Here is a 57671-nt window from a genome sequence, read left to right on the forward strand (position 1 = left end):
CCCCGTCATCCCCACCTCCGTCAACAGGCCCTCAGAGCCAACCGTTGCGACGGAAGACAACGTAGAGGCTCAGGCTCGTCAGCGCCATGAGGGCCAGGGCCAGGGGCCAGCTGAACGCCCAGTGGTAGTCGCCGCCCGGGGAGATGTTCATGCCGTAGACGGAGGAGATGAGGGTGGGCACGACCAGGATGCCGCCCCAGGAGGAGACCTTCTTCATCGCCTCGTTCTGCGCCTGGTCGATGAGGGCGCTGTTGACCGACATGATGTTCTGCAACAGCTGGCGGAAGCCGTCCACGCGCTCGCGCACGGCGGCGACGTGGTCGGCGACGTCGCGCAGGCGGTGGTGCAGTTCGCCGCGCCGTTCGGCGGGGATGCGGAAGGGGTCGGCGGAGGCGAAGCCCTGGCGGCGCGCCGGGGGCCGGGCCCCCTCCGGTTCGACGAGGGCGTCCGCGAACGGCCGCGGGTCCGGGTGCCCGGGGCGTTCGGGGTCGTGGGCCAGCGGCCCCATGAGCCTGTCCAGGACTCCCCCGAGGGGTTCCACGGCACGCGAGAGCAGGATGACCTCGCGGGCGAGGCGGTAGGTGCGCCGTGAGGCCCGGGAGTCGCCGCCGAAGACCTGGTTCTCCACCTCGTCGATGTCGTCCTGGAGTTCGGAGACGACGGGGGCGTAGCCGTCCACGACCAGGTCCAGGACGGCGTGGACCACGGCCAGGGTGCCGTGCGCCAGGGCGCGGGGGTCGGCCTCCAGGAAGTCGCGGACGCTCTCGAAGTCCACCTGCTCGGTGTGGCCGATGGTGACCACGAAGTCCCGTCCGGCGAAGAGGTGGATCTCGTCGACCTCGACCGACTCGCGCACGGTGTCGTAGCGGGCCGGGCGCAGCACGAGGAAGAGCACGCCCCGGTAGACCTCGGCCTTGGGGCGCTGGTGGGCGACGATGGCGTCCTCCAGGGCCAGGGAGGGCAGGCCGAAGAGGCGGGCGACCTCGGTGAGCTGGTCGCGGTCGGGGGCGGTCATGCTGACCCAGGCCATGAGGCCGGGGTCGTGCTCGGCGGCGCCGCGGGCCTCGGCGACGGTGTCGGCCTCGCGCTCGCGGTGCCCGTCGCGGTAGAGGAGCGCGCGGACCGGGCCGGGTGAGCCGCGGTCGGGCAGCGCGGCCCTTCTGCGGCCCAGGTCCATGATGCGTTCCGGCGCGGAGTCGCTCATACGTCGTGCCCCTCCCGTGCGTGGTCGGACGGCGCGCCCGCCCACCGGCCCGGACCGGCGGGAGGCGCTCCCTGGAAGGACTGCCCCGAACGGGGCGGGGCAGTCGGCCGGGACGTCCCGCGCGGGGTGGGCACGGACACGGCGCCTGTACCGGCCCCCGGGGGCCTCAGCCGCCCAGCCCCGAGGCGCGGACCGTGATGTTGAGCCGCCCGTCCAGGCCCAGGCCGGGCGGCGCGGTGCCGGGCCGGGTGCGGGGGACGCCGTGGTAGGCCATGCGGGAGGGGCCGCCGAAGACGAACAGGTCCCCGCTGCGCAGTTCGACGTCGGTGTGGGGCCGGGTGCGGGTCTCGGTGTTGCCGAAGCGGAACACGCAGGTGTCGCCGAGGCTGAGGGAGACCACGGGTTCACGGGAGAGCTCGTCCCGGTCCTGGTGCATGCCCATGCGCGCGTCGGCGTCGTAGAAGTTGACCAGGGCGACGTCGTAGGGGTCGGACCCCGGTCCGGGAGGCGTGCCGTAGGCGGCCTCCACGGCCCGGGCGGCCAGGTCGCCGAGCAGGTCGGGGAAGGGCTGGACGGGTGTGCCGTCGGGCAGGAGCCGTGCGTAGGAGTAGGTCTGGCGGCGCCCGGAGGGGCCGGGGTCCCGAGCGCCCCGCCGTTCGGCGTGGGGGTTGGGGCCGGGGCTCCAGTGCCAGCCCAGGCTGACCGTCCGCACGCTCATCACCCCGCCGCGCGGCATGGTGTGGCGGCGCATCCCGGCGGGTCCGCGCGCCCAGCCGCGGCAGAGCCGGACCAGGTCGGCCTGGTCCTCGGGACGGAGCCAGCCGGGCACGTGCACGGCGCCGGGCGCCACCTGCGCGGAAGGGCGGTCGAACAGCGCGTCGCTCATGAACACATGCTGCCCCGCGCGGGCGGTGGGCGCCAGCGCGGGGCAGCGGCGGAGCGGGTCAGCGGCGCAGGAGCTCGCGGACGTTGACCACGAGCAGCAGCACCACGATCACCGCGACGGGGACGGTGATGGCGATGCGCCAGTTGACCACGAACGCGGCCACCACCCCCACGACGAGTCCGACGACCACCGCGATGACCGCCAGCCCGATGAGGTACTGGACGAACTTGCGGCGGGCCACGGAGTCGACCGCGGCGAAGACCACGACCACGCCGATCATCGCGTAGAAGGTGTACTGCCCGTTCAGGACGAACATGGGCAGCGCGAGCGAGATCAGCAGGAGCGGGGTGCTCAGGGCCACCCACAGGTGCAGGAAGCGGGTGGAGCGCTGCGTCCCCGAGGAGTAGGGCAGGTGCGGGGCCTTGAGGTGCCCCGTGGGTGAGGGCACCAGGGGCGTGTCCGCGTCCAGGGCGCGCAGGTGGGTGTCGCGCTCGTCGGCGGTCAGCACGCGGGTCTCGTAGACCTCGCCCAGTTCCATCTCCAGGGCGGCGATGCGCTCGGCGTACTCGCGGGCGCGGGGCCGCGAGTGGGCCTCGCGCTCCAGGACGATGCGGGCCGAGTGGAGCTGGCGCAGGCGGTCGCGGCGGCTGATGACGTCGGCGTCCAGGGCGCGCAGCCGCTCGTCCAGGGCGCGCACGTGGGCGCGCAGCTCGGCGCGGGCGGCGGGTTCGGTGGGGGCGACCTTCTGGAGGCCCACCCACGCCAGCGGGTCGGCCCAGGAGCGTCGGATGGTGCCGTCGCGCTCGTAGCGCGGGCCGCTGGGGGCGCGCTCGCCGTCGAAGAAGTCACCGGTGTCGCGTCCCCACAGGCCGCGGAACCCCGTCAGCCAGGAGGTGTCGTCGTCGATGAGGACGGCCGACCACTCGCGGTCGCCGCCGGGGCCCAGGCGCATGCCGTCGCCGCGGGCGTAGTCGACGAAGGGGACGCCGATGCCGTGCCGGTTCAGGGCGCTGTCGGCGCGGAAGATGCGGTGGGTGATCCACCGCCAGGCGCGCATGGGGCCGCGCAGGAAGGAGGGGTCGACCTGGATGAGGTAGTCGCCGGGCAGCATCTGGTGGGAGTGCGAGCCCGCGCCGACGTAGACGATGGGGTGGTCGCCGTCCCGGTGCAGGTCGGGGTCGTCCCAGCTGCGGCGCAGGTCGTCGCCGTGGTACTCGTGCGAGGAGGCGCCCACCCAGACGGGGCGGGTGGTGCCGTCGGGGTTGTCCACGACGTAGACGGTGACGCGCTCCCAGTCGGCCTCGTGGTCGTTGACGCCGCCGTAGATGGTCCTCCAGTCGTTCATCGCGTAGAAGAACCAGTACTGGAGGATGGTGTAGCCGCCCTCGCGGGTGACGCGGCCGTAGTAGGTGACGCCGCCGTTGTCGACGCGCTCGCGGTATCGGGTCACCGCGGCGAAGGTGAGGCCGCCGGGGACGGCCCCGCGGATGAGCAGGGAGAGCTTCATCAGGATGTCCAGGACCCGGCCCAGGACTCCGACGGCGGCCAGGCGGCCGCTCTTGGGGATGACGGTGCGGGCCACGCCCTTGTAGCGGCGGGCCTCCTCGCGCAGGGTCTCCTCCTGGACGAAGCGCAGGTGCTTGTGGCGCCCGGGCCACTTCTCCTCGGCCCGGGAGAGGCGGTCGAGGGTGAGTTCCCCGGCCGGGACGAGACGGCTCTCGCCGCCGCCCGGCTCCTCGATCCACAGGCTGCAGTTGCGTACGTAGGCGTCCACGTCGGTGGGGAAGAAGAGCTCCCCCTTGGTGCACATGAGCACCGGTTCGTAGGCGCGGAGGAGTTCGAGATCAGATTTCGCGGCCATGGTTCGCACCAAGCTAGTGCATTCCGGAGACGCTCCGTACCGACGCGGCGAAGTGGCGTGAGTGACGGATGTCGCTTGTGGGACGGGGCTGGCGCACGCATCCCAGTATCGCATTCCAGGAATGCAATCACTTGCCAAGTCGGAAAGTGAGTGCCATGCTGGCAACAGGTTGAGCGAACGGAGAACGACATGCGCAGGAACGAGGCGCTGGACGCGCTGGAGCGGGCGGAGGCGGTGGGGACGCGTGTGCGCGCCCTCGGGCGCTGGTACGCGGTCTACGGCGTCGGATACGGGCTGATGAGCATGGCCGTGGTCCTGACGCTGGGGCTGAGCGGGACGCTCTGGGGTGTGGTGGCCGCGATGGCCGTCCTGGCGGTGGCCCTCACCGCGCTGAGCGTCTACCAGGCCCGGCAGCCGGTCAAGCCGCTCGGGTACGCCCGCCTGCACCTGTGGGGCATCATCCTGTGGGGCACGGTCTACGCGCTGACGGTGGTGGCGGGCATGTACCTCTTCCCCCAGGACCCCGCCTGGTGGATCCCCATGGCGGTGCTGAGCGCCGTCCCCACCTCGGTGGCGGGCTGCATGGCGCTGCGTCGTAGCAGGAGCACGGTGTGAACCACCCGCGCAGCCGACTGGACGAGGTGATCCACGCCCCGGTCCGCTTCTCCATCGTCGCGGCGCTGGCCTCGGCGACCGAGATCGAGTTCCGGGTGCTGCGTGACACCGTCGAGGTCACCGACTCGGCACTGTCCAAACAGATCACGGTGTTGGAGAACGCGGACTACGTCCGGGTGAGCAAGTTCCCGGTGGGACGGCGCACCCGCACGTCCCTGTCGCTGACCGCTGAGGGGCGGGCCGCCTTCGAGCAGCACGTCCGGGCACTGCGCGAGATCGCCTCGGGCTCCCACGTCCGCGTCCCCGACGCCGAGTGAGCCCGTCTCCTCAGGCCGCCCGGCCCTGGGCGGCCGGGACCGGTGCCGCCGGTGCCGCCTCCGGCGGGGTCCGCGCACCCGCGGGCTCCTCCTCCCGGGCGGGGGCGGGCACGGCGGGCCTCCGGGAGCCGTCGCCCCGGGCCGCCCCCGCGCCCGCGACCACCACCAGGACCATGCCCGCGACCTGCACGAGGGCGGGCGCCTGGCCGATGACCACCAGGCCCATCACCAGGGCGACCGCCGGTTCCAGGCTGGAGAACGTGCTGTAGGCGGTGCGGCTCATCCGCTGGAGGGCCACCATCTCCAGCAGGAACGGCACCATCGGGAACAGCAGCGCGATGAGCAGGGTGAACAGCACCAGGTCGAGGTCTGGGGCGGCGACCAGGCCGGGGACGCCCAGCGGCGCGCTGACCACCGCCCCCACCGTCATGGTCAGGGCCAGGCCGTGCACGGCGCCGAACCCGGCGCCCACCCGCTGGGTCAGCACGATGTAGCCCACCACGCAGACCGCGCCGGCCAGGGCGAAGCCGACCCCGACCAGGTCGAGCTCGCCCTGCCAGGGGCGGGTCAGGCAGAGCACGCCCGCGACCGCGGCGAGGATCCACACGAGTTCGCGGCGGCGGCGCATGGCGGCCACGGCCACCACGAGGGTGCCGAGGAACTCGATGGAGGTGGCGGTGCCGAGTTCGATCCGCGCCGTGGCCTCGGAGTAGAACAGCATCATCCCCGCGCTCGCTGTGCCCAGGATCACCACGGCGCCCAGTTCGCGCCGCGTCGCCGCGCGTACGGCCCGCCACAGGGAGCGACCGCCCAGGGCCAGCAGCAGGAGCGCGGCCCAGGTCAGCCGGAGCCAGGTGACGGTGGCGGGGCTGGCCTGGGCGAAGGCGGTGACGGCCAGCGCGCTGCCGGTGTGCAGGGTGAACATGCCGATGAGCAGCATGAACGGCGCCGGGACCCCGAAGCGGGCACGGCGGAGCGAGGGAACGAGAGAACGGATCACCCGATCATTGCACCGACGGGGTTCGTTTCTGTCCACGGACCATTGGTTGACGGACCATGTAGTTTCGGTGGATGGATTTCACCCGGTTGCGCCTGCTGGTCGAACTGGAGCGGCTGGGCACGATGGCCGCGGTGTCCGAGGTCACGGGCATGAGCACGTCGGCGGTCTCCAAGCACTTCGCCGTCCTGGAGCGGGAGGCGGGCGTTCCGCTGATCGCACCCGACGGGCGGCGGGTGCGCCTGACCCCGGCCGGGCGGCGGCTGGCCGAGCACGCGGTGGGCATCCTGGCCCGGGTGGAGGCGGCGCGCGCGGAGTTCGACGGCGAGGGCGAGCCGGCCGGCCGCGTCGACCTGGTGATGTACACCACAGCGGCGCCCCTGGTACTGCCCGCGCTGCGCCGTCTGCGGCGCGACCACCCCGGGATCGACATCCACCTGACCGAGCACGAGTCCGAGCACGCGCTGGAGCTGCTCCAGGACGGGCGGGCGGACCTGGGGGTGGTGTACCAGTACAGCCTGCTTCCCCGGGATTTCCCGGGGACACTGACGGTGCACCCGATCGGGAGCGAGGACCTGCTGCTCGCCCAGCCTTCGGAGGGCGCCGACAGCCGCGCCCTGACCCGGCGGCGGCTGCGGGAGCTGACGGACGCGGCGTGGATAGCCAGCCCCTACCGGCGCGACGAGGAGGCGCTGGTGCAGCGCATGTGCGCCGAGGCCGGGTTCACGCCGCGCATCGTCCACCGGATCGACAACCTGGAGCTGTTCGAGGAGCTGGCGGCGGAGGGCCTGGGAGTGGGCGTGGTGCCGCGGTTGTCGGCGGTGACCCGGCGCGGGGTGGCGCACGCGCCCCTGGGCGAGCTCGGCGGTGTCCGCCGTGTCTACCTGGCGGGCCGCACCGGCGGATGGGCGTGGAAGCCCATCCGGCTGGTGGCGGAGTACCTGCGGGAGTCGGCCGCGAACGTGCTGGGCGGAGTGGCCAGATAGGACCGGGGCCCGCGAGCGGCGCGGCAGGGCCGGAAACCTCAGCCCGCGATGGCGAAGGGTCCCACCGACGGCACGGGAACCTTGCTGGCGGCCTCGCGCATGGCGGTGAGCAGGGGCTCGGGCGAGGAACCCGCGCGGGAGAGGGCGACGATGTGCCGGCGCGCGCTCTCGCGCACGCCCCGCACCACGATCCGCGGCGTGCTCAGGCCGGTCCAGGCCAGGCGCGGCATCAGGGCGATGCCCAGCCCCGCCTGCACCAGGGAGAACACGGCGCTGAAGTCGTCCACGGTGTGCACCACGCGGGGCTGGAAGCCCACCTGGTGGGCGGCGCCGGACACGCACTCGTGCCAGGCGGTGCCGGGCGCGGACAGGATCCAGTCCTCGTCGGAGAGGTCCTCGGCCAGGTGGAGGCTGGTGCGCGCGGCCAGCGGGTGCTGGTAGGGCAGGATCGCGTCGAACAGCTCGACCATGACCGGGTCGACCCGGAAGTCGGGGTCGCCGCTGGCGGGCAGGTGGCCGGTGGACATGGTCAGGGCCATGTCCAGGCGGCCCGAGCGCACCATCTCGGCGCTGTGCTCGGGGTCGGCCTGGACGACCTCGAAGGACCAGTCCGGGTGGCTCGTGCGCAGGCGCGCCAGGGCCGGGGCGATGAGGTCGCTGATCCCGGTGGAGAAGGCGCCGATCCGGACGACGCCGCGGTCGCCCTCGGCGTACTCGGCCAGGTCCGCGGCGGCGCGCTCCATCTCCGCGAAGATGACGTGCGCGCGTTTGAGCAGGACCCGGGCGGCCCCGGTGAGCAGGAAGCGGCGGCCGTTGCGTTCGACGAGGGGGACCCCGGCCTCCTTGGCCAGGGCGGCGAGCTGCTGGGAGACCGCCGACGGGGTGACGTTGAGCGCCTCCGCGGTCGCCGCCACCGTGTGGTGGTGGTCGAGTGCCTGGAGGAGCTGTAGCCGCCGAACGTCGATCATGACTTCCAACTTATGGCAGTACGTACAGATTTCAGGGTGGTTTCGCGCGCGTTGCACAGGTTAGGAGCGTGATTCCATGCACACTGTCAGCCAGCGCTCCATCAAAAGAAAAAAACTTTCTTTTTCTCTTATCGCAATCTCCGACACCTCTTTCTCCGTGTCGAGCACGTTCCGGTCGATACGGACACGTACAGTCGGTTCCACAGCTCAACCACGGGTCAACCCCGGGGGGATCAGCACCCAATGCTGGTGAAACGGGTGAGAAAAACATGCAAAATTCGCTGATGACCAAACCTCGACAGTCCGACGTCGGTGTGCTCAGCTTCCGCTACCTGGGAGCCCACGAGGTGGAGGAACTCGCGGACCTGTGGGGCGCCCTCCACCAGCAGCACACCCTGACGGCCCCGCACCTGGCGGACATCATCGGCCCCGTGAGCCTGGACGAGTCCTGGAGGCGCCGCCGCGCCCAGTACACGGCCTGGCTCGCCGACCCCGAGACCCTGGCGATCCTCGCCGAGAGCAACGGCGACCTCGCCGGGTACGCGATGGTCACCATCCGCGACAACGCCCAGGGCAGCTGGGACCGCGGCGCGCGGGGCGCGGTGGTGCAGACCTTCGCCATCGACCCCGAGTACACCGGAAGCGATGTGGGCTCCAAGCTGCTGGAGGAGGTGCGCCGACAGCTCGCGGGCATGGGCGTGCGCGACATCGAGTTCTCCGCGCTGGCCACGGCCTCCGAGGACATCCGCTTCCTGGAGGAGGAGGGCTTCCGGCCCTTCGTGACCACGATGGTCTGCCGAGTGGACGCCTTCGGCGCCCACGACTGACGAACCGGCCGGAACCGTTGCCGGCGTGAGGCACACGGGTCCTGACCCGCGTCTCAGCGAGGTCGGGCGGTCGAGACGCGCTATGGGTACAAGATCACGGCGTGCGGAGCGGATCCGGCGAACCTCTGTGGTCGGTACGGCCGGCGCCCGGAAGAGGAACCCCCTCTTCGGCCTCGGAAGGCCGAAGAGGGGGTTCCCGCCGTCACCGACACACCCCCGCACCGCCCGAGGGCGAACCGCTACGCTCACACCGTGGCCTCCGACTCCAACACCTGCAACTTCCCTGGCTGCGACCGGCCGGTGCCCCGCGCCTCCTCGCCCGGCCGCCCGCCGCAGTACTGCGACCTTCCCGAGCACACCCGCTGGCGCGCCTGGAAGGAACGCCAGCGCCAGACCCAGGAGGCCGAACGCCAGGAGGAGCTGGCCCGCGCCGCCCAGGAGCCCTCCCCCGCCGACTCCGCCGGGCCCGCGTCCTCCCCCTCCTTCAGCAGCGAACCGGTCACCTCCGCCCGCCTGCGCGCCGACGACCTGCTCACCCGCTTCGCCGTCCAGAGCGAGCAGCTCACCGCCACCCTCCAGGCGGCCACCGAGGCCTTCTCCACCATGACCGACCCGGCCGCGGCCGAGGCCCAGGTGGAGGCCGCCCGCCTCGCCGGGGCCCGGCACGCCGCCGAGGCCGACGCCGCCCGCCTGGAGGCCGAGAACCGCCGCCGCGAGGCCGAGAGCGCACGGCGCGTGGCCGAGGACGCCGCCGCCTCCGCCGTCTCCGCCACCCAGGAGGCCGAGCGCATCGCCGAGGAGGCCCTGGCCGCCCGGGACGCCGCCGAGGCCGAGCGCGACCGGCAGCGCACGCTCGCCGACCGGGCACGGCTGGAACGCGACGCCGCCGTCGCCGAGGCCAACGCCGGGCTGGCCGCCGCCGAACGCCGCATCGCCGAGCAGGCCGCCCGGGCCCGTGAGGAGCTGGAGCACGAGCGGGCCGAGGCGGCCCGGCGGCTCCAGCACGCCCGTGCCGAGGCCGAGGGGCTGCGCGCCGAGACCGCCGAGCACGCCCGCCAACGCGACGAGGCCGTCCTGGCCGCCGAGAGCGCCCGGGCCCGTGCCGCGACCGCCGAGGAGCGCGCGGGCGAGGCCGCCCGGAGCCTGGCCTCCGAACGGGACCGCTTCGACGCCGAACTGGAGCGGACCCGCGAGCGCCTGGAGTCGGACCGCTCGGCGGCGGCCGCCGAGCGCGAACGCCTCACCGCCGAGCTGGAGCGGCTCCACGCCGACCGCGAGCGCCTGGCGGCCGACCTCGACACCCAGCGCCGCAACGCCGAGATCACCCTGGCCGAGTCGCGGGAGGCCGCCGCCGCGCGCCTGGCCCTGGCCGAGGAGGCGCGCGACCGGGCCGTGGCCCGAGCCGAACTGGCCGAACGGCGCGCGGAGCGTGCCGGGTCACCCCCTGCCGGGACGGACGCGGAACACACCGCCACGTAACATCCCGCTCTGAACAGCCCCGCCCCTACGGATGTCCAGTCAGTCACCTAAGTACCGGTTCGTCCCGGTCTAGGATGGGAATCGTGCGAGATCTGGGAACCACTGGAGACACCGGACCGATGAGCGTGGGTGGTTCCCCCGGCGAAGGTTCAGGACCCGAACGCGTCGAGGTGGGCGAACGCCCCCACCCCAGGGTCGACCTGCGGGCGCTGTTCGGGCTCCAGTCCGGCGCCTGGGCGTGGACCACCGCGGTCAAGGCCGCCGTGTCCATGTCGCTCTCCTTCGCCCTGGCCACGTGGCTGTTCGGCTCCGAGGTCGGCACCCTGGCCGCCCTGGGCTCCATGACCGTCCTGTACGAGAAGAAGACGCCCTACGCCTACCGGTCGGCGGCACTGGCCCTGGTCGGCCTGGGCTTCGTCGCCAGCGTCGCCCTCGGCTCCCTGGCCTCGGCCCTGGCCTCCTGGGCACCCGTGTTCTCCATCGGCCTGACCGCCGGAATCGCCACGTGGGTGTGCGCCGCCTGGCGGGTGGACAGGCCGGGCCCCCTGTTCTTCGTCCTGGTCGGGGCGATCTCCACCATCGCCCCCGGCGGCCTGGCCGACGTCCCCCTGCACGCCCTGGTGGCCGCCCTGGGCGCGGCCATCGGCTGGTCGGTGTCGATGTCGGGCGCGCCCGTGCGCGCCCGCCACCCCGAGTACCGCGCCGTGGCCGGGGCCTACCGCCAGCTCGGCTCCCTGCTGCGCGCCGTGGGCACCCCCGACCTGGACCACGCCCAGCACGAGGCCTCCGTGGCCGTGGCCGACGCCTGGCGGATCGTCCTGCTGGCCCAGACCCGCGGCTACCGCACCAGCCCCGAGGCCGCCCGGCTGCGCTCCCTGCTGCGCTGGGTCTCCGACGTGCACCTGGCCACCACCCAGGTGTGCATGGCGCGTCCCACGACCCTCCCCGAGAAGGCCGCCGACTTCGCCGAGCGCATGGCGCAGGCCGTGGCCGACCCCTCCCGCGGCCCCGACCCCGACGAACTCGACGAACTGCGCCGAGGCCTGCGCCCCCGCTCCCTGGAGGCCCGGCTCTACGGCCAGCTGGCCCGGGCCGCGCAGGCCGCGCGCCGCTCCTCCCACGATGACGACGAGCACGCGGCGACCCTGCACGACGAGCGCTACCCGGCGCTGTGGGACGCGCTGCGTTCCAGCCTGGGCTCGGACTCGCTGGTGCGCCCCACCGCGCTGCGCATGTGGATCACGGTGACCGCGGCGGGCGCGTTCAGCCTCCTGCTGGGCCTGGACCACTACTACTGGGTGGGCCTGACCGCGACCGCCGTCCTCCAGGCGGGCAGCGTGGTCCTGACCATGAACCGGGCCCTCCAGCGGTCGCTGGGCACCCTCGTGGGCGTGTTCATCGGCGCCGCGCTGATCGCGGCGCACCCGCCGCTGGTCGTGGTCATCGTGCTCGCCGCGCTGTTCCAGGGGCTCACCCAGCTGGTGGTGGGCCGCAACTTCTTCTACGCCTCGGTCCTCGTCACGCCGATGGCGCTGCTGCTGGCCGGGACCGCCGCGCCCGACCCCATCACCGACCTGGCCGGGTCGCGCATCATCGACACCGTCGTGGGTTCGGTGTTCGGCCTGCTGGGATCGCTGCTGCTGTGGCGCAGGGCGTCGGCGACCCGCCTGCCCCAGGCCATCACGAGCGTGCTGGAGACCTCGCGCGAGTGCATCATGGCGGTCCTGGACCAGGACGTGGAGATCGGCCCCGAACGGCGCTACCGGCTGCGCAGGGACATGCGCGCGGCCCTGGTCAACCTGCGCGGGGTCTACGACAGCGCGATCGGGGACGCGCCGCGCGCGGCGTCCACGCTGCCGCTGTGGCCGGTGGTGGTGGCCACCCAGCGCACCGGCTACCTGGCGCTGTCGGCGCTGGCCCGGGACAGGCCCGAGTCGTCGGGCGCCATCACCCTGCAACGGGTGGACCTGGCCTTCGGCGAGCTCATCTCCTCGATGCGGGAGCGCCGCACGCCCCGCATGGGCGCGATCCCCCGGCTGCCCGCCTACCCCAGGATCAACATGGAGCTGCGGGCCCTGTCCAACGCGATGACCAGCGCGGTCGCCCAGGACGAGCGCGCGGCGCGCCAGGAGGCCGAGCGGCGGGCCCAGCGCGAGCACCGCCGGGCCCAGAAGGACCTGGACGCCGACCTGTGACCCCGCCCCGGGCCGCCGCAGACACGGCGGCCCGGGGCGCGGCCGGTCAGTCGACGAGGGCGAAGGCCCGCACCGGGAAGGCGGCCATCCCGCGGATCTTGGCGGGCACCGCGAAGAAGGTGAAGCCCTCCTCGGGGAGCTGGTCGAGCAGGCACAGGTGCGAGACGACGGGGACACCCGCGGCGAGCAGCACGGCCAGCGCCGGGCGTGCGCCCTCGGCCGCGGGAGAGGGGTCGTCCACGCCGACCGCGTCGATGCCCACCAGGGTGGCGCCGCCGTCGACGAGCACCTTGGCCGCGTCCTCGGTCAGGTACGGGTGCTCGGGGTGGCCGTAGGACTCGGTGCGCCAGTGCCGGTCCCAGCCGGTGCGCACCAGCACGGCGCGCCCGCGCACGTCCAGGCCGGAGAAGGCCTCCGGCCCGACCCGCGCGGAGCCGGTGGAGACGACCACGCCGGGCAGGTCGGCCACGCGGGACAGGTCCAGGTCGGCCAGGTCGGCGCCGTCCCGGTAGCGGTGGGCGGGCGTCTCCACGTAGGTGCCGGTGGCGCCGACCATCGTGACGCGGCCGCTGCTGGTGCCGTGGCCGGGAACCGCGCCCGGGACGGCGGTGCGCTCCTCGACGGCGGGTTCCGGCAGGCCCGGAGAGGTGGTCATCCCGTCGGTGATCTGGTGGCTGACGTCGACCAGTTTCGGCATGGCTGTTCTTCCTCGCTCGCGCGTCCGGAGAAAGACCCCTGACCTGCACCAGAGGTCTAGACCAAAGCCTAGCGCCTGTGACCGGCGCCACGGTACCCGCGTCCGGCCCCGATCACACCCTCCGGCCACGTCCTCCACGCCGCGGCCCCGATAAGCTCGGAAGACACGGACACGGGAGCCCTCCGCACGTCCGTCACCCCCGCACGGACCCATCCCACCCCGAGAAGAGGCGACCGAGTGACCCTGTACGGAGCGGCCAAGACCGTCATCGCGCCCGCCACACGCGTGGTGTGGCCCCAGTGCGTGGAGGGCGCGCACCACGTCCCCCGTCGCGGTCCGGTGATCCTGGCCGTCAACCACCTGGCGCTGATCGACCCGCTCTTCATCGGCGTGGCCTGCCCCCGGCCGGTGCGCTTCATCGCCAAGCAGGAGCTCTTCGACGAGGGGACCCTGCCCCGGCGGCTGTTCGCCCGCGCGCTGCGGGCCATCGGCCAGCTCTCGGTGGACCGGCGCCCGGGCCAGAGCGCCCAGGAGGCCATGGACAACAGCCTCGGGGTGCTGGAGAGCGGCGAGGTCTTCGGGATCTTCCCCGAGGGAACGCGCTCCCCCGACGGCCGCCTCTACCGCGGACAGACGGGTCTGGCCTGGCTGGCGCTGACCACGGGCGCCCCGGTGGTGCCGGTGGCGCTGGCGGGGACCGAGCGGATCCTGCCCCCCGGCCGCAGGGTGCCCTCCGTCAACCGCGTGGGCGTGCGCTTCGGCGAACCGGTGGACCTGTCGCCGTGGAAGGGCCAGGCGGACAGGGCGCGCCCCCGCCGCGAGGCCACCGACGCCATCATGGCCGCCATCGCCAAGCTGTCCGGGCAGGAGCAGGTTCCCCGGTTCGCCGCCTCGGTCAAGGCCGAGCTGGAGCAGGGCCGGCCCTCGGGCAAGTAGGGTCGCTCTTCGGGGGAGCGGACTCCCCCTCCCCTGCGGGCGGCCCCCGGAACGCCGAACCGCCCCGGCGCGCGGTGACTTTCTTCACAGCCCGCTCGGAACTGGGGAACCGGTGACAGGGCGTTGACCTCTGGTTGAGGGACCTTTCAGGGCACCGGCGGCAGCCTCCCGACCTGGCCCTACCGGGTTCTGCCTGGGCTGACGGCCCAGCGGGGCCTCCGGGGCCCGCCACGCGGGCCTCGGGCGGGGAGCGGAATTCTCTACCTTTATAGTAGGTTTTCCCGGTGCCAACACCGGATAGATTAGGCAAGCCTTACCTTTTGATGGCGTCCGACTCTGGCGCGAAGACTTGGAGCTGTGCGATGACGCGACCACTGCGAGTGGGAATCGTGGGTGCGGGCCCCGCGGGGATTTACGCCGCGGACCTGCTCACCAAGGACGAGACCCTGTCCGCGTGCGGCACGTCCGTCAGCATCGACATCCTCGACAAGCTGCCCTCCCCCTACGGCCTGGTCCGCTACGGCGTCGCCCCGGACCACCCCCGGATCAAGCAGATCCAGGGTGCGCTGCACAAGATCCTGGACAAGCCGGAGATCACCTTCTACGGCAACGTCGAGTACGGCGTGGACCTCAAGCTGGAGGACCTGCGCCACCACTACGACGCGGTCGTCTTCGCCACGGGCAGTGACCGCGACCGGCCGCTGGACATCCCCGGCATCGACCTGCCCGGCAGCCACGGCGCCGCCGACTTCGTCTTCTGGTACGACTCCCACCCCGACGTGTCGCCGTCCTGGCACGTGGAGGGCACCAGCGTCGCCGTGATCGGCGCGGGCAACGTCGCCGTCGACGTCGCCCGCATCCTCGCCAAGAGCGCGGAGGACCTGCTGGAGACCGACATCACCGACAACGTGTACGAGGAACTGCGCGCCAAGCAGATCACCGACGTCCACGTCTTCGCCCGCCGCGGCATCGCCCAGTGCAAGGCCACCCCCATGGAGCTGCGCGAGCTGGACAAGCAGCCCGGCGTCGAGGTCATCGTCTACCCCGAGGACTTCGACATGGACGAGGGGAGCCTCCAGGCCTGCGAGGACTCCAACCAGGTCAAGACCAACGTCAAGGTCCTGCAGAACTGGGCGATCCGCGACCCGCGCGGCGCCGAGCGCCGCCTGCACCTGCACTTCCTGCACAGCCCGGTGGCCGTGCTCGGCGAGGACCGCGTCACGGGCTTCCGGACCGAGCGCATGGAGCTGACCGGTGACGGCGGCGTCCGGGGAACCGGCGAGTACGTCGACCACGAGGTGCAGGCCGTCTACCGCGCCATCGGCTACCTGGGTTCGCCCCTGGCCGATCTTCCCTTCGACGAGGAGCGCGGCGTCGTCCCCAACGCCGAGGGCCGGGTCCTGGACCTGGACGAGGAGCCGATGGACGGCGTGTACGCCACCGGCTGGATCAAGCGCGGCCCCGTGGGCCTCATCGGCCACACCAAGGGCGATGCCCTGGAGACGGTCACCAACCTGGTGGCCGACCGCGAGGCCCTCACCCCGGCCTCCGAGCCCGACCCGGTCGCCTTCCGCGCCCTGTTGGAGGCGCGCGGCGTCCACTACACCACGTGGGAGGGCTGGCAGCGGATCGAGGCCCGCGAGGAGGAGCTGGGCGCCGAGCGCGGGCGCAAGCGCCTCAAGCTCCTCTCCCGTGACGAGCAGACCAGCGTCGCGCGCCAGGAGTAGCCTCCGGCTCGCGGGCTTCCCGGCCGGTCCCGCGCCCCTCTGCGGGACCGGCCACCGCATTCCCCGTTCCGCCCGCGGGTATCGTGAGATTGCGCATGCGCCGCACCTGCCGGTAGCGGAACAACGGCCCGGCCCGATGGGTTAGAGTCACTGTTGGTCGGTGTGGTAGCAAGTGTCCCCCGGGCCTCAACAACCGCCTTCGCGGAATACCGCGTCCGGCCCCGCCTCCGGGTGGGTGACCGTACGGCCAGGAGCCCCGTTGTGCCCCGCGCCGAGAGGCGACCGCCATGCCGACCCTCATCCTCGTGCCCCGTTCCCACCGAGGTGGGAGCGGGGCATCGTGGTATCTCCAGCCATCCCCAGTGAAGGACGGTCAGGCGTGGACGAACGGTCCCCCCGGCAACCGGATTCCTCCGGGCCGCCCGAAGCATCGCACGAGTCCCCGGCGCATCCCTCGCGCCCCGCAAACCCCTACCGCATCCCCCAGCGCACCCAGGGGCCTCCGCCCGCGGACACCGGCGGCCACGGACACCCCCGTCCCGCGGAACCGGTGACTCCGTCCGCGCCCGTTCCCGGCGCTCCCCCGCAGCCCGACCTCCCGGAACGGTCCGCCGGGTCCTGGGACGCCCCCGACCCCGCCTCCTGGGACGAGGCCCCGAGCGGAGGACCCGCCGACGAGGGCTGGAACGCCCCCTACCCCTCGGCGCAGGGCCCCTCCGGCGACTGGAACGGGTCCCGGGGCGAGGAGGCGCACGGCTCCTGGCAGGACGCCCCGGCCTCCCGGCACGGCGTCCGCGGGTCCGCCGCCGGACACGGTCCCGCGGACGGCCGCACCGACACCTGGGACGACGACCCCTACCCGGGTCAGCCCGTCCACCACGGCGACACCCCCTACCCTGGCAGTGCGCCCCACCCGGCGCAGGACCACGGAGACCGCGGGGAGGCCGGCCCCCAGCGCGGCCAGGGGTCCCCGGACGGCTTCGAGTACCTCTACAGCGGCGGCGGCCCGGGCTCCGGCGGACCGGACGACCCCGACCGCTACGGAGATGACGGCTACGGGAACGACGGCCACGACTCCGGTCCCCCGCCCCGCAAGTCGCGGCGCGGCCTGCTCATCGGCGTGCTCTCCGCCGTCGTGGTGCTGCTGCTCGTCGGCGGCGGCGCGTCCTGGTACGTCCTGACACTGCCCGAACCCGAGGAGGCCACCGCCGAGTACGAGGCCGCCTGGGAGGCGCAGGACTACGAGCGCCTGGCCGCGGTCACCCGGGGCGGCGACGCCGCCGCGGTGCTCGGCGGGATCGACTCCGGGCTGGGCGTCGACTCCATCGCGGTGGAGGTCGGCACGGTGACCGCCGACGGCGGCACCGGCAGCGCGCCCTACGAGGTCACCGTGTCGCTGACCAACGCCGACGACTGGGGCTGGGAGGGCGAGCTGCCCCTGGTCCGCGAGGACGGCGAGTGGTGGGTGGAGTTCTCCCCCGAGGTCGCCTACCCCGGCCTGGGCGAGGACCAGGTCCTGGCCCGCACCGCCGTGTGGGGCGAGCGCGGCAGCATCCTGGCCGCCGACGGCACCGCCCTGGACGGCGGCAACGTCTCCGGTTCGCTCCAGATGATCGCTGGTTCCCTGGGCGAGGCCACCGAGGAGGACGTCGAGCGGCTCGGCCCGGCCTACAGCGTCGGTGACACCGTGGGCGTCAGCGGCCTCCAGCGCACCTACGAGGAGCGGCTGGCCGGAGAGGCCGCCACGACCATCCTCATGGTCGACGCGGCCGCCGCCGAGGACACCGACTCCCTGGAGGCCACCGAGGAGAACACGGTGGCCACCCTGGACGGCGCCGACGGCGAGGACATCACCACCAGCATCGACATGGCCGTCCAGAACGCGGCCTCCAACGCCATCATCGACTCCCCCGACCCGGCGGGTCTGGTGGCGGTGCGCCCCTCCACGGGGGAGATCCTGGCCGCGGCGAACGTACCCGGCGGGTTCAACCGGGCCTTCGAGGGCCAGTACCCGCCCGGATCGTCGTTCAAGATCATCTCCTACAGCTCACTGCTGGACAACGGGATGAGCATGGACGCCACCATGAACTGCCCCAAGGAGTACGACCTGGGCGGGTGGCCGTTCGTCAACGCGGGCGACGCCGAGTACGGCGCCCAGACGGTGACCGAGGCGTTCGCGACCTCCTGCAACACCGCGCTGGTGGAGCAGGTCGGCGACCGGCTCAGCTCGGACACGCTCCAGGCCAGCGCCGAGCAGTTCGGCATGAACGCGCCGCTGGACATCGGCGTGCCCACGCTCGAACCGTCCTTCCCGCCGGTGGACAGCGCCACCATGCTGGGCGCCCAGAGCATCGGCCAGGGCCAGATCCTCACCTCGCCGCTGCACATGTCCACGGTGCCCGCCGCGGTCGCCGACGGTTCCTGGCGCCACCCGGTGCTGGTGACCGAACCCGCCCAGGAGGGTCTGCCCGAGCCCCGGGCGATCGCCCAGGCCGAGGCGCTGCGGACGATGATGCGCGCGGTCGTCACCGAGGGCACCGCCGAGGACGTGCCCTTCCAGGGCGAGGTGCACGCCAAGTCGGGTACGGCCGAGTTCGGCACCGCCGACGACGCCGACGAGGACGGGGAGCTGCCCAGCCACGCCTGGATGGTCGGCTTCAAGGGCGACGTGGCCTTCGCCGTGGTGGTCGAGGGCGGTGGCGGCGGCTCGTCCGTGGCCGGCCCCCTGGCCGCCAGTTTCACCAACGCCCTCTGAGGCGGATCCGCCGCGACGGCGCGTACCGGCCCCGCCGGTGCGCGCCGTCGGCGTTGGGGCGCCCCTGCGCCGCGCGGTGCGCCCGGGGGGATGCGGGCCCGCGGCCCCGGAGCGCTGCGGCGGCCCGTCTCCGGAAGCGGTGCGGCCCGCGGCGCCCTGTCCGGAAGCGGTCCGACGGCGCGCCCGGGACGGCGTGGCCGGTGTCGGTACCGGTTTCCCTGTGTCTACGATGCTCCCTGGCTGCGCCACACGCCGCGGTCCCGTCCTCGTCCTTCACGGGACCGGTAGCCCCCTGTCCCCGCTGCGGGGCATGCGCTCTCCCCAAGCAGGAAAAATCCGGCCCAAGACAACCAATAATTACTTTAAGCTATTTAGTAACTACTAAGAGTTAGCGATCGGGGGCCCGGGGCAGATCTACGGATGGCGCCAGGAGAACGGTTCCCCCGAGGGTCGAGCTGGGGGGATCGGCGCCACCGGACCGACAGATCGTCGGTCCGCCTCGAAAGGACACAGGATGAACCGCAAGACTCTCACTCGGATCGCCTTCGCCTCCGTCGCCGTTCCGGCCCTGGCCTTCGGCGCCCCGGCCACCGCCATGGCGGACAGCTTCTTCTCGGGTGAGTCCAGCGCCGCCGGCCCCGAGGGCGCCGCGAGCCACAGCGTGACCGCAGTCGCCTTCGACGGCGGCGACCACGGCCACGGCCACGGTCACGGTCACAAGAACGGCAAGGGTGACGACCACTGGGACGGTGGCGGCTCCTTCTACAAGAAGAGCGCCACCTGGGCGGGCCACGACGGCGCCGCCTCCCACAGCATCGTGAGCGGTGCGAACTAGGCATCCCGTTTCCGTCGGGCGTGACCCGACCCAACCCGAGGAGGGGAAGGACGATGGTCCGACTACGACGAGCGCTGTCCCTGACCGGTGTGGCCTTCGGCCTGGCGCTGGGTGCGCCCTCGGTCGCGATGGCCGACACGGTCTTCGAGAAGGACTTCGGCAGCGCCAGCGCCGAGGGTGCCACCATGACCGTGGTCCACAGCCGCGTCGGCGACGACGGCAAGGTCTTCTACGAGTACGTGACCTACACCGCCTCCATGCACGGAGCCACGGTGGACAGGACCACCAGCAAGGCGAACTGAGTTCCCGCGAGGTTGCGGGCGGGCGGCCTTCACGGCTGTCCGCCCCTGGTGTGCGCGGGCGCGGCGCGGTACACGCGCCCCCGCGCACGGAAGGTGGAAAGACATGCGAAACCTGCTTCGAGGCCGTGTCCTCGCGGGGATGGCGGCGGCGGCCGTGTGCTGCGCCGGTGTGACCGGCGCGGCCGACCCCGGTGACGTGTTCGCCGACGGCGGGAAGCCGTCCGCGACCCAGGGGGCGGGCTCCGGCGGCGGCTGGCCCCCGCCCTGGACGCAGGAGGACCCGGCCGATCCCTGGCCCGAGGCCGAGGCCGAGGTCGTGCGGCTGGTGAACGACGCAAGGCCCGGGTACGGGTGCGAGAAGCTGAGCGCCCACGAGCTGCTCACCCGGGCCGCACGGGAGCACAGCCAGGCCGAGGCCGGCGACAGCGGGTTCCCCGGCGGCGGGTTCTTCGGCAGCTCGTCGGCCAGGGACCGCGCCCGCGACCTGGGATACGCGCACCCCTCCGGCGAGATCGTGGCCAGCGGCTTCGAGACGGCCGAGGAGGCTGTGGAGGCCTGGACGCGCCGCGGCCACAACCAGGTGCTCGCCGACTGCGGGGCCGAGCACATCGGAGTGGGCGTGGTGAAGGGCGAGGGCGGCCCCTACTGGACCGTCATCCTCGGCCGCGGCGACTGAACCGGACACGCGGAACCCGGGGCCCGTGACGGGCGGTGTGCACCCGACGCACACCGCCCGTCACGCGTCCCGGGCGAGGCCCGGCGGCTCCGGGCCGGGGCACCGGTCAGGAGGTGCCGACGGCCTCGGGCTCGTCCGGAACGGGATCCGGTTCGGGCGCCGGGTCCCCGGTGGTCTGTGAGGTGTCGGCCGGCGCCGTCGGCGCGGACGGTTGCGGTGTGCTCGGGGTGAGTACGAACAGCATCACGAGCAGGCCCGCGGTGACCGCGGCGATCAGGCCGCACGCCACCCACGGTTTCCAGCCGCCGAGACCGGGGTCGGCCGGAGCGTCGGGGTCCGCCGACCCGAAGGACTCCAGTCGTCCGGCCAGGTCCGGTTCCTCCTCGCTGAGCTGCCGCTCGATCTCCGCGAGAATTCTTCTCTCGTGCTCTCTCAGGGACATGGCACCCTCCTCGGCCACGGGGGGAAGGACTGTCGTCGCCAGACTTACAGTCTCCCCCGGGTGTACCTGAGATATCCAGGTGTGCACAGGTTTTCCGATGTGGGTTTCTATGCCCGATTCTGGGTAGAAAAATCGGTTGCTCTCCGTAGGGCACGCCGCCGTCCCGGACCGGCGTCGCGGGGCCGCACCGACACGGGGCCGCGGACCGGATCCGCCGGAGTCACCCCGGGTAGCACTCGACCTCGGCGGCCTTGACCCCCGCCCACACCGCGTCCCCCCGGGCCAGACCCAGCTCGGCCAGGGCCGCCGGACTGATGTCGGCGGCCAGGGACGGGCTCCCCGCCAGGTGCACCCGCACCTGGTCGCCGAACCGCTCGGTCCCCTCCACCTTCAGCCGCCACACGTTGCGCGGGCTGCCGTGCGGACGGTGCGGGTACAGGGCCACGGCGCGCGGGGGGAAGGCCACCAGGGCCGGGCCCCGGTGCGCCTCGTGCACCTCCACCCGGGCGGGCTCGCCGGATCCGTCTCCGTCCAGGGTGACGGTGGTGCCCTCGGCCGTGCCGCGGAAGAGGTTGAGCCCCACGAGCCGGGCGACGTAGGCGGTGCGGGGGCGCCGCGCCACCTCGGCGGGTTCGCCCTGCTGCACCACCCGGCCCTCCTCGATCACCGCCACACGGTCGGCGAGCACCATGGCGTCGAGCGGATCGTGGGTGACCAGCACCGTGGCCCCGTCGAACTCCTCCAGCAGGTGGCGCAGCCGGGCGCGCACGTCGATGCGGGTGCTGGCGTCCAGGGCGGCCATGGGCTCGTCGAGCAGCAGCAGGCGCGGGCGCACGGCCAGGGCGCGGGCCAGCGCCACCCGCTGGGCCTGGCCGCCGGAGAGGCGGCGCGGCCGGACGCGGGCGTGCGCGGACAGGTCCATGTGGGCGAGCAGCTCGGCGGCGCGTTCGCGGGCCGCCGCCCGTAACAGGCCCTGGCGGCGGGGGCCGAAGGCCACGTTGTCCAGTGCGCTCATGTGCGGGAAGAGCAGGTAGTCCTGGAAGACCATGCCGATGGGGCGGCGCTCCACGGGCGTGGTGGTCTGGTCGCGCCCGTCCACGAGGATCCGGCCGCCGGTGAGGGGCACCAGTCCGGCCAGGGCGCGCAGCGCCGAGGACTTGCCCGCGCCGTTGGGACCCAGCAGGGCGAGGATCTCCCCCGGGCGCACCGTGAGGGAGGCCTCCAGCGTGAAGGCGCCCCGGCTCAGGCGCAGGTCCGCCTCCAGCGCGGGTGCGGGTCCGGAGTCGGGCGTGGACTCGTCAGGGTGGTGGTCGGGGGCCATCAGGTGTTCGTCCACCTCTCGCGCAGGGTGGCCAGGACGGCCAGGCAGACCGCCAGCAGGATCAGGCTGAGCACGATGGCGGCCTCGGGGTCGCGCTGCATGGCCACGTACACGGCCAGCGGCATGGTCTGCGTGGTGCCGGGGAAGTTCCCGGCGAAGGTGATGGTGGCGCCGAACTCGCCCAGGGCCCTCGACCAGCACAGGACCGCGCCCGCCGCGATGCCCGGCAGCACCATGGGCAGGGTGACGCGGGCGAAGACGGCCGCCCGGCTGGCGCCCAGGGTGGCGGCGGCCTCCTCGTAGCGGCGGTCCGCGCCGCGCAGCGCGCCCTCCACGCTGATCACCAGGAACGGCATGGCGACGAACACCTGGGCCAGGACCACGGCGACGGGGGTGAAGGGCAGCGTGATCCCGAACCAGGCGTCCAGGTACCGGCCCACGATCCCGTTGCGTCCCAGGACCAGCAGGAGCGCGACGCCGCCGACCACGGGCGGCATCACCAGGGGGACGGTGACCAGGGCACGCACGAGGCGGCGCCCGGGGAAGTCGGTGCGGGCCAGCAGCCAGGCCAGCGGCACCCCGAGGAGCAGGGACACGGCCGTGGCGGCGGTGGCGGTGGACAGGGACAGCCACAGGGCGGACAACACCTCGGGCTCGGCCAGGCGGCTGCCCATGGTGGACCAGGGCGCGCCGACCAGCAGACCCGCCATGGGCAGCACGAGGAAGACCACACCCAGGAGCGCGGGCAGCACCAGGATCCAGGGCGGTCGGCCGGAGCGCACGCGCGGCGGGCGGCGCGGCGCCGCGGTGGTGGTCGCGGCGGGGGCGCGGTCGGGCGTCATGGCACCTCGAACCCGGCGGCCCGCAGGACCTCCTCGCCCGCGGGGGAGCGCACCAGCTCCACCCAGGCGGCGGCGAGCGCGGTGTCGGAGGTGCTGGAGACGACGCCGACGGGATAGTCGTTGACCACCTCGTCGGACTCGTCGAACGCGATGCCCTCGACCCGGTCGCCCGCGGAGACGACGTCGGTGGCGTAGACGAGTCCGGCGTCGACCTCGCCGAGTTCGACCTTGGTCAGGACCGCGCGCACGTCCTCCTCGTAGGTGTCGGGGGTGATCTCCAGCCCGGCCTCGTCCAGGACCGCGGCGGTCGCCGCGCCGCAGGGGACCTCCTCGGCGCAGAAGGCGACGGCGGTGTCCCCGCCCGCGAGGTCGGCCAGCTCCCCGACACCGGCCGGGTTGCCCGGGGGCACGGCGATGCGCAGGGTGTTGGCGGCGAAGACGACGCCCTGCGCGCCGTGTTCCGCGGCCCAGTCGGGGTCCAGCCCCTCGCCCTCGACGACCCGTTCCATGGTGGCGGTGTCGGCGGAGGCGAAGACGTCGGCGGGGGCGCCGGAGTTGATCTGGAGGGCCAGATCGCTGCTGCCCGCGAAGTTGAGGACCACCTCGGTCCCGGCGTGCTCGGCCTCGAACTCCCCGGCGAGGTCGGTGAAGACGTCGGTGAGGGAGGCCGCGGCGAAGACGTGGAGCCGGTCGCCGGCCCCCTCCTCCGAGGAGCAGGCGGTGAGGGCGAGCGCGGACGCGGTCAGGGCGCAGGCCAGGCGGAGCGCACCGGCCCGGAGGCGGCCGAGCGGAGCGGATCCGAAGCGCCGGGGAACACCTGGTCCGAGGCTGCGGGGGGCGCGGTCACGCATGGCGCTCCCCGGTGGTCTCCACGACCACGTTGGTGGACTTGACCACCGCGGTGGCGACGGTGCCCACCTCCAGGCCGAGTTCGTCGGCGGCCTCGCGGCTCATCAGCGAGACCACGCGGTGGGGCCCGGCCTGGATCTCCACGCTGGCCATCACCCGGTCGCGGACGATGTCGGTGACCAGGCCGCGGAAGCGGTTGCGGGCGGAGGACAGGCGCCGTGCCGGGTCCTCGTCGGTGTCCGTGCGCATGAATCCGGCCAGGTCCGCGCCCCCGATCAGACGTCTTCCGGAGGCGTCGCGGGTGGCGGGCAGGCGGCCGGAGTCGACCCAGCGCCGGACGGTGTCGGCGCTGACGCCGAGGAGGTCGGCGGCCTCGCTGATGTGGAAGGTCGGCATGGGGACAACCTACCCCTGGCATCTGCTGGGGCGAAAGGGGATTTGCGCTAGCAGATGCTTACCTTTCCGCCCTGCTCCTGGGATTTTGCGACAGACAGCCGCGCGGGGCGGGGGCGCACCGGGCCGAGCGCCCCGGAGAGGAACCGGGGGCGGCTCCCCCGGCCGGAGCCCGCGCGCGTTCGCCGTCGGCGGGTCAGCCGCGCACGTCGGCGACCTCGCTGACCGGCCCCTCGGCACGGTAGTCGTCCAGCGCGGTGACCACGTATCCGACGCCGTTCTCCAGCGGTGCGGTGTCGGTCAGTGCCGTCTTCCCCGTCAGGCCCACGAGGTTCTCCGCGCTGAGCGCGGCGCAGCGCTCCTCCTCGGACCCGGCGGCCGCCGCGTCGGCGGGCAGCCGGTAGACGGCGTAGAAGCGGGCGCCGTCGACGGCCTCCCACGCCACGTCGACCCCCTCGTCGGCGGCCCGGGCCGTGACCCCGTCGACCGCGCCGGCCAGCGGCCCCTGGCCCTCGGGCACGTCGGAGAGCGGCGGCAGCGCGGGGTTGCCGTAGTGCTCGTCGGCCAGTGCGGAGTAGGCGTCCGAGGCGTTCTCGCGCAGGCTCCGGATGGAGAAGTAGACGTCCCCGTCCACCTGGGGCAGCTCACCGGAGTAGTCCAGCTGGGTGCTGAGCGCGTCCTCGCCGCTCCAGCCGTCCTCGCCCACCCGGTAGGCGGCCTGGCCGACGTACAGGTCCACGCCGGTGCCCTCGACCTCCTGGGCCCACCAGTCGGCCAGAACCTCGTAGTCGGCGGCCTCGAAGCCCCGCTCCCAGTACAGCTGCGGTGCGACGTAGTCGACCGTGCCCTCCTGGATCCAGGTTCGGGTGTCGGCGTACTGGGCGTCGTAGGACTGGAGGCCCGAGCTGGATGAGCCGCTGGGGTCGGTGGAGTCGTTGCGCCAGATGCCGAACGGGGAGATCCCGAAGCTCACCCAGGGCTTGGTCGCCTCGATGCCCTCGTGGACGTCGGCGATGAGCCGGTTGACGTTGTCGCGGCGCCAGCCGGCCCGGTCGTCGAAGCCGTCGCCGTGGTCCTCCCAGGAGGCGTCGTCGTCGAACTCCTCGCCGTCCTTGGGGTAGGGGTAGAAGAAGTCGTCGAAGTGCACGCCGTCGACGTCGTAGCGCTCCACCACGTCGAGGATCACGCGGGTCACCCACTCGCGGACCTCGGGGTTGCCGGGGTCGAGGTAGGCCTCGTCCCCGTAGTCGACGAGCCACTCGGGGTTCTCCCTGGCCGGGTGGTCCTCGGCCAGGTTCTCGACGTCGGGGTCCTGGAAGCCCACGCGGTAGGGGTTGAACCAGGCGTGCAGCTCCAGGCCGCGCTCGTGCGCCTCGGCCACCGCGTACTCCAGCGGGTCGTAGCCGGGGTCGCCGCCCTGATCACCGGTGAGGTAGCGCGCCCACGGCTCCAGGTCCGACTCGTAGACGGCGTCGGCGGTGGGCCGCACGTGCAGGAAGACCGCGTTGAGTCCCATGTCGGAGGCGTCGTCGAGGTAGGCGTCGAGCTCGGCCTGCTGTTCCCCGGCGGACAGGCCCGGTTCGGAGGGCCAGTCGATGTTGCGGACCGTGGTCAGCCACGCCCCGCGCATCCGCCGCTCCGCCCCGCCGTCCCCGCACCGGAGGGAGCCGGCGGCCCCGGACCCACCGTCGGTACGCGGCTCCTCGGCGCCGGTGTCCTGGGCGGTGCAGCCCGCCAGCAGGACGGTGGCCGCGGCGGCCGTCGCGGCCCACCGCAGCGCGGCGCGCGGCGAGGTCACGGCACGAGCCACTGAATCCATGGAAGAGGTCTCCTCTGAGGGGTCGTCGCGCACCGCCGTCACCGTGGCGTCGCGCCGCGAACCAGAGTAGGCCAGACAGTCAATTTTCGGACACGATTGCGGCAATCCGTGGATAACCTTGCACCCTCCATGCCAGGGGTCCGTCCCCACAGGTCAACGGAGTGTCCGCGCGGGCGGCCACGGAGCACGGTCCCTGTCAGGCAACGGCGGGGGGCGGGGCACGGGGGCGGCCCCGCCCCGGGAAGGGGCACCCCGTGCACCCCGGCCACCACGGCCGATACCGGACACACCGCCCCAGACGAGGTTCTAGACTCGGGGACCGTGAACGCCCTCCTGAGCCCGCCCCACCTGTTCGTCCGCACCGTCGCCATGCCCGACGACACCGCCAGTCTGGTGCACCGCCTACCGGCGGACTCCCCCCTGGCCTGGCTGACCGGCGACGAGGGCATCGTGGGCTGGGGACAGGCCGCGCGGCTGGACCTGGGCGGCGGGCCCGAGACGGCCGAGCCCACCGACACCACCCGCTTCACCGAGGCGGCCCGCTGGGTGAACGCCCTCACCGAGCGCGCCGAGGTCCACGACGAGGTGGGCGTGCCCGGGACCGGCCCGGTCGCGTTCGGCACGTTCGCCTTCGCACCCTCCTCCGCGGGGTCGGCCCTGGTGGTGCCGCGCGTACTGGTCGGTCGGCGCGACGGCCGCGCCTGGCTGACCACCGTCACCGACGCGCCCGGCGCGCGCCCGGCCGGGCCGCTCCGTCCGGCGTCCGCGCCGCGGCCCGTCGGACCGCTCTCCTGGAGCACGGGGTCGCTGACCGGCGAGCAGTGGATGGCCGCCGTGGCCGGTACCGTCGAGCGCATCCGCGCGGGAGAGCTCGACAAGGCCGTGCTGGCGCGCGACGCCCTGGCCGAGGCCGGTGCCCCCATCGACGTGCGCACGCTGCTGGAGCGGCTGCGGCTGCGCTTCCCGAGCTGCTTCACCTTCTCCGTGGACGGCATGGTCGGAGCCACCCCCGAGTTGCTGCTGCGCCGCGAGGGCGACCGGCTCTCCTCGCTGGTGCTGGCCGGAACCCGCCCCCGGGGCGAGGACCCCGACGGCGACCGGCGCCTGGCCGAGGAGCTGCTGTCCTCGGCCAAGGACGTGGACGAGCACCGCATGGCCGTGGACTCCCTGCGCACCGCGCTGGAACCGCTCACCGAGGAACTGGACGTGCCCGGGCGGCCCCGCCTGCTCGCGCTCGCCAACGTGCAGCACCTGGCCACGCCCGTACGCGCACGCCTGTCCCCCGGGGTCTCGGCGCTGGACGCGGTCGCGGCCCTGCATCCCACGGCGGCCGTGGGCGGCACCCCCACCGCGGCGGCCATGCGGCTGATCGCGAGGGCCGAGGGCATGGACCGGGGCGGCTACGCCGGTCCGGTCGGGTGGCTGGACGGCGCGGGCAACGCCGAGTGGGGCATCGCCCTGCGCTGCGCCCGTGTGGAGGGCGCGCGCGCCCGGCTGTTCGCCGGAGGGGGCATCGTCGCCCAGTCCGACCCGGAGTCGGAGCTGGCCGAGACCGAGTCCAAGTTCCGGGTGATGCGCGAGGCCCTCACCGACCCGGTCTGAGACGGGGCGGGGGCCGCGCTCCGGTCAGGACTCCACCGTTCGCATGCGGGTGGCGGTCCGTGCGAAGGCGGTCCTCCGCACGGGGTGGCGTTGCGCACAGAGGCCACTGTCCGGACGGGATTTCACGGGCGTGAAACACGGCGCCGCTAGCGTGGCGCCCATGCGTGTCGACGAGGTTTCCTGGGACGATCCCGACGCCGTCGCCCTGCGGGCCGACCAGCGGGCGGAGATCGCCGAACGGTACGGCACCCCCGACTCCGAGCCGGGGGTGGCGCCCTCCGCCGGGGACATCGCGGTGTTCGTGGTGGCCCGCGACGCTTCGGGCGAGGCCGTGGGCTGCGGCGGCCTGCGCGACCTCGGCGACGCGGCGGGCGAGGTCAAGCGGATGTACGTCCGACCCGACCGGCGCGGCTCGGGCGCGGCGTCGCTGGTCCTGGCCGCGCTGGAGGACCGGGCCCGCGACCGGGGCTGGAAGTGCCTGCGCCTGGAGACGGGTGACCGCCAGCCCGACGCGGTGCGGTTCTACACCCGCTCGGGGTACACGCCCATCCCCGGCTTCGGCGCCTACGCCGACGAGCCCTCCTCGCTCTGCTTCGAGAAGGTGCTCTGAGGGCACCGCGCCCCGGGCGCGGGCCCCGGACACGCAGAACCGGCCCCGGCAGCCCCCACGATGGAAGCCGGGGCCGGTGGTCGTCGTCCCTCTACCGGCGGGAGGGCGCCAGGGCTACCTGCCGACCTCGCGGCCCGCGGTGTGCCAGATGCACACCACGGACGGGCGCGGGAACTCGCCGTCGGGCCAGGTGCTGGTGGGCTCCTCGAAGGTGCCGCCGTCACCCGGGTGCTGGGGGCCCAGGAACACCGTCTTGCTGTCCTTGGTGACGAAGGGGCCGCAGGCCTCCGCGCCGACCGGGACGGTGGCGAAGGTCTTCAGCTCACCGCGGAAGCGGCCCTCGACCGGCATGACGTGCAGGCCGTCGTTGATCCCCAGGGCGCCGGGCTGGCCGTCCGTGGAGATCCACAGGTTGCCGTCCTTGTCGAAGGTCAGGTTGTCCGGCGCGGAGATCGGCATGACCTTGGACTTGTCGAAGCCCGCGTAGTAGGTGTCGTCGTCCTCGGGGTTTCCGCACACCAGCGGCACGTTCCAGGCGAAGGAGGTGGCGGCGGCGTCGTCACCGGCCTCGATGATCTCCAGGATGTGGCCGTGCCGGTTGGGGCCGCGCGGGTTGGGCTCGTCGGCCTGGCCGGGCTCACGGGAGGAGTTGTTGGTCAGCGCGCAGTAGACCTTGCCGGTGACCGGGCTGGGCTCGAAGTCCTCGGGGCGGTCCATCTTGGTGGGGCCCATGGCGTCGGCGGCCAGGCGGGTGTGGATGAGCACCTCGGCGACGCTGAAACCGGGGACGAAGCTCTCGGTGTCGGTGCACAGCGCGACCCACTCGCCGGAACCGTCGAACTCACCGTCCGCGGGCAGCGCGCCGGAGCCGTCGAACTCCTCGGCGGGGCTGTTGCCGGAGAGGCGGGCCACGTACAGCGTGCCGGTGTCCAGCAGGGAGAGGTTGTGACGCCGGGAGCCCTCGACGTACTTCTTGGCGCTGACGAACTTGTACATGTAGTCGAAGCGCTCGTCGTCGCCCATGTAGGCCACGACCCGGCCGTCGTCGGCCAGGCGGGTGGTGGCGCCCTCGTGCTTGAAGCGGCCGAGCATGGTGCGCTTGCACGGCTCGGACTCGGGGTCGAGGGGGTCGACCTCGACGATGTAGCCGAAGCGGTTGACCTCGTTGGGGTGCTTGGAGAGGTCGAAGCGCTCCTCGAAGCGTTCCCAGCGGCGGCCCGTGGCACCGGTGCCGACGCCGTAGCGCCTGGTCTCGGCGGACCCGGAGCCGTTGGCGAAGTACTGGTTGAAGTTCTCCTCGGCGGTGAGGAAGGTGCCCCACGGGGTCATTCCGCCCGCGCAGTTGTTGAGCATGCCCCTAACCAGCGTGCCGGTGGGGTCCTCCGCCGTCCTGAGCAGGTCGTGCCCGGCGGCCGGGCCGGTGAGGCGCATGGGGGTGTCGGCGGTGACGCGGCGGTTGAAGGCGCGCTCACCGGTGGACAGCACCCACTTGCCGGTGCGGCCCTCGCGCTCCAGCTCGACGATGGAACCGCCGTGGGCGGCCATGGCGATGCGGATCTGCTCCTCGCTGGCCGCGTTCCCGTCGGTGTACCCCGGGAACATCAGTTCCTCGTTGGTGTACTCGTGGTTGACCCACAGCAGGGCGTGGTCGTCGTCGAGCTGGTGGAAGCCGACGTAGTCGCAGTTGTAGCCGAACTGCTGGGCCTGCGCCTCGGCGGTCTGGTCGTACACGTCGAACTCGGGCGCGCCGGGCAGGACCGGCTCCCCCCAGCGGATGATGACGTGCTGGTCGTAGCCCCGGGGGATGGTGACCTTGTCGTCGTTGTTGGGCTGGACGCTGGTGAAGGTGGGCCGCGGGGAGGGGTGGGGGCGGTCGGGGCCGCGGCGGTCGGCGGAGGCCGGGCTGAGCGCGGCGAGTCCGAGCGCGCCCGCTCCGGCGCTCACGGCACCGGCCTGGATGATGGAGCGGCGGGAGAGCGCCTTGGCGAAGATGTCCCCGAAGTAGGGGTTGTCGCTGGTGTTGGGAGCCGGGTGGAAACAGGCGTCGCCGCAGCGCAGTCTGCATGTCGCACGGGAACGACCGCCGCCGACCTGGCCGATCAACGGCAGCTGGCGGCGGCGGGGCGCGGATTCGGGCACACCTTCTCCTTGGGGATCGTGCTGCTCCCACGCGCTCCGTCGGTGCGGGGTCTGACCGGGGCGCGCGGATTGTCTCCTGGTCCGGCGGGGTACTCCCCCGGACGCTCTCGACCTTGGCCGAAATTCCAAACGCGCAGGTGAAACCGAGGTGAACGCGCCTACAACTCCGGCGCATGCCCTGGTAGGTCACACTGGGAATCCGTATGGACACAGATCGTCGGGTCAGGTCGTGATCATGGCGCACCGTACCCGCCGGGTCCACGTGACACGCCCGTAACCGTCCCCGGAGTTGTCGGTCCTCCCGTGATTCGGCGCCGGACGGGGCGGCGCCGAAACGGGGGCCGGGGGCGGGAAAACGGTTGCCGGGAGGAGGGGTTTCCGGGCATGCCGACGCCGGGGAGGGCGAAGAACCGGAAAGGGGCGGGTGTGGTTCCCGGCGCCGCGGTGGACGGCGCCGCGGTGGACGGCGCCGCGGTGGACGGCGCCGCGGTGAATGGGCTCAGGCGTGCCGGCCGCCGCTGCGGCCGACGGGGACCACCATGGGCCCGCCGGTGACGGGGTCCTCCACCACGACCGCCTCCAGGTCGAAGGCCTCGCGCAGCAGTTCGGGGGTGAGCACGTCGGCGGGGGCGCCGCTGGCCACCACCCGGCCGCCGCGCATGGTGATGACGGTGTCGGCGTAGCGGGCCGCGAGGTTGAGGTCGTGCAGGACCATGACGATGGTGCGTCCGCCGTGCAGGTGCAGCTCGCGCACCAGGTCCAGCACGTCGACCTGGTGGACCAGGTCCAGGAAGGTCGTGGGCTCGTCCAGCAGGAGGAGGTCCGTGCCCTGGGCCAGCACCATGGAGATCCACGCGCGCTGGCGCTGGCCGCCGGACAGCTCCTGCAGCGGGCTGTCGGCCAGCTCCAGCAGACCGGTCTGCTCCAGGGCGTCGGAGACCGCCCGGTGGTCCTCGCCCGACCACTGCCGGTACCAGCGCTGGGAGGGGTGCCGTCCGCGGGAGACCAGGTCGGCGACGGTGAGCCCGTCCGGCGCCACGGGCTGCTGGGGAAGCACGCCCAGCACCTCGGCGACCTCGCGGGTGGGCACCCGGTGGATGTCGCGGCCGTCGAGCTCCACCAGGCCCGCCCGGGGCCTCATGAGCCGCCCCAGGGCGCGCAGCATGGTGGACTTGCCGCAGCCGTTGGGGCCGATGACGCAGGTGATGGTGCCCTCGACGATGTCGGCGTCCAGGCCCTCGACGACGGTGTGGTCGTCGTAGGCCAGGGTGAGGCCGCGCGCGCTCAACCGGACCGGCGCGGAGGCGGTCGCGGGAGCGGTGCCGGGACCGGCGGTGGTGTGGGCGGTGCCCGCAGCGTCGGTGCCGGGAGTGGTGGCGGGTTCGGACGTGGTCCGCGTTCGGGCGGGGTGTGTGGTCACGCCTGTGCCTTTCGGTTGCCGCGGACGAGCAGGTAGACGAGGTAGAGGGCGCCCAGGCAGCCGGTGACGATGCCGACCGGGAGCTGGACGCCGACCAGGTTGCGGGCGATGAGGTCCGCGGCGCAGGTCAGCGCGGCGCCGACGAGGGCGGAGAGCAGGACCGGCGGCCGGGATGTGCGGGCCAGGCGCAGCGCGATCTGCGGGCAGGCCAGCGACACGAACAGGATGGGCCCGGCCGCGGAGGTGCCGAAGGCGGCCAGGAGCACGGCCAGCACCAGCATGGCGGTGCGTGCGCGTTCGAGCCGCACGCCCAGGCCGCGGACCACGTCGTCGCCGTAGGAGAGCACGTCCAGGGTGCGCGCGGCCGCCAGTGCCAGGGGCAGGAGGACGAGCAGGGCGGCGGCGACGGGGACCGCGTCCTGCCAGGTGCGCATGGACAGGCTGCCCGAGATCCACACCATGGCCCGCCCGGTGTCGCTGACCTCCCCCAGGGTGAGCATCCACAGGGTGAGGTTCATGAGCACCGTGGACACGCCCACGCCCACCAGCAGCAGGCGGAACCCGTCGATGCCGCCCCGCCAGGCCAGCCCGTAGCACAGGGCCCCGGCGGCCAGACCGCCGATCAGGGCCAGGGCCGGAACGCCGATGTCGGCGAGGGGACCGCTGACGATGCCGTAGCTGCCGCCGAAGGCCATCACCGCGACCACGCCCGCGCTGGCGCCGTGGGTGACGCCGAGCAGGTCGGGACTGGCGAGGGGGTTGCGCATGATGGTCTGGGTGATGGCGCCCGCGGCGGCCAGGGCGGCCCCGGCGAGCATGCCCACCACCACGCGGGGCATGCGGACCCGCCAGACGGTGAAGTAGTCGTCGTAGGTGGTGCCGACGACGTTGGCCCACACCCGGGCCGGGGAGAGGAACACCTCCCCGACGGAGAGGTTGAGCGCCGCCAGGACGAGGAGGACCAGGGCGGTCAGCAGCCCGAGGAGGGCCGGGCGGGGGCGCAGCGGGACGGAGACCGGGCCCAGTCGGAGGGCGCGGCCGCGTCTGGCGAGGCCGGCGCGGGCCCGTGTCCGGGCCTGGTCCTGGCGGGGGGTGCGTGCGCGCTGGCGGGCGCCGTCGGGTGCGGCGGTTCCGGGCGGAGTGGAGGTCATAGGGAAAGAAGCCTCCGGCGGCGGACGATGTGGACGAAGAAGGGTGCGCCGAGGAGGGCGAGCACCACGCCGACCTGGAGTTCTCCGGGCGGTGCGAGGAAGCGGCCCAGGACGTCGGCGGCCAGGAGCAGGGCCGCGCCCATCAGCGCGGAGTAGGGCAGCAGCCAGCGGTAGTCGGCGCCGACGACGCCGCGGGCCAGGTGCGGCACGATCAGCCCGACGAAGGCGATGGGGCCGCAGGCGGCGACGGTCACGCCGGTGAGCAGGGTGATGGCGAGCAGCCCGACGACGCGGGCGCGGCCGATCCGGAAGCCCAGGGCGCGCGCGGTGTCCTCTCCCAGGGCCAGGGCGTTGAGGGCGCGGGCGTTGGCCAGGGCGAGGACGGCGCCGACGGCGACCACGGGCGCCATGGGGACGAGGATCGAGGGATCGCGGCCCACCAGGGAGCCCACCCGCCAGAACCGGAAGCTCTCCATGGTCGACTCGTCGAGCAGGACCAGCCCCGAGACCAGGGAGTAGCACATCCAGCTCACGGCGGTCCCGGCCAGGGCCAGGGTGATGGGTGTGGGGCCGCGCCCGGGGACCGAGCCGATGGCGTAGACCGCGACCGCGGCCACGGCGGCGCCCGCGAAGGCGAACCAGGCCTGGGTCTGGAGCGTGGTGACACCGAGCAGCAGGATGCCCAGCACCACGGCGAGGGCGGCGCCGAAGGTGACGCCGAGGATGCTGGGGTCGCCCAGGGGGTTGCGGGTGTGCCCCTGCATGAGTGCGCCGCCCAGGCCCAGGCTGATCCCGGCGAGCAGGCCGAGCGCGGTGCGCGGCAGACGGATCTCGTTGACGATGATGTCGGCCTCGGCGCCCGCGGTGGAGGTCAGGGCCAGCCACACGGTTCCGGGGGTGAGTGCGCGGGCGCCGACGAGCACGCTGGCCAGGGCGGCGAGGCACAGCAGCAGGAGCATCAGGGCCAGGCCGGAGATCCGGCGCGTGCGGCGGGCCGCGACCGCGTTGTCGGAGGAGGGCGGTGAGACCGCCGGGGCGGCGGGGGATGTCATGGGGATCCGGGAGCGGTGGTGGCGGATGCGGAGGTCGCGCGGGCGGCGGGGGGTGTGACCGCTGGATTCGGTGTCGGGGGGTTTCGGGTGGTGGGGGCCGAAGCCGCGGAGGCCGGCGCCCTCCGGGGCGGCGCCTCCTTGGACGATGACTCCGGGGCCGTGGGGGCAGGAGCGGCGGAGGACGGCGGCGGTTCGCTGGTCTCGCTCACCCTGTCTCCCTCTCATGACGAAAGGCCAGGCCAACCTAAGTTAGGTTTGCCTAGCCACACCTGGATACTCTAAGTTTGCCACGTCTCGACCTGAGACGTCACCTCCCCTGGTGATGTGTGCCGTTCTCGTGTTCGCAGAATGCAGTCTTCCCCCGTTTCCCTCATCGACCGGGAGCCCCACGATGACCACTCTCCCCTCCCTGCGCCGCGCGGGACTACCCCTGTCCCTCGCCGCCTCCCTCGCACTGGTGACCGCCTGCGGTGCGGGCGGCCCCGAGGAGGAGTCACCCGCCTCCGGAGACGGGCAGGAGACGACGGAGGGCTTTCCCCTCACCGTCACGCACGCCATGGGTGAGACCGAGATCCCCGGCGCTCCCGAGCGGGTGCTGCCGCTGGACTTCACCTACGTGGACGCCACCCTGGCCCTGGGCGGGAACGTGGTCGGCTTCACCCAGATCGCCGAGGGCCAGGACGCCCTTCCGGAGTACCTGCTGGAGAGCGACTGGAACGTCGGCAGCGCCGAGGGGGCCGAGTCGGTGGGCCTGCTGTGGGAGATCAGCCCGGAGCTGGTCGCGCAGACCGAACCGGACCTGATCCTGTCGGCCGAGGTCCGCCACGGCGACGGCTACGAGCAGCTGACCGAGGTCGCCCCCACGGTGATGTCGGAGACCACCGGCGCGACCTGGAAGGAGAACCTGCTCCTGGCGGCGGAGGCGATGGGCGCGGCCGAGGAGGCCGAGCGCCTCCTGACCGAGTACGAGGACCGCGCCGCCGCCATCGGCGAGGAGATCGCCGCGTCGTCGGACGGGGAGGCGCCCACGGTGTCGGTGGTGCGCTTCGCCGGTGACGCCGACGGCGTGCGCCTGTACACCCGCAACTCCTACGTCGGCGTGATCCTGGACGACCTCGGGCTGCCCGCCGGAGAGGGGACCGACACCGCGTCCGAGGAGATCGCGACCTACCACAGCCCCGAGCGCCTGCTGGACCTGGAGGCCGACCGGATCCTCGTGGCCACCTACGACGACGGTGCCGGTGTGGTGGACGAGGACAAGGAGCGCTACACCGCGAACCCGCTGTGGGGCGAGCTGGAGGGCGAGAAGACGGACGTGGACGACGACTACTGGATGTCGGGCGTGGGCCTGATCTCGGCGCACGCGGTGCTGGACGACGTGGCGGAGATCTTCGAGGTGGACCCGCAGCGCTAGGCGGTGTTCTCCGGACGGGCCTGCGCCTCGCCGCGGTCCGTCCGGAGAACAGCCCCCGGACGGCACCGGCCGGGTCGGAGCGTGCGGGAGGGGACGACGTTTCCGCCCCCTGGGGGCTGAGGCGGACCCGAGCACGAAGGCGCCCCCGCCGGGCCGGATCCTCGGCCGGGCGGCCCCGGGCGAGAGAACAGGACCCTGTCGTGTGTCGCGCACACAGCACGTGTGCACCGCCACGACCACACGCACGCGGAGGGAACGTCCATGGAACCGCCCCGCTCCTTCGAGAACACCCCGGCCCTGGGCGCCGAACGGATACCCGCGCCCGTGCGCGAGGCGGCGCTGGCCCTGTGCGCCGACACCGGCGCGGGCTACGTCTACGATCCGTCTCTGGCCGCGGACCGCGCCCGGACGCTGCGCAGGGCGCTGCCCGGGTGGGCGCGGGTGTACTTCGCGGTCAAGGCCAACGGCTTCGAGCCGGTGCTCGCCCACCTGGCCGAGGCCGTGGACGGGTTCGAGGCGGCCTCGCTGCGGGAGGCCCGTGCCGCGGTGGCCGCGTTGCGCCTGCGCGGAAAGGGGCCCGGCAGCGGGGGGAGGATCGCGGTCAGCGGCCCGGGCAAGACCCCCGAGATGCTGGCGGGCCTGGCCCGGCTGAGCGCCGACCTGGACCCCGGCACCGGCGCGGACACCGCTCCGGCCACCGGCCCCGCCGCCCCCGGCGACCCCGTCGGCTCCACCACCGCCGTGGTCGTCAACGCCGAGAGCGTCCTGGAGCTGCACCGGATCTCGGCCGCGGCGTGCGCGGCGGGCACGGTGCTGACGGTCGCCCTGAGGGTCAACCCCGAACGCGTGCCGGTGAGCGGGGCACTGGTGATGGGCGGGACCCCCGGCCCCTTCGGCGTCCCCGAACCGCTGGTCGACGAGGCCGTCCGCACGGCTCTGGCCCTTCCGGGCGTGGACCTGGCGGGCTTCCACGTGCACGCGGTCAGCGGGAACACCGACGCCGACGCCCACGCGCGGTACGTGCGCTGGTGCCTGGAGTGGTCCCGCCGCACCGCGGACGAACACGGTGTGGACCTGCGCCTGGTGGACGTGGGCGGCGGTCTGGGGGTGCCCTTCGAGGGCGGCCCCGGCTTCGACCTGGAACGGCTGGGCTCCGCGCTGGCGGAACTGCCCGATCCGGGGGTGGAGGTCGTGTTCGAGCCCGGGCGCTGGATCGCCGCTCCGGCGGGCTGGTACGCGACCCGGGTGACCGACGTGAAATCGGCCTACGGCGGCTGCTTCGCGGTGGTGCGCGGCGGGATCAACCACTTCCAGCTGCCCACCTCCTGGGAGATCCGGCACAACTTCGCGGTGCTGGAGGGCGGACCGTGGCCCGGGGGAACGCCGCGGCCCGGGGTGGCCGGGGAGTCGGTGACGGTGTGCGGGGAGCTGTGCACCCCGGAGGACGTGCTGGCCCGGGACGTGCGTGTGGAGTCCCTGCGGGCCGGTGACGTGCTGGTCTTCCCCAACGCGGGCGCCTACGGGCACGAGTTCGCGATGCCCGCGTTCCTGGCGCACCCGGCCGCGCCCAGGGCGACCGTGGACAGCCTGTGGTCTGGGTCACCCACCTGCACACCTTGACATACTTAGGTAAGCCTGCCCTAATTAATTCGGCCCTGACCTGTCGCCCTCCCGGTGTCCCCCCGACACGCCCTCCTAGCCGAAGGACCCCCTCGTGCCCGTGCCGCACGCCGCCACATGGCGCATCGACAACCTCACCGGCCCCGACGTGCTGGCCGCACCCTCCGGCTGGGTCGACGCCTACGAGGCGGTCTACGCCGACGCCCTGCACCTGCCCGACCACAGCCAGCCGCCCTTCGCCGAGCGCCTGGCCTTCAGCGCGGCCCGCCCGGGTTTCCGGCTCACCGCCTGCCACGTGGACGAGGAGCTGGCCGGGTTCGCCTACGGCTACACGCTGACGCCCGCCACCGGCTGGTGGAACGGGTTCGTCCCGCTGCCGGGGGTGGAGGAGGACGTCGCCGTCGAGCGCCCGGGCCGGACCTTCGCCATGTGCGAGGCGCTGGTCCGCGCCCCCTTCCGCGGCACCGGGCTGGTGGAGCGCGCGCTTCCGTTCCTGGTCGGCGGCCGCACCGAGGAGCGCGCCGCCGCGCTGGTGGCGGAGGACAACACCCACGCGCTGGACATCTTCCCGCGCAACGGCTGGCGGCACGTGGGCGGCCTCGCGCCGCACCCGGGCTGGCGAAGACACCACTGCCTGGTCATGCCGCTGACCGGCTGACGGACCCGCCCCGCCGACCGGCTGACGCCCCTGATCCGCCACGATCCCCCACGATCCGATCCGCCTCGGAACCACAGGAGCCCTACCCCCATGCCCATTACCCAGAGCGTTGACCCGGTCACCGAGGTACCGCCTGACACCGAGGCAACCCCTGTGGCCGAGGTCCTCTCCTCCACCACGACACGTCCTGTCCCCGCAGTCCTCTCTGTCACCAAAGCGCCCGCACCACCCCCCGTCCCCGCCAACGCGGCGCCCCTGCTCTCCGGCGGTCTGGCGGGAGCCCCCGGCGGGCCCGCCACGGTCGCGTCCCTGGTCGAGGCCGCGACCCGCGCCCTGGCCGAGGCGGCCGACGAACGCGGCGGCCCGCTCCCGGCGCGCACACCGCACCAGGTCGCCGACGCGGTCCGCGAGGCGCTCGGCACCGCGGACGGCGCGGCGGAAGGAACCGCGCGGGACGTCCTGGTCCGCCTCACCCGGGTACTCACCGCGGGCGCCGCCGACCCCGCGCACCCCCGCTGCGCCGCGCACCTGCACTGCCCGCCGCTGGCCGTGGCGGTGGCGGCCGACACCGTCGCCTCGGTCCTCAACCAGTCCCTGGACTCCTGGGACCAGGCCCCCGCCGCCACCGCCATGGAGACCCAGGTCGTGGCCGAGCTCGCCGACCTGGTCGGCTACCGGGGCCGGGACGCGGGCGGGGTGGTCACCTCCGGCGGCACCGAGTCCAACCTCACCGCCCTGCTGCTGGCGCGCGACCACGCGCTGGGCGACGCCGGGCGCCGGGGCGTGGCGCGAGCCGCGGACGGCGCGCGGCCGCGCGTCCTGTGCGGGAGGGTCGCGCACTTCTCCGTCCAGCGCTCCGCCGCCCTGCTGGGCCTGGGCGAGGACGCCGTGGTCACCGTGGACGTGGACTCCCAGCACCGGATGCGCCCGGCGGCGCTGCGCGAGACCCTGCTGCGCCTGCGCTCCGAGGGCGACCTTCCGGTCGCGGTCGTGGCCACCGCGGGGACCACCGACCTGGGCGGCATCGACCCGCTGGGCGCCGTCGCACGCGTCACCCGAGAGTTCGGCGTGTGGCTGCACGTGGACGCCGCCTACGGGGGCGGCCTGCTCTTCTCCCGGCGCCTGCGCGGGCTCCTCGCCGGACTGGAGCGGGCCGACTCGGTCAGCCTGGACCTGCACAAGCTCGGCTGGCAGCCCGTGGCGGCCGGAATCCTGCTCACCCGCGAACGCGCCCTGTTCGCGCCGCTCTCGCGCTCGGTGGACTACCTCAACCCGACCGACGACGAGGAGGCGGGCTACCCCAGCCTGCTCGGCTACTCGCTGCGCACCACCCGCCGGGCCGACGTGTTCAAGATCGCCGTCACCCTGCGCGCCCTGGGCGCGGACGGCCTGGGCCGCCTGGTCGACGCCTGCCGCGACCTGACCCTGCGCACCGCCTCGCACGTGCTCACCGAACCGCGCCTGGTCCTGGCCGCCTCGCCCTCGCTGACCACCGTCGTGTTCCGCTACGACGCCGGGGCGCACAGCGACACCGTCAACGCCCAGCTGCGCCGCCGCCTGCTGGAGGAGGGCCGGGCGGTGGTCGGGCGCACCCGGATCAACGGCCGCGTGTGGCTCAAGCTCACCCTGCTCAACCCCGACACCACCGCCGAGGACACCGCGGCCCTGCTCGCCGAGGTCGTCGCGGCGGGCGACACCGAGGCCGCGGCCCTGAAGGAGTCCCGTTGACCAGCCCCGACCGGATCCACGACCTGGTGGGCGTGGGCCTGGGCCCGTTCAACCTGGCCCTGGCCGCGCTGGCCGACGGCGTTCCCGGGCTCAGCGCCCGCTTCCTGGAGTCGCGCCCCTCCTTCTCCTGGCACCCGGGCCTGCTGCTGGAGGGCGCCCGCCTCCAGGTGCCCTTCCTGGCCGACCTGGTCAGCCTGGTCGACCCCACCAGCCGCTGGTCGTTCCTGTCCTACCTGCGCGAGCACGACCGCCTGTTCCCGTTCTACTTCTCCGAGCACTTCCACGTGCCCCGCCGCGAGTACGACGACTACTGCCGCTGGGTCGCCCACCGGCTGGACTCGTGCCGCTTCGACGCCCGCGCCACGGCGGTGCACCACGACGACGGCGTGTTCACCGTGGAGTACACCGACGCCGGGGGCTCCCGCGCCGCCGTGCGCGGCCGGGCCCTGGTGCTGGGCATCGGCACCGAGCCGGTGCTGCCCGAGGCCCTGGCCCCGCTGGAGGGCGAGCGCGTCCTGCACGCCGCCGACTACCTGGACCGCGCCCCCGGCCTGGCCGGGCTGCGCGACGTGACCGTGCTCGGTTCGGGCCAGTCCGGCGCCGAGGTGTTCCTGGACCTGCTGCGCTCCCCCGAACACCGCGACACCGAGGTGCGCTGGCTGACCCGCTCCCCCGCGTTCGCCCCGATGGAGTACTCCAAGCTGGGCCTGGAGCACTTCACCCCGGACTACACCCGCTACTTCCACGCCCTGCCCCAGGACGTGAAGGACCGCGTGGTGCCCGCGCAGTGGCAGCTGTACAAGGGCATCAGCGCCGACACCATGGCCGAGATCCACGACGTGCTCTACGAACGCGGCATCGCCGGCGCTCCGGTGGGCGCCTCGCTGCGGGCGCACTGCGAACTGCTGGAGGCCAGGGCCGAGGGGGACGGGTTCGCGCTGGTCCTGCGCCACCGCGAACAGGGCCGGGAGTTCACCGTGCGCACCGAGGCGGTCGTCGCCGCCTCCGGCTACGCCCAGCGCTCCCCCGACTTCCTGGCGCCCGTGGCCAAGCTGCTGCACACCGACGACCGGGGGCGGCCGGTGATCGGCGCGGACCTGCGCCTGGCCGCCGACCCGGAGCTGACCGCGCCCGTCCACGTGCAGAACGCCGAACTGCACACGCACGGGGTCGGCTCCCCCGACCTGGGCCTGGGCGCCTGGCGGGCGGCCACCATCCTCAACAGCATCACCGGACGCACCGTGCACCGGCTTCCCGCGCGGACGGCGTTCACGTCCTTCGGGGCGCCGTCCGGGGAGACGGGGTGAGGAACTCGGGCACCGGGAGCCCACACCCGCCCCGCGGACCACGACCACGCACCGGACAGAGGACGCACAGCATGCCTGAGACCGCGCACGACCAGCACACCGCTCACGATCAGCGCACCGGGCCCAGCGCTCACACCGCTCACGAGCAGCACACCGCAACCGCGCCCCGCACGGGACACCCCGAGCACACCGTCCACGACGACCCACGCGCCGCCACCACCGACCCCGACGTCTGGCGGCGGGCGGGACGCCACCTGCTCGCCCACATGGTCGGCGAGATGGCCTACGAGGAGATGGTCGTCCCCCGCCCCGGCCCCGACGGCTCCTGGACCCTGGACACGGACGGCGGGGTGTCCTACGCCTTCACCGCCCGCCGGGGCGGGTTCGGCTCCTGGCACGTGGACCCCGACTCCCTCACCCGCACCGCCGACCGGGGCCGCGAGCCCGCCTGGGACCCCACCCTGTTCGTCACCGACGCCCAGAGGACCGTCGGCCTGCCCGGCGACTCGCTGGCCGAGGTCGTCCGCGACCTGCTGGCCACGCACGCCGCCGACGCCCGCCTGACGGCCGCCGCCCCGGACGCCGCCGCCCTGGCCGACCTGCCCTACGAGGACCTGGAGGGCTACCAGACCGGCCACCCCTGCATCTTCGTCAACAAGGGGCGCCTGGGCTTCTCCGCCGCCGACGCCGCCCGCTACACCCCCGAGGCGCGCGGCGCGTTCCCGCTGGTGTGGATCGCCGTCCACCCCGGCCTGGGCCGCTTCCAGGCCATGGCCGGAACCGAACGCGAGGACCTGTTGACCGGGGAGCTCGACGCCGACCAGCGCTCGGACTTCGCCGGGCGAATCCGCGAGCGCGGCGGCGACCCCGGCGCCTACCTGTGGCTGCCGGTGCACCCCTTCCAGTGGGACGAGGTCGTCGCACCGCTGTTCGCCTCCGAGATCGCTCTGGGGCGGGTGGTGCGCCTGGGACTCAGCCGCGACCGCTACCGGCCCTTCCAGTCCATCCGCACCCTGATGAACCTGGACCGGCCCGGCAGGCTCAACGTCAAGGTGCCCCTGATGATCCGCAACACCCTGGTGTGGCGGGGGCTGTCGGGAACCCAGACCGGATGCGCCCCGCACACCAGCGCCTGGCTGCGCGACCTGGCCGAACGCGACCCCTTCCTCGCCGGAACGGGGGTGGTGATGCTCGCCGAGCGTGCCTCCGTCACCGTCCCGCACCCCGTGTTCGACCGGATGCCGCAGGCCCCCTACCGCTACCACGAGCTGCTGGGCGCCATCTGGCGCGAGCCGATACACCACCACCTGGCCCCGGGCGAGCGCGCCCGCACCATGGCCTGCCTGCTGCTGGAGGGCGCGGACGGGCGCGCGCTGGTCACCGAACTGGTGGAGCGCTCGGGGCTGGAGGCGCAGGAGTGGCTGCGGTGCTTCGTGGGGGCGCTGTTCCCGCCGGTGCTGCACTACCTGTACCGGTACGGGGCCTCCTTCACCCCGCACGGGGAGAACGTCGTGCTCGTCCTCGACGGGAACGAGCGGCCCGTGCGCATCGCGCTGAAGGACTTCGGCTCGGACGTGGAACTGCTGCCCTTCGACCTGCCCGAGTACGCCGAGCTCCCCGAGCACGTGCGCGGCGCGCTGCACCGCTGGCGACCCGAGGAGCTGGCGCACTCGGTGCTCTCCGCGATCTGCGCCGGGCACCTGCGCTTCCTCGCCGACATCGTCGAACGCCAGCTCGGCGTGCCCGGCGAACGGCTGTGGGCGCTGGCCCGGGAGCAGGTGCTGGCCTACCACGCGCGCTTCCCCGAGCTGGCCGAGCGCTTCGCCTGGTTCGACCTGCTCGCCCCGAAGGTGGGCCGGGTCGCCCTCAACCGCGAACAGCTCATGGGCGGCGGGTTCCACGAACGCGCCGAACGCGACGCCGAGTTCGACGTCATGCACGGCCTGGTGGACAACCCGCTGGCGCTCCCGGAGGAGCACAGGTGAGCCCCGCACGACCGGACGCGCCCGCGACGCACACGACCCCGGAGGATCACATGCACGCCTCCCCCACTCCACGGACCCCGGCGGCCTCCTCCGCCCCGGTGGCACCACAACCAGGCGCCTCTCCCATCCCGGGAAGCCCGGCCTCCTCACCCATTCCAAGGGCACCACAACCAGGCGCCGCAGCCGCGCCCCCTCCCCTTCCGGTGCCCTCCGAGCTGACCCCCGAGCGCTGGCGCCGGGCGTGCGACCGCCTCGCGGCCAAGATGCTCGCCGAACTGTGCTTCGAGTACGCCCTGCGCCCCGAGCCGGAGGGCCCCGGGACCGAGGGCTCCGGCCGCGCCGCCGACCCCCACGGGTACGGCCGCTGGCGCGCCCGCGTCCACCCCGGCGCCGCCTACGTGTTCGAGGGGCGGCGCACCACCATGGACGGCTGGCGGGTCGTCCCCGGCACCGCCCTGCGCCGGGCCGCCGACGGCGCCACCGCGCCCGCCTCGCCCTTCGCTCTGCTGCGCGACCTGGGCGCGGCGGGGATCGTGGACCCGGCCGTGGAGGCCTTCACCGTCGGGGAGCTGACCGCCACCCTGAGCGGCGACGCCCGACTGGCCGAGTCCGGCGCCACCAGCGCCGACCTGGCCGACCTGCCCCACGCCGAGCTGGAGGGCCACCAGGGCGGCCACCCGTGGATCTTCGCCAACAAGGGCCGCGTGGGCTTCTCCGCCCGCGACCGCGCCCAGTACCCGCCCGAGGCCCTGCGGCGCCTGCGCCTGCCCTGGATCGCGGTGCACCGGTCGCTGGCCGAGCACCACGGCGTCCCCGGCCTGGACCAGGCCGCACTGCGCGCCCGCGAACTGGACGCGCGCACGGACGCGCTGTTCGCCGCGCGGCTGGAGGAGGCCGCGGCGCGCACCGGCGCGGCGGCCGGGGAGTTCGTGTGGCTGCCGGTCCACCCCTGGCAGTGGGACGAGGTGGTGGTGCCCCTGTTCGCCGCCGAACTCGCCGAAGGACGCGTCGTGCCGCTGGGCGAGGCCGGGGACGACTACCTGCCCCAGCAGTCCATCCGCACCTTCACCAACCTCACCCGCCCCGACCGCCTCAACGTCAAGCTCTCGCTGGCCATCCTCAACACGATGGTCTACCGGGGCATCCCCACCGAGCTGTGCCGGGCCGCGCCCGCCAGCACCCGCTGGGTGCACGCCCTGCACGCGCGCGACGCGTTCCTGTCGCGGCGCTGCCGGGTGGTCCTGCCCGGCGAGGTCGCCGCGGTGGCGGTGCGCCACCCCGTGCTGGAGGACATCCCCGACGCCCCCTACCGGCACCGGCAGCTGCTGGGCGCCCTGTGGCGCGAGCCGGTCACCGAGCGGCTGGACCCCGGCGAGCGCGCCCGCACCCTGGCCGCGCTGCTGCACGTGGACGACCGGGGCAGGGCCTTCGCCGCCGAGCTCGTGGAGCGCTCCGGCCTGGACGCCCAGGCGTGGCTGCGCGCCCTGTTCGCCGCCGTCCTGCCGCCGGTGCTGCACCTGCTCTACCGGTACGGGCTGGCCTTCAACCCGCACGGGGAGAACGCGATCGTGGTCTACGACGGGCGCGAGCGCCCGACGCGGCTGGCGGTCAAGGACTTCGTGGACGACATGAAGCTGCTGGACACCGACCTGCCCGAGTACGCCGACCTGCCCGCCGAGGCACTGGGCGTGCTGATGCGCTTCGACGCCGCCGAGCTGACCTCCTCCGTCGCCAAGTCCCTGTTCGTGGGGCACTTCCGCTACCTGGCGCCGCTGGCCCAGGAGCAGCTGGACGTGCCCGAGGAGCGCTTCTGGGAACTGGTGCGCGCCGAGGTCCTGCGCTACCAGGAGGAGTTCCCCGAGCTGGCCGACCGCTTCGCGCTGTTCGACCTGCTCGGCCCGGTCTTCGAGCGGGTGTGCCTGAACCGGGAGCGGCTGCTGGGCGGCGGGTACCACGACCGCGCCGAGCGCGACGCCGAGTTCCACCTGGACGCCCCGCCCGTCCCCAACCCGCTGCACCGGGAGGCCCCGTGACCACCGTGCCCGACCACAGGCCCGACCGACCGGCGGCCGCGCACCGCCCCGGGCCCGCCCGCGCGGTGCGTCCACGGCCCGCCCGACCGGCGCGACCGGCACCGTCGGCGTGCGGGGGCGGGGCCGCGTGAACACGTTCCCCGGCGACGGCCTGCCGCCCCTGCGCGAGACCCTGCCGCCCGCCCCGCCGCCGCCGCCCTTCCCCGTCCCGCTGGAGCGGCTGCGCGCCGACGCGGCGGCCGGGGCGATCACCGACGTCATCGTGGCCCTGCCCGACCTCCAGGGCCGGGTGCAGGGCAGCCGGGTCAACCCGCACGACTTCGCCGCCCGGGTGCTCCCGCAGGGGTTCGACGCCTGCCTGTACCTGCTGGCCACCGACGTGGAGATGGAGTCGCGGCCCGGTTACGCCACCGACCCCTGGGGCGGGGGGCTGGGCGACTTCGCGATCGCGCCCGATCCCGCGACCCTGCGCTACCTGCCCTGGGACCCGGGCACCGCCCTGGTCCTGGGCGACGCACGCGACGCCGGGGGCCGCCCGGTACCGGTCGCGCCCCGCCAGGTGCTGCGCGCCCAGCTGGACCGGCTGGCCGAGCGCGGCTGGCACGCCCTGGCCGGGACCGAGCTGGAGTTCCTGGTCTTCCGGGACTCCTACCAGGAGGCGTTCGAGGCCGACTACCGGAACCTGACCACGGCCACCCGGTTCAACTCCGACTACGCGGTGCCGGAGGTGGCCGAGATCGACCCGCTCATGCGCCGCATCCGCACCGCGATGGAGCGCACGGGCATGACCGTGGAGTCGGCGCGCGGGGAGTGCCACCCGGGCCAGTACGAGATCGTGTTCCGCTACGACGACGCCCTGCGCACCTGCGACAACCACGTGGTGTACAAGGCGGGCGCCCGCGCGCTGGCAGCCCAGGCCGGGGTGGCGCTGACCTTCATGGCCAAGTTCGACGGGGGCGAGGGCAACTCCTGCCACGTGCACCTGTCGCTGCGCGACGAGGCCGGGGCGCCGGTGTTCGCCGGGGACGGCTCGGGCCGCTACGGGATGTCCAGGCACATGGAGCACTTCGTGGCCGGGCAGCTGGCGTGCATGCGCGACTTCGCGCTGCTGTCCGCGCCCAACGTCAACTCCTTCAAGCGCCTCTCACCGCTGGCCTACGCGCCCAGCACCGTCTCGTGGGGGCTGGACAACCGGACCTGCCCGGTGCGGGTGGTGGGGTCGGGGGAGTCGGCGCGCGTCGAGTTCCGGGTGCCGGGCGGGGACGCCAACCCCTACCTGGCGGTCGCCGGGATCGTCGCGGCGGGCCTGTACGGGATCGACCAGGCGCTGCCGCTGCCCGACCCGACGCCGGGCGACGCCTCGGCCGCGGACCTTCCCCGCCTGCCCGCCTCCCTGGAGGAGGCGGTGCTGGCCTGGGAGTCCAGCGACCTCGCCCGCGCCTGCTTCGGCCCGGACGTGGTGCGCCACTACGCGGCGGCGGGCCGCGCGGAGCTGGCGGCGTTCTCGGCGTCGGTCACCGACTTCGAGCGCAGGCGCCACTTCGAGCGGGGGTGAGGCGGTCCCGTGAGCGGCCCGCGCTCAGAGCGCCTCGTCCACCGCGGCGTCCACCGCGGCCTGTATCCGGCGGCGCAGTGCGGCGCTGCCCGCGCGGTGCGTGCACACCTCGATCAGGCGCGGCCCCTCCCCCAGCAGCGCCTTGGGCAGGTCGGTCGCCCACTCCAGGCGGGTGTAGGGCACGTCGGACACCGCCGCCACCCGCTCCATCGACACCCCGTGCGGGGTGCCGAACACCCGCTCGAAGTCGGGGTGCCCGGCCTGCTCCAGGCCGGAGAAGATCCCGCCGCCGTCGTTGTTGACCACCACGATCGCCAGGTCCGGGCGCGGTTCCCCCGGGCCGATCAGCAGCCCGTTCTGGTCGTGCAGCATCGCCAGGTCGCCCAGCAGCGCGTAGGCGTGGCCCCCGCCCTCGGCCTGGTGGGCCAGCGCGGCGCCGATCGCCGTGGAGACCGACCCGTCGATCCCGCTCACGCCCCGGTTGCCCACCAGGCGCACGCCGCAGCGGGCCCGCATGGTGGCGTCCAGGTCGCGGATGGGCATGCTCGAACCGGCGAACAGCAGCGAACCGGCGGACATGTGCGCGACCAGGTCGCGGGCCAGCCGCGGCTCGCTGAGCACCTCCTCCTCGTCCAGCACCGCGTCCAGGGCGGCGCGGGCCACCGACTCCGCCTCCGACCAGGTCCGCGACCACTCGGTGCGCCTAGGGGCGCCCGGGTCCAGACCGGCGGGCGGCGCGACCGCGGCCACCACGTCGGTGGCGGTGCGCACCGGGTCGGAGAAGGCGTTGAGCGCGCTCGCCGACGGATCTCCCAGCGCACCCGCGCCGACCACCACGTGCCGCTCGGCCCGGCGCAGGTAGGCCAGGATCTGCCGGGACAGGTTGGGGCGGCCCACGCTCACCACCAGTTCCGGTGCCCGCCGCGCGGCCAGGCGCGGCGAGGCCAGTAACTGCCGGTAGGTGGACAGCGCGCCCGCCCGGCGGGCGTTGGAGGTCGGCTCGGCCAGCAGCGGCCACCCGGTCAGCTCGGCCAGCGCCAGGAACGGCACCGGGTCGTAGTCCCCGTCTCCGCACACGATCACACCGCGCTCGACGTCGGGCAGCGCGAAGGGCGCGGGCTCGGTCAACGGTCCCGGACGGCCGATCCACGCCCGGCCGCCGTCGCGCCCATCCAGGGGCTCGGGCCACGGACCCGTGTCGGCGTCGGGGGTCAGCGGGTCGCGGAAGGCCACGTTGAGGTGGACCGGGCCGGGGCGTCCGCCCAGCGCCGAGCCCCACGCGCGGCAGGCCAGCGACCGCCAGTAGGCGACCATGCCCGGCACCGGGTCGGGGGTGCCGACCTCGGCGAACAGGCGGACGGCACCGCCGTACAGGCCGATCTGGTCCACCGTCTGGTTGGCGCCGGTCCCGCGCAGCTCCGGGGGCCGGTCGGCGGTGAGCACCAGCAGCGGCACCCCGCTCTCGTCGGCCTCCATCACCGCCGGGTGGAAGTTGGCCGCGGCCGTACCGGAGGTGCACACCACCGCGACCGGGCGGCGCGAGACGCGGGCCATCCCGAGGGCGAGGAAGGAGGCCGAGCGCTCGTCGACGCGCACGTGCACCCTGATTCCGGGGTGGGCGACCAGGGCCAGGGCGAGCGGCGTCGAGCGCGACCCCGGCGCGACGACGGCCTCGGCCATGCCGCAGCGGGCCAGCTCGTCGACCAGGACACGCGCCAGGGCGGTGGACGGATTCATCAATTCTCTCGATCGTCTCAAGGTGTACCCAGTATCACCATGTGGACCCGGCCCCTACAGTCAACCCCCACCCGGGACCCGCGGAGGACGAACACGGCTGTTACACCTCACACACGCCCACCGGACGTCCGGTAGGCCGTCACCGTGTGCCCCCGGGCGTAACGCCGACGCCGACCACGGCGCTGTTATCCGGCGCCGGGGACCTCGTCGGCGGCCGACCGCGCGGTCTCGGCGCGGGCCCGCCAGGCGGTGGGGTCGACCTCCACCGCGCGCAGGCTCTCCTCGTCCACCGTCACCGGACGCACCGGCAGGAACCCGTTCTCGGGCAGCAGGGGGTCGGCGGTGACGTCGGCGGTCAGCATCTGCATGGTGGCCAGGCCGCACGCGTGGGGCAGCTCCGGCAGCGCGGCGGCCAGGGCCACCCCGGCCGCCAGGCCCACGGAGGTCTCCACGGCGCTGGAGACCACCACCGGAAGTCCGCACGCCTCGGCCACGCGCAGCGCGGCGCGCACCCCTCCCAGCGGCTGGACCTTGAGGACCACGATGTCGGCGGCGCCGGCGGCGCGCACCCGCAGCGGGTCCTCGGCCCTGCGGACGGACTCGTCGGCGGCCACGGGCACCGACACCCGGCGGCGCACGGCGGCCAGCTCGTCCAGGGTGGCGCACGGCTGCTCGACGTACTCCAGCCCGAAACGGTCCAGTTCGCGCACCATCCGCACGGCGGTGTCGACGTCCCAGGCGCCGTTGGCGTCCACCCGCACCCGCCCCGAGGGGCCCAGGGCGTCGCGGACCGCCTCGACGCGGGCCAGGTCCTCGGACGGGTCCTGCCCGCGTTCGGCCACCTTGACCTTGGCGGTGGCGCAACCGCCCGCGGCGACGATCGCGTGGGCCCGCCCGGGATCCACGGCGGGCACGGTCACGTTGACCGGCACCCGGTCGCGGACCGGCGCGGGCCAGCCGCGGTGGGCGGCCTCCTCACAGGCCGCCCACCAGCGGGCGCACTCGCGCGGGCCGTACTCGGCGAAGGGGGAGAACTCCCCCCATCCGGCGGGCCCGCGCACGAGCATGCCCTCGCGGACGGTGATGCCGCGGAAGCGGTTGCGCAGACCGATCGCGAAGGCGCGCCCCCCGGCGGGCGCGCCCGCCGGGTCGGGCTCGGCAGCGGTCACGGACGGCGCGGGAACTTGTCGAACTCCGGGCGGCGCTTCTCCTTGAACGCGTCGCGGCCCTCCTGGGCCTCCTCGCTCATGTAGTAGAGCATCGTGGCGTCACCGGCGAACTGCTGCATCCCGGCCGCGCCGTCGCTGACGGCGTTGATGGCGCCCTTGACCATGCGCAGCGCCAGCGGGGACTTCTCCAGCATCTCGCGCGCCCAGGCCACGGTCTCCTTCTCCAGGTCCTCCAGCGGCACGACCGTGTTGACCAGGCCCATGTCCAGGGCCTCCTGCGCGCTGTACTGGCGGCACAGGTACCAGATCTCGCGGGCCTTCTTCAGACCGACGGTCTGGGCGAGCAGCCAGGAGCCGTAGCCGCCGTCGAAGGAGCCGACCTTGGGGCCGGTCTGGCCGAACTTGGCGTTGTCCGCGGCGATGGTCAGGTCGCAGCACACGTGCAGGACGTGGCCGCCGCCGACGCACCAGCCGGCGACCATGGCGATGACGGGCTTGGGCGTGCGGCGGATCTGCACCTGGAGGTCGAGCACGTTGAGGCGGCCGATGCCCTGGCGGGCCACGGCGTCGTCGCCCATGTACCCGTCCTCGCCGCGGATCTTCTGGTCACCGCCGGAGCAGAACGCCTGGTCGCCCGCGCCCGTGAGGACGATCACGCCGACAGAGGAGTCGTCGCGGGCGAGGTTGAAGGCCTCCTGGAGCTCGAACAGCGTCTGGGGCCGGAAGGCGTTGTGCCGCTCGGGGCGGTTGATCGTGATCTTGGCGATGCCCTCCGCGGTCTCGTAGATGATGTCGGAATACTCGCCCGACCGCTGCCAGTCGATCACGCTGCTCACGGCTACTGCTTCTCCTCAACGGGGACACTGTGGACGGCGCGGACGTGTCACCACGTCCACGCGACAACCCTACGCATTGTGCCAGGCGGGCGGTGACGCGCGGGCAGGGCGGTGCTCCTTGGGGCCGTGTCCCCCGCCGCCCGGCACCGGGCCCCACCCCCGGAGCCGGGCGCGCGCGGCACGGGCGTACCCTTGCGGTCGTGGCACGCGAGAGACAGGTCGACGCAGGCAGCACGCACCCCCGTGACCAGGAGGGACGCCCCCTCCAGGCGGTGCGCGGACTGGCACCCGGGCACCTGGGCGACCTGTTGGCCCGGGCCCTGGACGGGCACGGTCCCGCCCTGCTGCCGATCCCCGACGGGACCCCCGACGCGCGCGCGGACGAACTCCTGACCGCCATGCGCCCGGCCTCCCTGCGCACCCCGGACGGGGTCTCCGCACTGGACGGCGCCGCCCCGGCGGGCGGGGACACCGCCCTGGTCATCACCACCTCCGGCTCCACCGGCGCGCCCAAGGGCGTGGAGCTGTCCGCGGCCGCGCTGCGCTCCTCCGCTCGGGCGTCGGTGGCGCGGATCGGCGCCGCCCCCGGCGACGCGTGGCTGTGCGTGCTGCCCGCCGGGCACATCTCCGGCGTCCAGGTCATGACGCGCGCCCTTGCCACGGGCACCCGGGCGGAGCACGCGGCCTTCTCCGCGCGGGCGGTGGCGGAGCTGGCGCGCGGGTCGCGCCCGCACGTGTCCCTGGTGCCCACCCAGCTGCGGCGCCTGCTGGCCGCCGGGGCCGACCTGTCGGTGTTCGGAACCATCCTGCTCGGCGGCGCCGCCGCCGACCCCGCCCTGCTGCGGGAGGCCCGCGCGGCCGGGGGCCGGGTGATCACCACGTACGGCATGAGCGAGACCTGCGGCGGGTGCGTCTACGACGGCGTTCCGCTGGACGGGGTGCGGGTGCGCGTGGACTCCCCCTCGCCCGGCGGGGCCGGGCGGATCCTGCTGTCGGGGCCGGTGCTGCTCAGCGGCTACCGCCTGGCGCCCGGGGTCCGGGCCGACCCGGGCGCCCTGGTCACCGACGCCGACGGGACGCGGTGGCTGCGCACCAACGACCTGGGACGCCTGGACGGGGACGGGCGCCTGAGCGTGCTCGGACGCGTGGACGAGGTGGTCAACACCGGCGGCCACAAGGTGGTGCCGGGGCAGGTCAACGCCCGGCTGCTGGAGCACCCCGCGGTGGCCGACTCGGTGGTGGTGGGCCGCCCCGACCCCGAGTGGGGCGAGCGGGTGAGCGCCGTCGTGGTGCCCGCCGACCCCGACGCGCCGCCGTCACTGGAGCAGCTGCGCTCGTGGGTGCGCGAGCGCCTGCCCGCCTACGCCGCGCCCCGCGAGCTGGAGGTGCGGAGGGCCCTGCCGATGCTGGCCTCGGGCAAGCCCGACCTGGTGGCCCTGCGCGGTCCGCGCGCCTGAGGGAGCCGGGCGCGGGCGTCCCGCGGCGGTCCGCGGCACCGGTCCCGAACGGCCGGGCGGGCGGAGGCCTTCGCCCCCTCCCCGGCACCGCCACCAGCGCCCGCGGTCCGGGCGCGTGTACCGGCACGCCTTCCACCCGTGGGACCCTGGGGCGCGTCGGGTACCGCGTCCCACCGCGCCGGTACCCGCCGAACAGCAGTGACGGCCCGGGGACGGGCGGTCCGGCCGTCCCGCGCGGAACGGCCGGTCACAGACGTGTCGGACAAAAGGCGGGGAACTTCCCCAGGCCCTCCGACGTCTACCTGAGTAATCCGGTCCCTCGGCCCCTCTCCCAAGGAGGTCCGCAGTTGGTGACAGCCCTCGGTCCACACGTTCGTGCCCCTGCGCTCTCCCCCCGACCGGCCCCCCTTTCCCACCCGCAACGGTTCCGGGCATGCTCCTTTACCCGCTCCCTACAGCGTTTGGCCACTTCCGCCGCAGTGATCTACGCCACTTCGGCTGATATCCAATCGAGACAGGGAACATTTGACTCCCCAACACGTTGGACATATTGGCGCGTCCAGCCGGCGGGAACCGTCCGCCGCGTGCCACACGTCTTGGAAGGGAGGGAGGTGCCCCGATGACGAGCACTGCCCCAGCCGCTCCGGCACCCACCGCCGGAGTCCCCGCTGACACCGCTCGCAGCGACGACGCGTCCGCCGACACGGTCCTGACCGACCTGCTCGACCGCGGACGCGCCCAGGGGCACCTGTCCCTCTCCGAACTGCGTGCCGCTTTCACCGCGGCCGCCGTCTCCACTGGCGACGGCCGATCCATCCTGCGTGAACTCACCGAGAACGGGGTCAGGCTCGCCAACGGGGGCGACGACTCCGCACCGGTGGCCGATCCCGACGCCGAGGACGACGTGCTGGAAGACACTCTCATCGCCACGGTGCCCGACACCGACGAGGCACCCAAGGCCGAAGGCAAGGCCGCGCCGCGCAAGGGCCCCTCCCCCCGGAGGAAGACCCGCTCCACACGGCGCGTCAAGAAGGCCGAGCCCGCCCAGACCACCACCGATCCGGACACCGGTGAGGCCGACCTCGACGACCAGTCCCCCGCCATGGGCGACTCGGTCCACACCTACCTCAAGGCCATCGGCCGACGCCAGCTCCTCACCGCGGAGCAGGAGGTCGACCTGGCCAAGCGGGTCGAGGCCGGACTCTACGCCGAGTACCGGCTCGGCCTGCACGGCGAGGTGGACGGCTCCGCCCCGCTGGCCGAGGTCGAGGTCGACGAGCTGGAGTGGGTGGCCGAGGACGGCCGCAAGGCCAAGTCCCACATGCTGGAGGCCAACCTGCGCCTGGTGGTGTCGGTGGCCAAGAAGTACAGCGACCGGGGGATGTCGCTGCTCGACGTGGTCCAGGAGGGCAACCTCGGCCTGATCCGCGCCGTGGAGAAGTTCGACTACACCAAGGGCTTCAAGTTCTCCACCTACGCCATGTGGTGGATCCGCCAGGCCATCCAGCGCGGCTTCGCCGACTCCGCGCGCACCATCCGCCTGCCCGTGCACGTCCTGGAGCTGCTGAGCAAGGTCAGCCGCCTGGAGCGCGACATGCACCAGGTGCTGGGCCGCGAGCCCACGCCGGAGGAGCTGGGCCTGGAGCTGGACAAGACCCCGGCCCAGATCGAGGAGCTGCTGCGGGTCACCCGCCAGCCCATCAGCCTGGACTCCACCATCGGCGAGGACGGCGAGACCCGCATCGGCGACCTGATCGAGGACGTGGACGCCTCGGAGGCCTCCGAGGTGGTGGACCGCCAGCTCATGGCCGACCAGCTGCGCAACGCCCTGTCGGACCTGGAGCCGCGCGAGGCCACCATCATGTCCCTGCGCTTCGGCCTCATGGACGGCCGCCCGCGCACCCTGGACGAGATCGGCAAGCACCTGGGGCTGACCCGCGAGCGCATCCGGCAGCTGGAGAAGCAGTCGCTGTCCAAGCTGCGCCACCCCAGCCGCGCCCAGCAGCTGCTGGACTTCGCCAGCTAGACCGGCCCGGCTCGACAGGCGACACGGGGCCGCTCCCCAGCGGGGGCGGCCCCGAGCCGTGTCCGAAACCCTCAGGGCGAACCCTGGTTCGTCCCCGGTATCGCGTCCGCACCGGTCCCGCCGCGGACGGACCGGTGCGACGATGGTGGCCATGACCGACCACCCCCAGCGCCACAACGACGAGATCGCCGCCGCGCTGAACGCCAGCCGCGAACTCGGCCCCGAGTACGACGAGGCCGTGGCGGCCTCACTGGTCGAACGCATCGACGGCACCGTCGAGGCGCGCGTGCGCCACCACATGGCCGCGCAGGCGCGCACGGAGTCGGCCAAGGTGGGCATGCCCTCCAACACCGTGCGCTTCGTCCTCTCCGTGGTGTGCCTGGGCGTGAGCATCCCGGTCTCCGCCATCACCGCGGCCCTGGGCAGCCCGGCGGCGCTGCCGCTGGTCTGGCTCGGGCTGATCCTGTTCTACATCGTCTCGGTCGTGGGACTGCGCCGCTGACCGGACACCGGACGTGACCCGCAACATATCGATTCCGCCACGGATCGTCTCCGTCGCTTACCTGCCCGTATTCACCCTTGTGTCCGAAGGCCTACAGTCGTGCCCACCGCGGACCACACCGGTCCCACCAGGGGAAGGACACGATGGCAGCCATCGAACAACGCAGGGCGACGTGGAAGCAGATCGGTCCGGGCATCGTCGTCGCGGCCACCGGCGTGGGCGCGGGCGACATGGTCGCCACACTCATCGCGGGCAACCAGTTCGGCTACGCCCTGCTGTGGGCCACCATCGTCGGCTGCCTGGTCAAGATCTCCCTGGCCGAGGCCACCGGACGCTGGCACCTGGCGACGGGGACCACCATCTTCGCCGGGTGGAGCAGCCTGGGTAAGTGGACCACCGTCTACTTCGCGCCCTACATCGTGCTCTGGGGCTTCGTCTACGGCGCCAGCGCCATGTCCGCCACGGCCCTGCCGCTGGCCGCGCTGATGCCGGGCGTACCGCTGGAGGTGTGGGCGATCCTGGCCGGGATCTCCGGCCTGGTGATCGTCTGGTTCAACCGCTACGCCGTCTTCGAGAAGATCATGACGGTGCTCGTGGGCGTCATGTTCGTCACCGTGGTCGGCCTGGCCATCTACGTCGTCCCCGACATCGGCCAGACGCTCAGGGGCCTGCTCCCGATGCTCCCGGAGGGTTCGGTGTTCTACACCATGGGCCTGGTCGGCGGCGTCGGCGGCACCATCACCATGGCGGCCTACGGCTACTGGGTGAACTCCAAGGGCTGGCGCGACTCCGGCTGGATGCGGATGATGCGCCTGGACAACCGCGTCGCCTACGTCACCACCGGCGTCTTCGTCGTGGCGATGCTCATCGTGGGCGCCGAGCTGCTCCACGCCAGCGGCGTCGCGCTGGAGCAGAGCGACCAGGGCCTGCTCCAGCTCGGCGACATCCTGCGCGAGCGGTTCGGCGGGTTCGTCGCGACGGCCTTCCTCATCGGCTTCTTCGCCGCCGCCTACTCCTCCATCATCGGCGTGTGGAACGGCGTGAGCCTGCTGTTCGCCGACTTCGTCAACCACCTGCGGGGCAGGACCAACACCGACCCGGGGGAGAACCAGAGGAGCTGGGCCTTCCGCGGCTACGTGCTCTGGCTGACCTTCCCGCCGATGCTGCTCCTGCTGATCGGCAAGCCCTTCCAGCTGGTCATCGCCTACGGGGTGCTGGGCGCCTTCTTCATGCCGTTCCTGGCCTTCACCCTGATGTGGCTGCTCAACTCCTCGCGCACTCCCCGCGAGTGGCGCAACGGCTGGGTCAGCAACGCGGGCCTCACCCTCGCCGGATCACTGTTCGTGGTGCTGTGCGCCTACGAGCTCTACGGGATCGTCACCGGGGCCTGAACCGCCGGGAGGCGCGGCGCTGCGGGGCTCAGCCCCGCAGCGCCGCGCGCAGGATCTCCACCGCCTCGTCGTGGTCCAGGCCCACCCGAGAGATCACCTCGGCGTAGGCCCGGGCGGCGGCCAGTGCCTCGGCGCGCTGGTCGTCGCCCCCCGCGGCGACGAACGTCCCCGAGCGGCCGCGCGTCTCGACCACACCGGCCTGCTCCAGTTCGCGGTAGGCGCGGGCCACGGTGTTCACCGCCACCGACAGCTGGCCCGCCAGCGCGCGCACCGTGGGCAGCCGGTAGCCGACCGGGAGCTCACCGTTGGCGACCGCGATGGCCACGATCGACCTGATCTGCTCGTAGGGCGGTACCCTCGACGTCGGATCGACGCGGATGAAATCCGCCATGTGCCACTGCGCTCCCCACCGTCGCCTGCTGCGGTGTCCGGCCGCGGACCGGACCGGATACCAAACTATCGTGCGTGTACCGCCACGAGGCTGCGGACCGGGGCCGCCGGTGTCAGACCGCCTGGCGCGGCACCCGCTGGATCCCGTGCAGGCGGTGGGTCTCACGGGCGGTGAGCAGCCGCTCGGCGACCCGGGTGGCCTCACGCACCTGCGGGCGGGCCAGCCGCTTGCGCCGGTGGATCCGGTCCTCGTACCCCTTGGCCCCCACCAGGATCCGCTCCCGGGCGTAGGCGGCGCGCATCGCCTCGGTCAGCGCCGTGTCCAGGTCCAGGCCCCGCTGGTTCAGCTCCTCCACCGGCGCGTCCCAGGTGCGGGCCCTCTCCAGCGCCTCCTGCGCCTCGGCCACCGTGCGCAGGAGCTCGGGCAGGCGCTGCGCGCTCTCCTGGTCGGCGGCCAGGCTCTCCCGTGCCTGAACCGTGCTCTGCTTGGCAAGTCCCATGTGTGTGCTCCAGACCACGCGTACCGTCGGACGGGGCCACTCTAGAGGTGACCAACATCATCTTGCGAGCCGGGCCGCGCGTCGGTGGTGGCCGCGCGGCCCACGATCTGCCACCTTTACGGCGCACACCCCCGAAAGGACCACCATGAGCAGGAACTACGCCGGACTCAGCCGCGAGCGCATCATCCTCGAAGCGCTCCACATCATCGCTGGCCGCGGGCTCGGCGGCCTGTCCATGCGCCGCCTGGGCGACGCACTGGAGGTGGAGGCCATGGCCATCTACCACCACTTCCCCCTGGGCAAGGAGCAGCTCTTCAACGCCATCGCCGCCTACGTCACCTCCCCCGCGGCCACCGGCACCGTCCCCCTCGACGAGGAGGAGTCGTCGGAAGGGGCGGAGGGATCGGAGGAGCCCGAGGAGGACACCCGGCCCTGGGACGTGCGCCTCACCGAGTGGGCCGAGGCCTACCGGGACCGGCTGCTGGAGTTCTCCGGGGCGCTCTCCCTGCTGGTCCACCGCGCCCCGCGCACACCGAGCAGCGACGCCACCCGGGCCCTGGTCCACGGCGCCCTCGCCGAGGCGGGGCTGGAGGGCGAGGACCTGGAGCGCGCCGCCGACGCCCTGCACTCCTACTGCGTGGGCGCGGTCGTGCACCAGGTCCGCCACCAGGACGAGGAGGACGCACCCGACGCCGCCGAGTCCCGGGCGCGTTTCCACCACGGGCTGCGCGCCCTGATGCGCGGACTCACTTCCTGAGCCGCGCCCGGGCGGGGCGGGGGCCCGCCCCCGCCCGGACAGGACAGGGCCCGCCGGTGTGCCCTGCTCCCGGACCCCGCCGCGGGAAACAGGGACCTTCGTCGGGGAACCGAGTGCCTTCCTCCGGCGTCGTTACCAGAAGACAGCCGCCCGACCCCGCCCCCCCTTCTCCCGACACGGGGCGGTACAGAAAGGTCTTCCATGGTTCTCAAGCGCCTGCTCGCCGGTATCGGATTCGGCGGGGCCTCGGTGGAAACCACCCTGCACTCGTCCGTGGCCGCCCCGGGGGGCACCCTGCGGGGCACCGTCGTCATCGAGGGCGGAAACGTCGAGCAGCAGGTCGAGCGGCTCACCGTCGGCCTCCAGGCCCGGGTCGAGGTCGAGAGCGGCGACCACGAGAGCGTCCGCGACCTGGAGTTCCACCGCGTCCAGGTCGGCGGCGGCGTGACCCTGGTCCCCGGCCAGCGCTTCGAGGTGCCCTTCGAGCTCTTCGTGCCCTGGGAGGCCCCCGTCACCGTCCACCGGGGACGCCACCTGCACCGCATGAACGTCGGTGTGAACACCCGCCTGCACGTGGCGGGCGCGGTCGACCCCGGCGACCTGGACCCGGTGGCCGTGGAGCCGCTCCCCTCGCAGCTGGCCGTGCTGGACTCGCTGGCCTCCCTCGGGTTCTCCTTCAAGCAGGCCGACCTGGAGCAGGGCC

General features: G+C 73.7%; 50 protein-coding genes (2 of these 50 cut by a window edge). 28 read left to right on the top strand and 22 right to left on the bottom strand.

Translation table 11 applies throughout. From position 1 onward, the window contains the following. From HGB44_RS23360 to HGB44_RS23375, 4 genes are all read right to left on the bottom strand, one after another. Positions 1-9, bottom strand: partial view of a methyltransferase gene (locus HGB44_RS23360; protein WP_061083445.1) — the start only. 1011 nt of this gene lie to the left of the window's left edge; the window shows 9 of its 1020 coding nt (coding positions 1-9); its start codon is at positions 7-9; the stop codon falls past the left edge of the window. A 22-nt stretch (positions 10-31) separates the two neighbouring features. Further along, positions 32-1204 (bottom strand): magnesium and cobalt transport protein CorA, encoded by a 1173-nt coding sequence (locus tag HGB44_RS23365; RefSeq protein ID WP_061083444.1) that lies wholly within the window; start codon positions 1202-1204, stop codon positions 32-34. 166 nt (positions 1205-1370) lie between these two features. Then, the gene (locus tag HGB44_RS23370; RefSeq protein WP_061083443.1) at positions 1371-2090 is read right to left on the bottom strand and encodes an alpha-ketoglutarate-dependent dioxygenase AlkB family protein; all 720 of its coding nucleotides are present in this window, start codon (positions 2088-2090) and stop codon (positions 1371-1373) included. Positions 2091-2148: 58 nt separating this feature from the next. Then, positions 2149-3951: an NPP1 family protein gene (locus HGB44_RS23375; protein ID WP_061083442.1), complete on the bottom strand. Its 1803-nt coding sequence runs from the start codon at positions 3949-3951 to the stop codon at positions 2149-2151. A gap of 189 nt (positions 3952-4140) precedes the next feature. Here HGB44_RS23375 and HGB44_RS23380 point away from each other — a divergent pair, with 189 nt between their 5' ends. Beyond that, a complete protein-coding gene (locus tag HGB44_RS23380) occupies positions 4141-4566 on the top strand; it encodes a hypothetical protein (protein WP_061083441.1) in 426 nt (141 codons plus the stop codon). Then, the gene (locus HGB44_RS23385) at positions 4563-4883 is read left to right on the top strand and encodes a winged helix-turn-helix domain-containing protein (protein WP_061083440.1); all 321 of its coding nucleotides are present in this window, start codon (positions 4563-4565) and stop codon (positions 4881-4883) included. The genes HGB44_RS23380 and HGB44_RS23385 overlap by 4 nt, the downstream gene beginning before the upstream one ends. A gap of 10 nt (positions 4884-4893) precedes the next feature. On the opposite strand, the gene HGB44_RS23390 is transcribed toward HGB44_RS23385, so the two are convergent. Continuing rightward, complete coding sequence (locus tag HGB44_RS23390; RefSeq protein WP_061083439.1) at positions 4894-5883, bottom strand: EamA family transporter; 990 nt, start codon at positions 5881-5883, stop codon at positions 4894-4896. 71 nt (positions 5884-5954) lie between these two features. Here HGB44_RS23390 and HGB44_RS23395 point away from each other — a divergent pair, with 71 nt between their 5' ends. Further along, complete coding sequence (locus HGB44_RS23395) at positions 5955-6866, top strand: LysR family transcriptional regulator (RefSeq protein WP_061083438.1); 912 nt, start codon at positions 5955-5957, stop codon at positions 6864-6866. 38 nt (positions 6867-6904) lie between these two features. Here the strand turns inward: HGB44_RS23395 and HGB44_RS23400 are convergent, their stop codons facing one another. After that, the gene (locus HGB44_RS23400) at positions 6905-7834 is read right to left on the bottom strand and encodes a LysR family transcriptional regulator (RefSeq protein ID WP_061083437.1); all 930 of its coding nucleotides are present in this window, start codon (positions 7832-7834) and stop codon (positions 6905-6907) included. 284 nt (positions 7835-8118) lie between these two features. Here HGB44_RS23400 and HGB44_RS23405 point away from each other — a divergent pair, with 284 nt between their 5' ends. The 3 genes from HGB44_RS23405 to HGB44_RS23415 all read left to right on the top strand — a co-directional run bounded on the left by HGB44_RS23405 (position 8119) and on the right by HGB44_RS23415 (position 12335). Beyond that, positions 8119-8661 (top strand): GNAT family N-acetyltransferase, encoded by a 543-nt coding sequence (locus HGB44_RS23405; RefSeq protein ID WP_061083436.1) that lies wholly within the window; start codon positions 8119-8121, stop codon positions 8659-8661. 252 nt (positions 8662-8913) lie between these two features. Beyond that, positions 8914-10140, top strand: a complete 1227-nt coding sequence (locus HGB44_RS32545; protein ID WP_061083435.1) for a coiled-coil domain-containing protein — start codon at positions 8914-8916, stop codon at positions 10138-10140. A 119-nt stretch (positions 10141-10259) separates the two neighbouring features. Beyond that, the gene (locus HGB44_RS23415; RefSeq protein WP_082768638.1) at positions 10260-12335 is read left to right on the top strand and encodes an FUSC family protein; all 2076 of its coding nucleotides are present in this window, start codon (positions 10260-10262) and stop codon (positions 12333-12335) included. 46 nt (positions 12336-12381) lie between these two features. Here HGB44_RS23415 and HGB44_RS23420 read toward each other — a convergent pair whose 3' ends face one another. Beyond that, a complete protein-coding gene (locus HGB44_RS23420) occupies positions 12382-13032 on the bottom strand; it encodes a cyclase family protein (RefSeq protein ID WP_061083691.1) in 651 nt (216 codons plus the stop codon). 237 nt (positions 13033-13269) lie between these two features. Here HGB44_RS23420 and HGB44_RS23425 point away from each other — a divergent pair, with 237 nt between their 5' ends. The 6 genes from HGB44_RS23425 to HGB44_RS23450 all read left to right on the top strand — a co-directional run bounded on the left by HGB44_RS23425 (position 13270) and on the right by HGB44_RS23450 (position 20263). Next, on the top strand, positions 13270-13968 hold the full coding sequence (locus HGB44_RS23425) for a lysophospholipid acyltransferase family protein (protein ID WP_061083692.1): 699 nt from the start codon (positions 13270-13272) through the stop codon (positions 13966-13968). 380 nt (positions 13969-14348) lie between these two features. Beyond that, the gene (locus HGB44_RS23430) at positions 14349-15695 is read left to right on the top strand and encodes an FAD-dependent oxidoreductase (protein WP_061083693.1); all 1347 of its coding nucleotides are present in this window, start codon (positions 14349-14351) and stop codon (positions 15693-15695) included. 379 nt (positions 15696-16074) lie between these two features. Continuing rightward, positions 16075-18450 carry a penicillin-binding transpeptidase domain-containing protein gene (locus tag HGB44_RS23435; RefSeq protein ID WP_061083694.1) on the top strand — a complete coding sequence of 792 codons (2376 nt, stop codon included), beginning with the start codon at positions 16075-16077 and terminating at the stop codon, positions 18448-18450. Positions 18451-18964: 514 nt separating this feature from the next. After that, positions 18965-19285, top strand: coding sequence for a hypothetical protein (locus tag HGB44_RS23440; protein WP_061083695.1), 321 nt, complete (start codon positions 18965-18967; stop codon positions 19283-19285). Between the two features lie 53 nt (positions 19286-19338). Continuing rightward, complete coding sequence (locus tag HGB44_RS23445; protein WP_026115127.1) at positions 19339-19587, top strand: hypothetical protein; 249 nt, start codon at positions 19339-19341, stop codon at positions 19585-19587. Between the two features lie 103 nt (positions 19588-19690). Then, on the top strand, positions 19691-20263 hold the full coding sequence (locus HGB44_RS23450) for a CAP domain-containing protein (protein ID WP_231972683.1): 573 nt from the start codon (positions 19691-19693) through the stop codon (positions 20261-20263). Between the two features lie 106 nt (positions 20264-20369). On the opposite strand, the gene HGB44_RS23455 is transcribed toward HGB44_RS23450, so the two are convergent. The 6 genes from HGB44_RS23455 to HGB44_RS23480 all read right to left on the bottom strand — a co-directional run bounded on the left by HGB44_RS23455 (position 20370) and on the right by HGB44_RS23480 (position 25929). After that, entirely contained in the window at positions 20370-20705 is a 336-nt protein-coding gene (locus HGB44_RS23455; RefSeq protein ID WP_061082676.1) for a DUF3040 domain-containing protein, read from the bottom strand. Positions 20706-20925: 220 nt separating this feature from the next. Beyond that, on the bottom strand, positions 20926-22026 hold the full coding sequence (locus HGB44_RS23460) for an ABC transporter ATP-binding protein (protein ID WP_061082675.1): 1101 nt from the start codon (positions 22024-22026) through the stop codon (positions 20926-20928). Further along, on the bottom strand, positions 22026-22868 hold the full coding sequence (locus HGB44_RS23465) for an ABC transporter permease (protein WP_061082674.1): 843 nt from the start codon (positions 22866-22868) through the stop codon (positions 22026-22028). Before HGB44_RS23465 ends, HGB44_RS23460 begins: the two co-directional genes overlap by 1 nt. Further along, positions 22865-23719, bottom strand: a complete 855-nt coding sequence (gene modA, locus HGB44_RS23470) for a molybdate ABC transporter substrate-binding protein (protein WP_231972595.1) — start codon at positions 23717-23719, stop codon at positions 22865-22867. Before modA ends, HGB44_RS23465 begins: the two co-directional genes overlap by 4 nt. Next, positions 23712-24113 (bottom strand): TOBE domain-containing protein, encoded by a 402-nt coding sequence (locus HGB44_RS23475; RefSeq protein WP_061082673.1) that lies wholly within the window; start codon positions 24111-24113, stop codon positions 23712-23714. The genes modA and HGB44_RS23475 overlap by 8 nt, the downstream gene beginning before the upstream one ends. A gap of 193 nt (positions 24114-24306) precedes the next feature. Continuing rightward, positions 24307-25929, bottom strand: a complete 1623-nt coding sequence (locus HGB44_RS23480; protein ID WP_061082672.1) for a glycoside hydrolase family 10 protein — start codon at positions 25927-25929, stop codon at positions 24307-24309. Positions 25930-26250: 321 nt separating this feature from the next. On the opposite strand from HGB44_RS23480, the gene HGB44_RS23485 reads away from it, so the two are divergent. Together HGB44_RS23485 and HGB44_RS23490 are read left to right on the top strand one after the other, a co-directional pair. Then, a complete protein-coding gene (locus tag HGB44_RS23485) occupies positions 26251-27531 on the top strand; it encodes an isochorismate synthase (protein ID WP_061082671.1) in 1281 nt (426 codons plus the stop codon). Positions 27532-27691: 160 nt separating this feature from the next. Beyond that, the gene (locus tag HGB44_RS23490; protein ID WP_061082670.1) at positions 27692-28141 is read left to right on the top strand and encodes a GNAT family N-acetyltransferase; all 450 of its coding nucleotides are present in this window, start codon (positions 27692-27694) and stop codon (positions 28139-28141) included. A 114-nt stretch (positions 28142-28255) separates the two neighbouring features. Here the strand turns inward: HGB44_RS23490 and HGB44_RS23495 are convergent, their stop codons facing one another. From HGB44_RS23495 to HGB44_RS23510, 4 genes are all read right to left on the bottom strand, one after another. Next, positions 28256-30280, bottom strand: a complete 2025-nt coding sequence (locus HGB44_RS23495; protein ID WP_061082669.1) for a PhoX family protein — start codon at positions 30278-30280, stop codon at positions 28256-28258. 499 nt (positions 30281-30779) lie between these two features. Beyond that, a complete protein-coding gene (locus HGB44_RS23500; protein WP_082768563.1) occupies positions 30780-31700 on the bottom strand; it encodes an ABC transporter ATP-binding protein in 921 nt (306 codons plus the stop codon). Then, positions 31697-32851 carry a FecCD family ABC transporter permease gene (locus tag HGB44_RS23505; protein WP_061082668.1) on the bottom strand — a complete coding sequence of 385 codons (1155 nt, stop codon included), beginning with the start codon at positions 32849-32851 and terminating at the stop codon, positions 31697-31699. Before HGB44_RS23505 ends, HGB44_RS23500 begins: the two co-directional genes overlap by 4 nt. Continuing rightward, positions 32848-33903 carry a FecCD family ABC transporter permease gene (locus tag HGB44_RS23510; RefSeq protein ID WP_061082667.1) on the bottom strand — a complete coding sequence of 352 codons (1056 nt, stop codon included), beginning with the start codon at positions 33901-33903 and terminating at the stop codon, positions 32848-32850. Before HGB44_RS23510 ends, HGB44_RS23505 begins: the two co-directional genes overlap by 4 nt. A gap of 391 nt (positions 33904-34294) precedes the next feature. Between HGB44_RS23510 and HGB44_RS23515 the strand changes: the two genes are divergently transcribed. The 8 genes from HGB44_RS23515 to HGB44_RS23550 all read left to right on the top strand — a co-directional run bounded on the left by HGB44_RS23515 (position 34295) and on the right by HGB44_RS23550 (position 46203). Further along, positions 34295-35317, top strand: a complete 1023-nt coding sequence (locus tag HGB44_RS23515) for an ABC transporter substrate-binding protein (RefSeq protein WP_061082666.1) — start codon at positions 34295-34297, stop codon at positions 35315-35317. Between the two features lie 261 nt (positions 35318-35578). Then, positions 35579-36937 (top strand): type III PLP-dependent enzyme domain-containing protein, encoded by a 1359-nt coding sequence (locus HGB44_RS23520; RefSeq protein ID WP_061082680.1) that lies wholly within the window; start codon positions 35579-35581, stop codon positions 36935-36937. 94 nt (positions 36938-37031) lie between these two features. Next, positions 37032-37595 carry a hypothetical protein gene (locus HGB44_RS23525; protein ID WP_061082665.1) on the top strand — a complete coding sequence of 188 codons (564 nt, stop codon included), beginning with the start codon at positions 37032-37034 and terminating at the stop codon, positions 37593-37595. A 90-nt stretch (positions 37596-37685) separates the two neighbouring features. Further along, positions 37686-39323 (top strand): pyridoxal phosphate-dependent decarboxylase family protein, encoded by a 1638-nt coding sequence (locus HGB44_RS23530; protein WP_082768561.1) that lies wholly within the window; start codon positions 37686-37688, stop codon positions 39321-39323. After that, positions 39320-40630 carry a lysine N(6)-hydroxylase/L-ornithine N(5)-oxygenase family protein gene (locus HGB44_RS23535; RefSeq protein ID WP_061082664.1) on the top strand — a complete coding sequence of 437 codons (1311 nt, stop codon included), beginning with the start codon at positions 39320-39322 and terminating at the stop codon, positions 40628-40630. The genes HGB44_RS23530 and HGB44_RS23535 overlap by 4 nt, the downstream gene beginning before the upstream one ends. 71 nt (positions 40631-40701) lie before the next feature. Beyond that, positions 40702-42615 carry an IucA/IucC family protein gene (locus HGB44_RS23540; protein ID WP_082768560.1) on the top strand — a complete coding sequence of 638 codons (1914 nt, stop codon included), beginning with the start codon at positions 40702-40704 and terminating at the stop codon, positions 42613-42615. Between the two features lie 203 nt (positions 42616-42818). Next, on the top strand, positions 42819-44648 hold the full coding sequence (locus tag HGB44_RS23545; RefSeq protein WP_082768559.1) for an IucA/IucC family protein: 1830 nt from the start codon (positions 42819-42821) through the stop codon (positions 44646-44648). 127 nt (positions 44649-44775) lie between these two features. Further along, positions 44776-46203, top strand: coding sequence for a glutamine synthetase family protein (locus HGB44_RS23550; protein ID WP_061082663.1), 1428 nt, complete (start codon positions 44776-44778; stop codon positions 46201-46203). 24 nt (positions 46204-46227) lie between these two features. On the opposite strand, the gene menD is transcribed toward HGB44_RS23550, so the two are convergent. From menD to menB, 3 genes are all read right to left on the bottom strand, one after another. Beyond that, positions 46228-47940, bottom strand: coding sequence for a 2-succinyl-5-enolpyruvyl-6-hydroxy-3-cyclohexene-1-carboxylic-acid synthase (menD, locus tag HGB44_RS23555; RefSeq protein ID WP_061082662.1), 1713 nt, complete (start codon positions 47938-47940; stop codon positions 46228-46230). A 185-nt stretch (positions 47941-48125) separates the two neighbouring features. Then, positions 48126-49109: an o-succinylbenzoate synthase gene (locus HGB44_RS23560; protein WP_061082661.1), complete on the bottom strand. Its 984-nt coding sequence runs from the start codon at positions 49107-49109 to the stop codon at positions 48126-48128. Then, positions 49106-49945: a 1,4-dihydroxy-2-naphthoyl-CoA synthase gene (gene menB / locus HGB44_RS23565; protein WP_061082660.1), complete on the bottom strand. Its 840-nt coding sequence runs from the start codon at positions 49943-49945 to the stop codon at positions 49106-49108. The genes HGB44_RS23560 and menB overlap by 4 nt, the downstream gene beginning before the upstream one ends. Positions 49946-50145: 200 nt before the next feature. On the opposite strand from menB, the gene HGB44_RS23570 reads away from it, so the two are divergent. From HGB44_RS23570 to HGB44_RS23585, 4 genes are all read left to right on the top strand, one after another. After that, positions 50146-51402 (top strand): AMP-binding protein, encoded by a 1257-nt coding sequence (locus tag HGB44_RS23570; RefSeq protein WP_082768558.1) that lies wholly within the window; start codon positions 50146-50148, stop codon positions 51400-51402. A gap of 619 nt (positions 51403-52021) precedes the next feature. Next, entirely contained in the window at positions 52022-53428 is a 1407-nt protein-coding gene (locus HGB44_RS23575) for a sigma-70 family RNA polymerase sigma factor (RefSeq protein ID WP_061082658.1), read from the top strand. A gap of 142 nt (positions 53429-53570) precedes the next feature. After that, entirely contained in the window at positions 53571-53930 is a 360-nt protein-coding gene (locus tag HGB44_RS23580; RefSeq protein ID WP_061082657.1) for a hypothetical protein, read from the top strand. 143 nt (positions 53931-54073) lie between these two features. Beyond that, complete coding sequence (locus tag HGB44_RS23585) at positions 54074-55321, top strand: Nramp family divalent metal transporter (RefSeq protein WP_061082656.1); 1248 nt, start codon at positions 54074-54076, stop codon at positions 55319-55321. A 28-nt stretch (positions 55322-55349) separates the two neighbouring features. Here HGB44_RS23585 and HGB44_RS23590 read toward each other — a convergent pair whose 3' ends face one another. Both HGB44_RS23590 and HGB44_RS23595 read right to left on the bottom strand, forming a co-directional pair. After that, positions 55350-55712, bottom strand: coding sequence for a GntR family transcriptional regulator (locus HGB44_RS23590; RefSeq protein ID WP_013153598.1), 363 nt, complete (start codon positions 55710-55712; stop codon positions 55350-55352). A gap of 112 nt (positions 55713-55824) precedes the next feature. Then, positions 55825-56211 carry a hypothetical protein gene (locus tag HGB44_RS23595; RefSeq protein WP_061082655.1) on the bottom strand — a complete coding sequence of 129 codons (387 nt, stop codon included), beginning with the start codon at positions 56209-56211 and terminating at the stop codon, positions 55825-55827. Positions 56212-56356: 145 nt separating this feature from the next. Here HGB44_RS23595 and HGB44_RS23600 point away from each other — a divergent pair, with 145 nt between their 5' ends. Together HGB44_RS23600 and HGB44_RS23605 are read left to right on the top strand one after the other, a co-directional pair. Beyond that, entirely contained in the window at positions 56357-56968 is a 612-nt protein-coding gene (locus tag HGB44_RS23600) for a TetR/AcrR family transcriptional regulator (RefSeq protein ID WP_061082654.1), read from the top strand. A 201-nt stretch (positions 56969-57169) separates the two neighbouring features. Next, positions 57170-57671 carry the 5' portion of a sporulation protein gene (locus tag HGB44_RS23605; RefSeq protein WP_061082653.1) on the top strand. 284 nt of this gene lie beyond the right edge of the window, so 502 of the gene's 786 nt are visible here — the first part of the coding sequence; it begins with the start codon at positions 57170-57172; its stop codon lies beyond the right edge, outside the window.

The organism is Nocardiopsis alborubida (assembly GCF_012396365.1).
In the GTDB taxonomy this organism is placed as follows: Bacteria; Actinomycetota; Actinomycetes; order Streptosporangiales; family Streptosporangiaceae; genus Nocardiopsis; species Nocardiopsis alborubida.

Coding starts and splice junctions, on each gene's coding strand:
- HGB44_RS23480 (WP_061082672.1), bottom strand. CDS start 25,929: ATGGATTCAGTGGCTCGTGCCGTGACCTCGCCGCGCGCCGCGCTGCGG.
- HGB44_RS23530 (WP_082768561.1), top strand. CDS start 37,686: ATGCCCATTACCCAGAGCGTTGACCCGGTCACCGAGGTACCGCCTGAC.
- HGB44_RS23490 (WP_061082670.1), top strand. CDS start 27,692: ATGCGTGTCGACGAGGTTTCCTGGGACGATCCCGACGCCGTCGCCCTG.
- HGB44_RS23380 (WP_061083441.1), top strand. CDS start 4,141: ATGCGCAGGAACGAGGCGCTGGACGCGCTGGAGCGGGCGGAGGCGGTG.
- HGB44_RS23575 (WP_061082658.1), top strand. CDS start 52,022: ATGACGAGCACTGCCCCAGCCGCTCCGGCACCCACCGCCGGAGTCCCC.
- HGB44_RS23415 (WP_082768638.1), top strand. CDS start 10,260: ATGAGCGTGGGTGGTTCCCCCGGCGAAGGTTCAGGACCCGAACGCGTC.
- HGB44_RS23590 (WP_013153598.1), bottom strand. CDS start 55,712: ATGGCGGATTTCATCCGCGTCGATCCGACGTCGAGGGTACCGCCCTAC.
- HGB44_RS23475 (WP_061082673.1), bottom strand. CDS start 24,113: ATGCCGACCTTCCACATCAGCGAGGCCGCCGACCTCCTCGGCGTCAGC.
- menD (WP_061082662.1), bottom strand. CDS start 47,940: ATGAATCCGTCCACCGCCCTGGCGCGTGTCCTGGTCGACGAGCTGGCC.
- HGB44_RS23440 (WP_061083695.1), top strand. CDS start 18,965: ATGAACCGCAAGACTCTCACTCGGATCGCCTTCGCCTCCGTCGCCGTT.
- HGB44_RS23420 (WP_061083691.1), bottom strand. CDS start 13,032: ATGCCGAAACTGGTCGACGTCAGCCACCAGATCACCGACGGGATGACC.
- HGB44_RS23370 (WP_061083443.1), bottom strand. CDS start 2,090: ATGAGCGACGCGCTGTTCGACCGCCCTTCCGCGCAGGTGGCGCCCGGC.
- HGB44_RS23515 (WP_061082666.1), top strand. CDS start 34,295: ATGACCACTCTCCCCTCCCTGCGCCGCGCGGGACTACCCCTGTCCCTC.
- HGB44_RS23585 (WP_061082656.1), top strand. CDS start 54,074: ATGGCAGCCATCGAACAACGCAGGGCGACGTGGAAGCAGATCGGTCCG.
- HGB44_RS23595 (WP_061082655.1), bottom strand. CDS start 56,211: ATGGGACTTGCCAAGCAGAGCACGGTTCAGGCACGGGAGAGCCTGGCC.
- HGB44_RS23465 (WP_061082674.1), bottom strand. CDS start 22,868: ATGACGCCCGACCGCGCCCCCGCCGCGACCACCACCGCGGCGCCGCGC.
- HGB44_RS23510 (WP_061082667.1), bottom strand. CDS start 33,903: ATGACATCCCCCGCCGCCCCGGCGGTCTCACCGCCCTCCTCCGACAAC.
- HGB44_RS23600 (WP_061082654.1), top strand. CDS start 56,357: ATGAGCAGGAACTACGCCGGACTCAGCCGCGAGCGCATCATCCTCGAA.
- HGB44_RS23455 (WP_061082676.1), bottom strand. CDS start 20,705: ATGTCCCTGAGAGAGCACGAGAGAAGAATTCTCGCGGAGATCGAGCGG.
- HGB44_RS23450 (WP_231972683.1), top strand. CDS start 19,691: ATGCGAAACCTGCTTCGAGGCCGTGTCCTCGCGGGGATGGCGGCGGCG.
- HGB44_RS23580 (WP_061082657.1), top strand. CDS start 53,571: ATGGTGGCCATGACCGACCACCCCCAGCGCCACAACGACGAGATCGCC.
- HGB44_RS23375 (WP_061083442.1), bottom strand. CDS start 3,951: ATGGCCGCGAAATCTGATCTCGAACTCCTCCGCGCCTACGAACCGGTG.
- modA (WP_231972595.1), bottom strand. CDS start 23,719: ATGCGTGACCGCGCCCCCCGCAGCCTCGGACCAGGTGTTCCCCGGCGC.
- HGB44_RS23540 (WP_082768560.1), top strand. CDS start 40,702: ATGCCTGAGACCGCGCACGACCAGCACACCGCTCACGATCAGCGCACC.
- HGB44_RS23520 (WP_061082680.1), top strand. CDS start 35,579: ATGGAACCGCCCCGCTCCTTCGAGAACACCCCGGCCCTGGGCGCCGAA.
- HGB44_RS23505 (WP_061082668.1), bottom strand. CDS start 32,851: ATGACCTCCACTCCGCCCGGAACCGCCGCACCCGACGGCGCCCGCCAG.
- HGB44_RS23395 (WP_061083438.1), top strand. CDS start 5,955: ATGGATTTCACCCGGTTGCGCCTGCTGGTCGAACTGGAGCGGCTGGGC.
- HGB44_RS23445 (WP_026115127.1), top strand. CDS start 19,339: ATGGTCCGACTACGACGAGCGCTGTCCCTGACCGGTGTGGCCTTCGGC.
- HGB44_RS23400 (WP_061083437.1), bottom strand. CDS start 7,834: ATGATCGACGTTCGGCGGCTACAGCTCCTCCAGGCACTCGACCACCAC.
- HGB44_RS23460 (WP_061082675.1), bottom strand. CDS start 22,026: ATGGCCCCCGACCACCACCCTGACGAGTCCACGCCCGACTCCGGACCC.
- HGB44_RS23365 (WP_061083444.1), bottom strand. CDS start 1,204: ATGAGCGACTCCGCGCCGGAACGCATCATGGACCTGGGCCGCAGAAGG.
- HGB44_RS23405 (WP_061083436.1), top strand. CDS start 8,119: ATGACCAAACCTCGACAGTCCGACGTCGGTGTGCTCAGCTTCCGCTAC.